At 69.1% G+C, this 54,302-nt stretch carries 57 protein-coding genes and 3 pseudogenes (2 of these 60 cut by a window edge); 27 read left to right on the top strand and 33 right to left on the bottom strand.

The genetic code is table 11. The annotated features are described in order from the left end of the window. The 3 genes in view from ACQEVY_RS03220 to ACQEVY_RS03210 are tightly spaced (each overlapping or abutting the next) and all read right to left on the bottom strand, a layout consistent with a single transcriptional unit that may run on beyond the window. Positions 1–796, bottom strand: the 5' portion of a protein-coding gene (locus ACQEVY_RS03220; RefSeq protein WP_432944565.1) for a branched-chain amino acid ABC transporter permease. 95 nt of this gene lie to the left of the window's left edge; 796 of the gene's 891 nt are visible here — the first part of the coding sequence; the start codon lies at positions 794–796; its stop codon lies beyond the left edge, outside the window. Continuing rightward, positions 796–1,608, bottom strand: a complete 813-nt coding sequence (locus ACQEVY_RS03215) for an ABC transporter ATP-binding protein (RefSeq protein ID WP_388672894.1) — start codon at positions 1,606–1,608, stop codon at positions 796–798. Before ACQEVY_RS03215 ends, ACQEVY_RS03220 begins: the two co-directional genes overlap by 1 nt. Continuing rightward, positions 1,605–2,462 (bottom strand): ABC transporter ATP-binding protein, encoded by an 858-nt coding sequence (locus ACQEVY_RS03210; RefSeq protein ID WP_432944562.1) that lies wholly within the window; start codon positions 2,460–2,462, stop codon positions 1,605–1,607. Before ACQEVY_RS03210 ends, ACQEVY_RS03215 begins: the two co-directional genes overlap by 4 nt. 194 nt (positions 2,463–2,656) lie before the next feature. Here ACQEVY_RS03210 and ACQEVY_RS03205 point away from each other — a divergent pair, with 194 nt between their 5' ends. The 4 genes from ACQEVY_RS03205 (at position 2,657) to ACQEVY_RS03190 (ending at position 7,742) form a co-directional block, all read left to right on the top strand. Further along, positions 2,657–3,697: an LLM class F420-dependent oxidoreductase gene (locus tag ACQEVY_RS03205; RefSeq protein ID WP_432944560.1), complete on the top strand. Its 1,041-nt coding sequence runs from the start codon at positions 2,657–2,659 to the stop codon at positions 3,695–3,697. A gap of 177 nt (positions 3,698–3,874) precedes the next feature. Beyond that, the gene (locus ACQEVY_RS03200; RefSeq protein WP_432944558.1) at positions 3,875–5,230 is read left to right on the top strand and encodes a PP2C family protein-serine/threonine phosphatase; all 1,356 of its coding nucleotides are present in this window, start codon (positions 3,875–3,877) and stop codon (positions 5,228–5,230) included. A 200-nt stretch (positions 5,231–5,430) separates the two neighbouring features. After that, on the top strand, positions 5,431–6,525 hold the full coding sequence (locus tag ACQEVY_RS03195; protein ID WP_432944556.1) for a LacI family DNA-binding transcriptional regulator: 1,095 nt from the start codon (positions 5,431–5,433) through the stop codon (positions 6,523–6,525). A gap of 215 nt (positions 6,526–6,740) precedes the next feature. Further along, positions 6,741–7,742: a glycoside hydrolase family 43 protein gene (locus ACQEVY_RS03190; RefSeq protein WP_432955044.1), complete on the top strand. Its 1,002-nt coding sequence runs from the start codon at positions 6,741–6,743 to the stop codon at positions 7,740–7,742. A gap of 102 nt (positions 7,743–7,844) precedes the next feature. On the opposite strand, the pseudogene ACQEVY_RS03185 reads toward ACQEVY_RS03190, so the two are convergent. The 5 genes and pseudogenes from ACQEVY_RS03185 to ACQEVY_RS03165 form a co-directional block, all read right to left on the bottom strand. Continuing rightward, positions 7,845–7,934, bottom strand: a pseudogene (locus ACQEVY_RS03185) (ABC transporter ATP-binding protein); the annotation flags it as partial. 336 nt (positions 7,935–8,270) lie between these two features. Further along, a complete protein-coding gene (locus tag ACQEVY_RS03180; RefSeq protein ID WP_432944554.1) occupies positions 8,271–8,474 on the bottom strand; it encodes a cold-shock protein in 204 nt (67 codons plus the stop codon). Between the two features lie 181 nt (positions 8,475–8,655). Then, positions 8,656–9,495 (bottom strand): hypothetical protein, encoded by an 840-nt coding sequence (locus ACQEVY_RS03175; RefSeq protein WP_432944552.1) that lies wholly within the window; start codon positions 9,493–9,495, stop codon positions 8,656–8,658. Beyond that, on the bottom strand, positions 9,458–9,964 hold the full coding sequence (locus ACQEVY_RS03170) for a hypothetical protein (RefSeq protein WP_432944550.1): 507 nt from the start codon (positions 9,962–9,964) through the stop codon (positions 9,458–9,460). Before ACQEVY_RS03170 ends, ACQEVY_RS03175 begins: the two co-directional genes overlap by 38 nt. A gap of 425 nt (positions 9,965–10,389) precedes the next feature. Next, positions 10,390–10,641 (bottom strand): annotated as a pseudogene (locus tag ACQEVY_RS03165) (response regulator); the annotation flags it as partial. A gap of 623 nt (positions 10,642–11,264) precedes the next feature. Between ACQEVY_RS03165 and ACQEVY_RS03160 the strand changes: the two are divergent. Next, a complete protein-coding gene (locus ACQEVY_RS03160; protein ID WP_432944548.1) occupies positions 11,265–12,179 on the top strand; it encodes an NAD-dependent epimerase/dehydratase family protein in 915 nt (304 codons plus the stop codon). A 307-nt stretch (positions 12,180–12,486) separates the two neighbouring features. Further along, positions 12,487–13,140 (top strand): DsbA family protein, encoded by a 654-nt coding sequence (locus ACQEVY_RS03155; RefSeq protein ID WP_432944546.1) that lies wholly within the window; start codon positions 12,487–12,489, stop codon positions 13,138–13,140. 52 nt (positions 13,141–13,192) lie between these two features. Here the strand turns inward: ACQEVY_RS03155 and ACQEVY_RS03150 are convergent, their stop codons facing one another. The 7 genes from ACQEVY_RS03150 to ACQEVY_RS03120 all read right to left on the bottom strand — a co-directional run bounded on the left by ACQEVY_RS03150 (position 13,193) and on the right by ACQEVY_RS03120 (position 17,952). Beyond that, entirely contained in the window at positions 13,193–14,134 is a 942-nt protein-coding gene (locus ACQEVY_RS03150) for a helix-turn-helix domain-containing protein (RefSeq protein ID WP_432944544.1), read from the bottom strand. Positions 14,135–14,313: 179 nt separating this feature from the next. Further along, the gene (locus ACQEVY_RS03145; protein ID WP_432944542.1) at positions 14,314–15,336 is read right to left on the bottom strand and encodes a zinc-dependent alcohol dehydrogenase; all 1,023 of its coding nucleotides are present in this window, start codon (positions 15,334–15,336) and stop codon (positions 14,314–14,316) included. 11 nt (positions 15,337–15,347) lie between these two features. Beyond that, a complete protein-coding gene (locus ACQEVY_RS03140; RefSeq protein WP_432944540.1) occupies positions 15,348–15,497 on the bottom strand; it encodes a fumarylacetoacetate hydrolase family protein in 150 nt (49 codons plus the stop codon). Between the two features lie 83 nt (positions 15,498–15,580). Next, positions 15,581–16,306, bottom strand: coding sequence for an SDR family NAD(P)-dependent oxidoreductase (locus ACQEVY_RS03135; protein WP_432944538.1), 726 nt, complete (start codon positions 16,304–16,306; stop codon positions 15,581–15,583). Positions 16,307–16,320: 14 nt separating this feature from the next. Next, positions 16,321–16,728 (bottom strand): (R)-mandelonitrile lyase, encoded by a 408-nt coding sequence (locus ACQEVY_RS03130; RefSeq protein WP_432944536.1) that lies wholly within the window; start codon positions 16,726–16,728, stop codon positions 16,321–16,323. 205 nt (positions 16,729–16,933) lie between these two features. Next, complete coding sequence (locus ACQEVY_RS03125; protein ID WP_328766542.1) at positions 16,934–17,125, bottom strand: DUF397 domain-containing protein; 192 nt, start codon at positions 17,123–17,125, stop codon at positions 16,934–16,936. Continuing rightward, positions 17,122–17,952, bottom strand: a complete 831-nt coding sequence (locus ACQEVY_RS03120) for a helix-turn-helix domain-containing protein (protein WP_432944533.1) — start codon at positions 17,950–17,952, stop codon at positions 17,122–17,124. Before ACQEVY_RS03120 ends, ACQEVY_RS03125 begins: the two co-directional genes overlap by 4 nt. A 191-nt stretch (positions 17,953–18,143) precedes the next feature. Between ACQEVY_RS03120 and ACQEVY_RS03115 the strand changes: the two genes are divergently transcribed. Further along, positions 18,144–18,548 carry an ATP-binding protein gene (locus ACQEVY_RS03115; protein WP_432955042.1) on the top strand — a complete coding sequence of 135 codons (405 nt, stop codon included), beginning with the start codon at positions 18,144–18,146 and terminating at the stop codon, positions 18,546–18,548. Continuing rightward, the gene (locus tag ACQEVY_RS03110) at positions 18,545–18,826 is read left to right on the top strand and encodes a hypothetical protein (protein WP_432944531.1); all 282 of its coding nucleotides are present in this window, start codon (positions 18,545–18,547) and stop codon (positions 18,824–18,826) included. Before ACQEVY_RS03115 ends, ACQEVY_RS03110 begins: the two co-directional genes overlap by 4 nt. Positions 18,827–18,845: 19 nt before the next feature. Here ACQEVY_RS03110 and ACQEVY_RS03105 read toward each other — a convergent pair whose 3' ends face one another. Continuing rightward, positions 18,846–19,553: a B3/B4 domain-containing protein gene (locus tag ACQEVY_RS03105; protein ID WP_432944529.1), complete on the bottom strand. Its 708-nt coding sequence runs from the start codon at positions 19,551–19,553 to the stop codon at positions 18,846–18,848. 260 nt (positions 19,554–19,813) lie between these two features. Between ACQEVY_RS03105 and ACQEVY_RS03100 the strand changes: the two genes are divergently transcribed. After that, positions 19,814–20,398, top strand: a complete 585-nt coding sequence (locus tag ACQEVY_RS03100) for a helix-turn-helix domain-containing protein (protein WP_432944527.1) — start codon at positions 19,814–19,816, stop codon at positions 20,396–20,398. Positions 20,399–20,599: 201 nt separating this feature from the next. After that, the gene (locus ACQEVY_RS03095; protein WP_432944525.1) at positions 20,600–20,809 is read left to right on the top strand and encodes a hypothetical protein; all 210 of its coding nucleotides are present in this window, start codon (positions 20,600–20,602) and stop codon (positions 20,807–20,809) included. Between the two features lie 17 nt (positions 20,810–20,826). On the opposite strand, the gene ACQEVY_RS03090 is transcribed toward ACQEVY_RS03095, so the two are convergent. The 3 genes from ACQEVY_RS03090 to ACQEVY_RS03080 form a co-directional block, all read right to left on the bottom strand. After that, the gene (locus tag ACQEVY_RS03090) at positions 20,827–21,657 is read right to left on the bottom strand and encodes an SAM-dependent methyltransferase (protein WP_432944523.1); all 831 of its coding nucleotides are present in this window, start codon (positions 21,655–21,657) and stop codon (positions 20,827–20,829) included. 80 nt (positions 21,658–21,737) lie between these two features. Further along, the gene (locus ACQEVY_RS03085; protein ID WP_328766528.1) at positions 21,738–21,989 is read right to left on the bottom strand and encodes a DUF397 domain-containing protein; all 252 of its coding nucleotides are present in this window, start codon (positions 21,987–21,989) and stop codon (positions 21,738–21,740) included. Then, positions 21,986–22,858 carry a helix-turn-helix domain-containing protein gene (locus tag ACQEVY_RS03080; protein WP_432944520.1) on the bottom strand — a complete coding sequence of 291 codons (873 nt, stop codon included), beginning with the start codon at positions 22,856–22,858 and terminating at the stop codon, positions 21,986–21,988. The genes ACQEVY_RS03085 and ACQEVY_RS03080 overlap by 4 nt, the downstream gene beginning before the upstream one ends. Before the next feature lie 336 nt (positions 22,859–23,194). On the opposite strand from ACQEVY_RS03080, the gene ACQEVY_RS03075 reads away from it, so the two are divergent. Together ACQEVY_RS03075 and ACQEVY_RS03070 are read left to right on the top strand one after the other, a co-directional pair. After that, positions 23,195–23,647, top strand: a complete 453-nt coding sequence (locus ACQEVY_RS03075; RefSeq protein WP_432944518.1) for an ATP-binding protein — start codon at positions 23,195–23,197, stop codon at positions 23,645–23,647. A 115-nt stretch (positions 23,648–23,762) separates the two neighbouring features. After that, the gene (locus ACQEVY_RS03070) at positions 23,763–24,362 is read left to right on the top strand and encodes a DUF998 domain-containing protein (RefSeq protein WP_432944516.1); all 600 of its coding nucleotides are present in this window, start codon (positions 23,763–23,765) and stop codon (positions 24,360–24,362) included. Between the two features lie 25 nt (positions 24,363–24,387). On the opposite strand, the gene ACQEVY_RS03065 is transcribed toward ACQEVY_RS03070, so the two are convergent. Further along, positions 24,388–25,245 carry a sugar phosphate isomerase/epimerase family protein gene (locus tag ACQEVY_RS03065; RefSeq protein ID WP_432944514.1) on the bottom strand — a complete coding sequence of 286 codons (858 nt, stop codon included), beginning with the start codon at positions 25,243–25,245 and terminating at the stop codon, positions 24,388–24,390. 108 nt (positions 25,246–25,353) lie between these two features. On the opposite strand from ACQEVY_RS03065, the gene ACQEVY_RS03060 reads away from it, so the two are divergent. The 4 genes from ACQEVY_RS03060 (at position 25,354) to ACQEVY_RS03045 (ending at position 29,876) form a co-directional block, all read left to right on the top strand. After that, entirely contained in the window at positions 25,354–26,391 is a 1,038-nt protein-coding gene (locus tag ACQEVY_RS03060) for a LacI family DNA-binding transcriptional regulator (protein ID WP_432944512.1), read from the top strand. Positions 26,392–26,827: 436 nt separating this feature from the next. Then, complete coding sequence (locus ACQEVY_RS03055; RefSeq protein WP_432944510.1) at positions 26,828–27,916, top strand: sugar ABC transporter substrate-binding protein; 1,089 nt, start codon at positions 26,828–26,830, stop codon at positions 27,914–27,916. 95 nt (positions 27,917–28,011) lie between these two features. Next, positions 28,012–29,082 (top strand): ABC transporter permease, encoded by a 1,071-nt coding sequence (locus ACQEVY_RS03050; protein WP_432944508.1) that lies wholly within the window; start codon positions 28,012–28,014, stop codon positions 29,080–29,082. Positions 29,083–29,084: 2 nt separating this feature from the next. Next, positions 29,085–29,876 (top strand): ATP-binding cassette domain-containing protein, encoded by a 792-nt coding sequence (locus ACQEVY_RS03045; RefSeq protein ID WP_432944506.1) that lies wholly within the window; start codon positions 29,085–29,087, stop codon positions 29,874–29,876. A 125-nt stretch (positions 29,877–30,001) separates the two neighbouring features. Here ACQEVY_RS03045 and ACQEVY_RS03040 read toward each other — a convergent pair whose 3' ends face one another. The 7 genes from ACQEVY_RS03040 to ACQEVY_RS03010 form a co-directional block, all read right to left on the bottom strand. Beyond that, positions 30,002–31,030 carry a Gfo/Idh/MocA family protein gene (locus ACQEVY_RS03040; RefSeq protein WP_432944504.1) on the bottom strand — a complete coding sequence of 343 codons (1,029 nt, stop codon included), beginning with the start codon at positions 31,028–31,030 and terminating at the stop codon, positions 30,002–30,004. Between the two features lie 271 nt (positions 31,031–31,301). Then, positions 31,302–31,964: a protein-L-isoaspartate(D-aspartate) O-methyltransferase gene (locus tag ACQEVY_RS03035; RefSeq protein WP_432944502.1), complete on the bottom strand. Its 663-nt coding sequence runs from the start codon at positions 31,962–31,964 to the stop codon at positions 31,302–31,304. Positions 31,965–32,086: 122 nt separating this feature from the next. Beyond that, entirely contained in the window at positions 32,087–33,445 is a 1,359-nt protein-coding gene (locus ACQEVY_RS03030) for an alkaline phosphatase PhoX (protein ID WP_432944500.1), read from the bottom strand. Positions 33,446–34,115: 670 nt separating this feature from the next. Next, a complete protein-coding gene (locus tag ACQEVY_RS03025; RefSeq protein WP_432955659.1) occupies positions 34,116–34,250 on the bottom strand; it encodes a hypothetical protein in 135 nt (44 codons plus the stop codon). Positions 34,251–34,522: 272 nt separating this feature from the next. After that, positions 34,523–35,470: an NADP-dependent oxidoreductase gene (locus tag ACQEVY_RS03020; protein ID WP_432944498.1), complete on the bottom strand. Its 948-nt coding sequence runs from the start codon at positions 35,468–35,470 to the stop codon at positions 34,523–34,525. A 2-nt stretch (positions 35,471–35,472) separates the two neighbouring features. Then, positions 35,473–35,757 carry a DUF2218 domain-containing protein gene (locus ACQEVY_RS03015; RefSeq protein ID WP_432944496.1) on the bottom strand — a complete coding sequence of 95 codons (285 nt, stop codon included), beginning with the start codon at positions 35,755–35,757 and terminating at the stop codon, positions 35,473–35,475. Between the two features lie 50 nt (positions 35,758–35,807). Continuing rightward, positions 35,808–36,479 carry a GTP cyclohydrolase II gene (locus ACQEVY_RS03010; RefSeq protein WP_432944494.1) on the bottom strand — a complete coding sequence of 224 codons (672 nt, stop codon included), beginning with the start codon at positions 36,477–36,479 and terminating at the stop codon, positions 35,808–35,810. A gap of 293 nt (positions 36,480–36,772) precedes the next feature. Here ACQEVY_RS03010 and ACQEVY_RS03005 point away from each other — a divergent pair, with 293 nt between their 5' ends. The 3 genes from ACQEVY_RS03005 to ACQEVY_RS02995 all read left to right on the top strand — a co-directional run bounded on the left by ACQEVY_RS03005 (position 36,773) and on the right by ACQEVY_RS02995 (position 39,523). Then, positions 36,773–37,708, top strand: a complete 936-nt coding sequence (locus ACQEVY_RS03005; RefSeq protein ID WP_432944492.1) for an ABC transporter ATP-binding protein — start codon at positions 36,773–36,775, stop codon at positions 37,706–37,708. Beyond that, positions 37,708–38,544: an ABC transporter permease subunit gene (locus ACQEVY_RS03000; protein WP_432944490.1), complete on the top strand. Its 837-nt coding sequence runs from the start codon at positions 37,708–37,710 to the stop codon at positions 38,542–38,544. Before ACQEVY_RS03005 ends, ACQEVY_RS03000 begins: the two co-directional genes overlap by 1 nt. A 184-nt stretch (positions 38,545–38,728) precedes the next feature. Next, positions 38,729–39,523: a methyltransferase domain-containing protein gene (locus tag ACQEVY_RS02995; RefSeq protein ID WP_432944488.1), complete on the top strand. Its 795-nt coding sequence runs from the start codon at positions 38,729–38,731 to the stop codon at positions 39,521–39,523. 55 nt (positions 39,524–39,578) lie between these two features. On the opposite strand, the gene ACQEVY_RS02990 is transcribed toward ACQEVY_RS02995, so the two are convergent. Further along, the gene (locus ACQEVY_RS02990; RefSeq protein ID WP_432944486.1) at positions 39,579–39,908 is read right to left on the bottom strand and encodes a TfoX/Sxy family protein; all 330 of its coding nucleotides are present in this window, start codon (positions 39,906–39,908) and stop codon (positions 39,579–39,581) included. Positions 39,909–39,919: 11 nt separating this feature from the next. After that, on the bottom strand, positions 39,920–40,366 hold the full coding sequence (locus tag ACQEVY_RS02985) for an SRPBCC family protein (RefSeq protein ID WP_432944484.1): 447 nt from the start codon (positions 40,364–40,366) through the stop codon (positions 39,920–39,922). Positions 40,367–40,622: 256 nt separating this feature from the next. On the opposite strand from ACQEVY_RS02985, the gene ACQEVY_RS02980 reads away from it, so the two are divergent. Then, a complete protein-coding gene (locus ACQEVY_RS02980; RefSeq protein WP_432944482.1) occupies positions 40,623–41,360 on the top strand; it encodes a flavodoxin family protein in 738 nt (245 codons plus the stop codon). 131 nt (positions 41,361–41,491) lie between these two features. Continuing rightward, entirely contained in the window at positions 41,492–42,082 is a 591-nt protein-coding gene (locus tag ACQEVY_RS02975) for a DM13 domain-containing protein (RefSeq protein ID WP_432944480.1), read from the top strand. A gap of 14 nt (positions 42,083–42,096) precedes the next feature. Here the strand turns inward: ACQEVY_RS02975 and ACQEVY_RS02970 are convergent, their stop codons facing one another. Next, positions 42,097–42,789, bottom strand: coding sequence for a GNAT family N-acetyltransferase (locus ACQEVY_RS02970; protein ID WP_432944478.1), 693 nt, complete (start codon positions 42,787–42,789; stop codon positions 42,097–42,099). A gap of 329 nt (positions 42,790–43,118) precedes the next feature. On the opposite strand from ACQEVY_RS02970, the gene ACQEVY_RS02965 reads away from it, so the two are divergent. From ACQEVY_RS02965 to trpC, 6 genes are all read left to right on the top strand, one after another. Next, a complete protein-coding gene (locus ACQEVY_RS02965; RefSeq protein WP_432944476.1) occupies positions 43,119–43,832 on the top strand; it encodes a GntR family transcriptional regulator in 714 nt (237 codons plus the stop codon). A 34-nt stretch (positions 43,833–43,866) separates the two neighbouring features. Further along, on the top strand, positions 43,867–45,033 hold the full coding sequence (locus ACQEVY_RS02960) for an NAD(P)/FAD-dependent oxidoreductase (RefSeq protein WP_432944474.1): 1,167 nt from the start codon (positions 43,867–43,869) through the stop codon (positions 45,031–45,033). Positions 45,034–45,182: 149 nt separating this feature from the next. Next, positions 45,183–46,304: a PfkB family carbohydrate kinase gene (locus ACQEVY_RS02955; RefSeq protein ID WP_432955040.1), complete on the top strand. Its 1,122-nt coding sequence runs from the start codon at positions 45,183–45,185 to the stop codon at positions 46,302–46,304. After that, positions 46,301–47,224 carry a pseudouridine-5'-phosphate glycosidase gene (locus tag ACQEVY_RS02950; RefSeq protein WP_432944472.1) on the top strand — a complete coding sequence of 308 codons (924 nt, stop codon included), beginning with the start codon at positions 46,301–46,303 and terminating at the stop codon, positions 47,222–47,224. Before ACQEVY_RS02955 ends, ACQEVY_RS02950 begins: the two co-directional genes overlap by 4 nt. 145 nt (positions 47,225–47,369) lie before the next feature. Further along, positions 47,370–49,364 (top strand): right-handed parallel beta-helix repeat-containing protein, encoded by a 1,995-nt coding sequence (locus ACQEVY_RS02945; RefSeq protein WP_432944470.1) that lies wholly within the window; start codon positions 47,370–47,372, stop codon positions 49,362–49,364. A gap of 184 nt (positions 49,365–49,548) precedes the next feature. Continuing rightward, a complete protein-coding gene (gene trpC / locus ACQEVY_RS02940) occupies positions 49,549–50,334 on the top strand; it encodes an indole-3-glycerol phosphate synthase TrpC (protein WP_432944468.1) in 786 nt (261 codons plus the stop codon). An 89-nt stretch (positions 50,335–50,423) separates the two neighbouring features. Here the strand turns inward: trpC and ACQEVY_RS02935 are convergent, their stop codons facing one another. From ACQEVY_RS02935 to ACQEVY_RS02925, 3 genes and pseudogenes are all read right to left on the bottom strand, one after another. Then, on the bottom strand, positions 50,424–52,886 hold the full coding sequence (locus ACQEVY_RS02935; RefSeq protein ID WP_432944466.1) for a SpoIIE family protein phosphatase: 2,463 nt from the start codon (positions 52,884–52,886) through the stop codon (positions 50,424–50,426). Between the two features lie 214 nt (positions 52,887–53,100). Next, positions 53,101–54,066: a glycoside hydrolase family 6 protein gene (locus tag ACQEVY_RS02930; protein WP_432944464.1), complete on the bottom strand. Its 966-nt coding sequence runs from the start codon at positions 54,064–54,066 to the stop codon at positions 53,101–53,103. 166 nt (positions 54,067–54,232) lie between these two features. Continuing rightward, positions 54,233–54,302, bottom strand: a pseudogene (locus ACQEVY_RS02925) (endo-1,4-beta-xylanase); its annotated part runs 1,001 nt beyond the window's last position; the annotation flags it as partial.

Raw genomic sequence — 54,302 nt, 5'->3', positions numbered from 1 at the left:
CTCGCCCGAGGAAGGAGAGGGCGTCCTGGTACTCGGCGACGGTCACCTCGGCGATGCCGATGAGCAGGCCGCCCACGATCGCCCCGCCGAGCGAGTCGAGGCCGCCGATGATCGCGGCGGGGAGCGCCTTGATGGCCGCGGTCCCGGTACTCACGGCCACGCCAGGGCTGGGGAACGACGCGAGACCGATGCCGGCCGCGACGGCGAGGATGCCGGCCGCGATCCAGGCACCTGCCGAAACCCGCTTCAGCCGGACACCGGCGAGCGCCGCGCCCTCGCGGTCCTCGATCGACGCGCGCATGGCCAGGCCCCAGCCGGTGTGGCGGAGGACCGCGGCGAGACCGGCGATCAGCAGCGGCACGGTGAGGATGGTGATGATCACGGACAAGGGCAGTACCACCGAGTCGAAGTGGACCACGTGTCCGTCCCAGGGAGCGCCGAGTGGCAGCACGCTCTCCCCGATGCGCCAGCTCAGTTCCGCGGTGAGTACCACGTTGACCCCGATGGTGAGGATCGCCAGCGCGTCATGCTTGCGGCCGTCGACCCGGGACAGCAGCAGTCGCTCCACCGCCAGTCCCAGCGTCCCGGCCGCGACCAGGCCGAGCGCCACGGCGGCCGCGAAGCCGATGTGCGGGCTGGTCTGCGCCACCACCCACACACCGAAGAGCAGAAACGAGGCGTGCGCGAAGTTCACCGTGCGAGTCGCCTTGAAGACGATGACGAAGCCCAGCGCGATCAGGGCGTACAACAACCCCAAAGACACACCGCTCAGCAGGATTTCGACTCCGCGGGTCATCACGACAACCTCTCCGCCACCTGGTCGTTTCCGGACTCCATGGGCGCTCCCAGATAGGCGCTGATCACTTCCGGATGCTGCCTTACGTGTTCCGGCGTGCCGTCCGTGACGACCTTGCCGAAGTCGAGGACGGTGATGCGGTCGGCGATCGACATGACCACTCCCATGTCGTGCTCGACGAACACCACGGTCAGACCGAGCGCGTCACGTGCCGCGGAGACCAGCCGGGCGAGTTCCGCGCTCTCCGCGGTGTTCATCCCGGCGACCGGTTCGTCGAGGATGAGCAACCGCGGCTCCAGGCACAGCGCCCGCGCGAACTCCAGGCGCTTGAGATCCCCGTAGGCGAGGCTCGCCGCCGGGCGGTCCAGAACCCCGGACAAGCCGGCGAACTCCGCGATGTCGCGCACCCGCGCTTCGTGGACACGCTGTTCACCGCGGCCCAGTCCCAGTGCGGTCGCGGCGATGCCGGACCGGGTCAGCCGATGCCGGCCGACCATGAGGTTGTCGAGTGTGGACTCGACCGGTGACACGACGATGTTCTGGAAGGTGCGGGCGACTCCCCTGCGTGCCACCCGGTCCGGACGCAGGCCCGTCACCTCCTGACCGTCCACCATGATGCGGCCCGAAGCGACACGGTAGATCCCCGACAGGGCATTGAGCAGCGTTGTCTTCCCGGCACCGTTGGGACCGATGACGGCATGGATCGTTCCGGGCCGCACGGTAAATGACACACCGTCAAGCGCGCGCAGGCCGCTGAACACCACGCTCACGTCCTCGACACGCAGTTCCGCTGCAGTTGGAGTCGTCGTCATCCGGACCACCTGCTCAGCGTCGGCGTGTTTCCGGTCCCGGGCCCGGGCCGCGGTGCGGATCCGCCGGCGCCCTGGCCGGCGTCCGCGTCCGCGCCCAGGTAGAGGCGTCGCACATCGTCGCTCTGCGCCAGCTCGTCCGTCGGTCCGCTCAGCACCACCCGGCCGAGGTCGAGCACACAGGCCGAGTCGGCGACCGAAAGCGCCATCGCCGCGTTCTGCTCCACCAGCAGGACGGGGACCCCTTCCCGGCTGATCTCGCGGATGGTCTCGCCCACGAGATGCACCAGCCGCGGTGCGAGGCCGAGGGACGGCTCGTCGAGAAGCAGCAGTCTGGGTTGCGCCATCAACGCCCGGGCGATGGCGAGCATTTGCTGCTCGCCGCCGGACAGCGTCCCGCCACGGGCGCGTCGCCGCTCGGCGAGCTGTGGGAAGAGTTCGTACATCCGACGGCGTGTGCGCTCACGCAGCGCCGACGACCGCACGGTGAGCGCACCGGCGTTCAGGTTTTCCTCCACCGTCAGACCGGCGAAGATGTGCCGTCCTTCCGGTACCTGTACGAGCCCGTGCATCACGGTGCGGGCCGTGTCCGCACCGGTGATCCGTTCGCCACGGAACCGGACGGAGCCTTCGGTGACCCCGCCGCCGTACAGGCCGAGCGTGCCGGAGACGGCACGCATGAGCGTCGTCTTTCCGGCGCCGTTGCTGCCGAGTAGCGCGACGACGCCGCTGCCGCCGACGTCCAGGGACACGCCCCGCAGTACGGGTGCACGAGCGCCGTACCGGACGACGAGTCCATCGATTTCGAGCACTTCGGCCTCCCTTGCCGCTCTGAAGCAACGCTGAGCGTCACTCATCGATCGTTCGTTAAGGCCAGCGCGAACGTAGAGTGAGCCACGTCACTCGGTCAAGGTCCCTGCACATGATCTCTTGCAGAGAGGCGGAGTTGAAGGGCTACGAGCCCGCCGGTTCCGCCTGGGCAGGAAGGTCGGTACGGTGTTAAACGATCGTTCGATAAAAAGTCAGTCGGCAGAAGACGAGGGGCCTTCGCATGCGTATCGGTATGACAATGGATTACAGCGGCGACTTCATCGAATCGGTCCGTGCCGTAAGGGATTTCGAGACGGCAGGGGTCGAGATCGCCTTCGTGCCGGAGGCCTACTCGTTCGACGCCGTCAGCCGATTGGGCTACCTCGCGGCTCGTACCGAACGCCTGGAGATCGCCTCCGGGATCCTGCCGGTCTTCACCCGTACGCCGTCGCTCTTGGCGATGACCGCCGCCGGTCTGGACGATCTCTCCGGCGGCCGGTTCACGCTCGGCCTCGGAGCGTCGGGTCCGCAGGTGATCGAGGGCTTCCACGGGGTGCCGTACGACGCGCCACTCGGCCGCACCCGCGAGGTGGTGGAGATCTGCCGTCAGGTGTGGCGGGGCGAACCGGTGGTGCACCCGGGTCCGAAGTACCCGCTTCCGCTTCCCGCCGAGCGGGGCACGGGGCTCGGCAAGCCCTTGAAACTCCTCAACAAGCCGGTCCGCTCCCGCATCCCCATCACCCTGGCGGCGATCGGACCGAAGAACGTCGAGCTGACGGCCGAACTCGCCGAGGGCTGGCTGCCCGTTTTCTTCCATCCCGGAAAGGCCGCCGAGGTGTGGGGAGCGGCACTGACCTCGGGGCTGGCCCGGCGCGATCCGGCACTGGGCACGCTCGACATCACGGTGACGGCGCCTCTGGCCGTCGGCGACGACGTGGAACACCTGCTGGACCGAGCTCGGCCACAACTGGCCCTCTACATCGGGGGGATGGGCGCGAGGAACAAGAACTTCTACGCCCGGCTCGCCGGTCGGTACGGCTACGAACGGGAGGCGGCGCACATCCAGGACCTGTATTTGTCAGGAAAGAAGCAGGAGGCCGAAGCCGCCGTCCCCGAGGGACTGTTGAAGGCCATATCCCTCGTGGGGACGAAGGAACAGATCGCCGGACAGCTCGATGCCTTTGCTGCCGCCGGAGTGACGACCCTGTGCGTGAAGCCGCTGGCCGGCACACACAGGGAACGCCTCCACGCCGTCGAGCGACTGCGCGACATGCTGGACTGACGCCTCGCGCGTCGCACGACTCGGAGGCCGGCGAAGGCGCACCGGCCACTCCACGGATGACAGGCTGACGTACCTGGTCGCGGGTTCGCTCGGCGGGGTGGGCAGGCGTCGGCTGTTCTAAGGTGTGCGTGCGGCCGCATCCGGTCGCGGTACCTGGTGTATCCCGGAAGGGGTGAGGTGCCAGTGAACGCCGACGAGGTGCCCGGGGCGACCTGGGATGCGGACCTGGGCGGCATCGCCGAGCAGTTCAGGCAACTCACCCGCGCCCAGGAACGGATGCAGGCGCTGCTGGACGCGGTGCTGGCGGTCAGCAGAGAGCTGGATCTGCCGGTGGTGCTGCGACAGATCGTGAGCGCAGCGATGCACCTGGTGCACGCCCGCTACGGTGCCCTCAGCGTGTTCAAGGAGGAGGAGCGGGCGGGCCTTGAGGATTTCATCCCGCTCGGCCTGAGTGACGCCGACTACCAGGCCCTCGCCGGAGTCCATCCCCCGCACGGCCAGGGCCTGCTCGCGCACCTCATCGAGCAGCACGAACCATTGCGCGTGGACGATGTACCGCACCATCCGGACGCGGTGGGCTTCCCCGCGGGGCATCCGCCGATGCGCACCCTGCTCGGGGTGGCCATCGGCGTGCACGGACGCATCTACGGCAACCTCTACCTGGCCGACCGGCGCGACGGCAGACCGTTCGACGAGCAGGACGCGGCCGTCGTGGGCGCGCTGGCCGGGGCCGCCGGCATCGCCATCGAGAACGCCCGGCTGTACCAGCAGGTACGTACATCCGCCGAACAATTTCAGCGCCTGCTGCTGCCCACCCTGCCCGATCTGACCCCGTTCACCGCGGCTGCGGAGTACCGGGCGGCCACCGCTTCGGGCCACCACCTGGGCGGCGACTGGTACGACGCCTTGCTGCTCCCCGACGGTGCTTGCGTCGCGATCATCGGCGACGTCGTGGGCCACGACCTGACCGCGGCCGCCGCCATGGCTCAGATCCGCAACATGCTCCGCGCCCTGCTGTACGAACGGCGCACCCCGCCGAGCCTGGTCCTGGACCGGCTCGACGACACCCTGCACGCGATCACCGACGCCCCCGTCACCACCGCCTGCCTGGCCCGTATCGAACCCTACGGCGACAGCTGGCGCCTGCACTGGTCGACGGCCGGCCACCTCCCGCCGCTGGTCGTCCGCGCCGATGGACGCACCCGCTACCTGCAGGCCGAACCCGGCGTGCCGCTGGGCGTCGACGCCCGCCTGCACCGCCCCGACCACACCCATACGCTCGCGCCCGGAGACACGGTGCTGCTGTTCACCGACGGCCTGGTCGAACACCCCGGGCACCCGCTGGACGCCGACCTGGACATCCTTGCGGCCACCGCCGGCGCCCACGCCGGGCTGCCCCTCGACGAGTTCTGCCGCACCCTCGCCGACCAACACCCCAGCGACGGCCACGACGACATCGCTCTTCTCGCCGTACGCATTCCACCCACCGGCCCGGTGAGCCGCACCGGCCCGGTGAGCCACCAGGACCGATAGCAGCGGCCACGGGCGCCAGAAGCCCGGCAGGCTGCGACTCACTGCGCGGCATGCGCCCCCCTCAGTTCACGTCCGGGGAGGACCGCGGGCAGGAAGCCGGGGGCGCACCCTTGACGTGCGATCTCTGACTGCGTAGACATTGACCGCGCGGTCATACAACTGACCTCGAAGGGTTCCCGTGTTCGGCCAGAGGAGACTCCATGACACGAGTGGCAGGACGGGGCGGGAGCGCTCCTGTGCCGCGCAGTGCCGATGTCGCCCAACTCGTCGGCGTCTCGCGCAAGACCGTGTCGAGGGTCCTCAACAACGAGCCGTACGTCTCCGACGACGTACGGCGACGTGTCATCGAAGCCGCCGAGGAACTCGGCTACCGGCTCAACAACGCGGCTCGAACACTGGCTTCCGGACGCACACGTTCCATCGGTGTGGTCGCTCTGGGGACGACCGGGTACGGAACCGCCTCGCTACTCGTGGCCATTGAGAAAGCCGTACGGGGCTCCGGTTACGCGCTCCGAGTGGTCAACACCCTGGACGGCGAACCGGACGATATCGCCGCCGCTGTGGGCTCCCTCCTGGAGCAGGGAGTGGACGGCATCATCGTCTCCGAACCCGTCGTCGAAGGAGAGGTGTCCGTCCGCGTCGACGTGCCGGTTCTCTTCCTCGGCGCGCCACCGGCCTTCGGCGGCTCTCGAGCGGTGACGGCAGGGGTCGGAGCCGACCGGCTGGCGCGGGCCGCCACGGACCACCTGCTCGATCTGGGCCACCCGACCGTCCACCACCTTGCCGGACCACTGCGCTGGTACGCCGCCAAGGATCGTGCCGAGGGATGGCAGGCAGCTCTGGCGGCACGCGGCAGGCCCCAACCGACCCTCCTCGAAGGCGACTGGTCGGCCGCGTCCGGTTACCTGGCGGGGCGCGAACTGGCCGCCGACCCCGAGGTGACCGCGGTCTTCGTCTCGGGCGACGACATGGCCATCGGCTTGATCCACGCCCTGACGGAAGCCGGTCGGCGCGTGCCTGACGACGTCAGCGTCATCGGTTTCGACGGCAACCCCGTCTTCGCCTACGTCACCCCACGCCTGACCACGGTGCGCCAGCCGTTCGACGCCGCAGCCAGGGAAGGACTCAGGCTTCTCATCCACGCCATCGAAGAGCCCGCCGCCGAAGTGCCACCGGCGAGCGGCCTACCGGTCGAACTCATCGTCCGCGCCTCGACCGCACCCCCACCGTCCCCCTCAGCCGGACAGCGCACTTCGTCGTCACGTTCCCGCCCATCGCAACGGTCACGGGTCTGATCGCAGCCACCCGAGCCTCCCACTCAGGCGATCAAGGCCCCCGGCAAGTCTCCCGGAAAGGCCCAACTACCTTGCCCAGCTCCCGACGCAGCTTCGTCGCCACCTCAGGCGCGGCCGCGGCCGCAACCGTTCTCGGCGCAGCGTCTCCGTCATCCGCGTCCGCTTCCGCCGACGACGTGTCAACGACGTCTTCGACCGCGGCCGACGCCGATCTCATGCGGCTTCCCGACATGCCCCTGCACGACCCGTTCATCGTCGCCGACAAGAAGACCGCGACCTACTACCTCTACACGTCCAACGACCGATCGGTATCGGGTGTGGACGGCACCGGCACGATGGTCTACCGCAGCCGCAACCTGCGTGACTGGATGCCCCCCGTCGTGGTCTTCCTGGCCGCCGACCAGGAGGGCCTCTGGACAACCCACGGTGGGTGGGCGCCGGAGGTGCACGAGTGGGGCGGCAATTACTACCTGTTCACCACTCTGCACAACCAGGACAAGCCGCTTCCGATACCACCACCCAACCAATGGGGCACCCCGTTCCCGATCGGGAACTACATGCGCGGCACGATCATCGCTGTTTCCGACTCGCTGCTGGGCCCCTTCACCGTCATCGACCCGTCGCGCCCCACCCCGCCCGAGAATCTCATGACCCTCGACGGGACGCTCTACGTCGACCCGTCTGGGCAGCCCTGGATGGTGTACGCGCACGAGTGGCTGCAGACCATCGACGGAACCATGGAAGCGATCCGGCTGACTCCGGACCTGTCGGGCACCGTCGGCGATCCGACCTACCTGTTCAAGGCCTCGGACGCGTTCTGGATCAGCGAGCAGATCCCCGGCGGCGTACCGCACCAACTCCCGCCCTACGTCACCGACGGCCCGCAGCTGTACCGCACCCCTGACAAATCCCTGATCATGCTGTGGTCGACGTACGAAAAGAACCTGGCCAACCCGGACGGCACCGTCGGTGGCTTGTATGTGCAGACCCATGCCGTCTCCAAGTCCGGCGACATCAAGGGCCCGTGGAGCCAGCGACGGCCGCTCGTCCGGAACGACAGCGGTCACGGCATGCTGTTCCACACCTTCGACGGCCAGCTGATGATGGTGCTCCACCGCCCCTTCAACAACGCGCGCGGGAAGCTGTACGAGATGCAACTCCTTGGCCACGAGCTGCGGGTGCTCCGCCAGCGCACCGATCTCGACGGCGGCGGCTGACGCCTCGTGTGTGGTTCGGGACCACGCCGGCTTGGTCGTCGACGCACTCGACATGGCCGTGGCGGCATCACACGCTGGACTGGCCGAGGTCGCCGCCGAGCGCTGGCCGTCGCTGAGCAGGAGGCAGGTGTCGGCTGAGCGTGCGGCTTCGAGGTCGTGCGTGGCCTGGACGATGGTCACCCCGTCGGCGAGCTCTCCGGCGGCCGGCGGCAGCGGGTCCTGGCGGCCCGCGCGCCGGCCACCGGCCCGCGCATCCTGCTCTGCTGCTCGTGCGTTGAGCCCTCCGCCTGCCCCCCGTGCCCCCGCACGCGGCGGGAGGGAGTGAAGGCGTACAGGTCGAGGATGCCGGGCGGATCGGCGATCGTGGCAGGTCGCCCGGCCTTCGATATGGGCAGGGGCCACTGGGACCGGGCTTCAGGGCTTTCGGAGCCTGACGGTCGCAGTAAGTACGGTGGTCGGGGTTGAATGATGCGGTGGTTCCCCGGGTTCAGCTGACTGGGGACCAGTGCCATGAGCGCCGGGTCTTGGTCAGGCGGGGGTGACGTTTTCGGCTTGGGGTCCCTTGGGGCCCTGCGTCACGTCGAACTGGACCTTCTGGCCCTCGTTGAGTTCTCGGTAGCCGGTACTGGCGATGGCCGAGTAGTGGACAAACACGTCAGGGCCGCCGCCGTCCTGAGCGATGAAGCCGAAACCCTTCTCCGCGTTGAACCACTTCACAATGCCCGTAGCCATTTCGATCTCCTTCATCGGCACAGTGCGAGTCCGCTGCTGTGCCGTTGTGCTTTTGCGGCCGACTTCCCAGGGCTGCGGAGGTTAAACACGGCCTCCGCGAGGTGTCTTCACATCGCGGCGAGGGTGCAAGTGGGTTGGCCCCCGCGCACGCGCGGGGGCTCACTCGGGTCCGGGCCGGACGTTACAGCGCCGGGATTACCGACAGCGGGAATTTTTCGTCGATGACGTTTTCTCCGCCCTCACCGAATCCCGGCTCGGTGCGAATGTTTTCCTCGCTTTCGGCACGAATGCTGTCCTCGCTCTTGGCATCAAGAATGCCTGCGTCTTTGAGGATTTTGTCTGCCTCCGGAGTGCCGCACTTGACGTTGCGCAGCCAGATTTCCCCGTTCGGTGTCCCGTTCTTCAGGAGCTGCGGATAGAAGACATGGACGGCGGTGGATCCTTTACTGGGGGAGAAGAACACCTTCTGGCCGTCCTGCTCCTCCTTGTACGTTGCCTTGAGGTGCCCGCTCACGTCGGTGCGTTTCTGCGACCACATGAAGAAGGCGATGTGGTCCGGCTTCATCGTTCCCTTGATGCCGAACGAGAAAGAGGATTCTGCATCGTCGCGCTTGATGTTGATTTCCTGCGTGTTGAACTGGATTCCGACTTCGAAGACCGAGTTCGCCAATTTGGCGCCGCCGGCCACGACGGAACCGTTCTCCAGCTGAACGACCCTCTGAACCTTGGAGGACACAGCGAAGGATTTCGACTGCTTATCCTCAGATCCGCAGTTCAGGTCCGGCTTGGACACTCGCTGGTTGGGCCCGAAGTTGTTGCTGTTGTGCTGGACGGGAACGAACTCGCAGTTCTCCAGCCGGTCCGAGTCGCTCTTGCAGTCGGCGTCCACCTCGCTGGGGGTGGCCGCCCCAGCGTTGGCCATGAGTGGAACCGCCACGGCGAGGGCGGCCACCGGGGCCAGGGCGAGAGTGAGGCGCTTCTTCTTACTCCGGTGGCTTCCGCTGCGGCCGGCGCGTGTCATGGTGTGTCTCCTGACTGGGGATTCGTGCGGGATGGGGGAGTCCGGGCGTCAGCAGTTCTTCAGGACAGCATTGACCGCGCCGTCCGCCCTGCTGGGTCACCGTGTATTTGCCCTGCCCCTGACCCACTGTCGTCGACCACGTGCCCTGATCCACCTGATCGGGGTTCAGATTCGGTGGGCAATTCCTGTTCACGGGCGTGACCTGCTCCGTGGGCCCGTTGAATTTTTCTATCTTCCCCGGAATGAAATCGCACGAGTCGGCCAGCGGGACGTTGTCGATGCCGTTGAACTGCTGTTCCTTGCCGTCGATGACCCGCGCCTTTGAACACATGCGCATGATCTCTTCTGCTGTCTTCTCCTCGGCTGCGTTCGCCGAAGGCAGGAGAGCCGCGACGGCTCCGCCGGTCGCGAGGGCCGCACCGACGGCGACGAGCCGGACCTTCCTGTTCTTGTAGCGCCTCTTGGCCATGGTTTACTCCGTCCTTGATTGGTTCTTCGTATTGCGAGTTCAGGATTCTTGGGCGACGAGCCGGGTCATGGCAGGGACAAATGTCCCTACTCGCCGGTCCGTCGCTTTCCCGTAAGTTTTTCGGCGGCACTCGATACGTTTGCTCTATTTATTGCTCTTGCCGACCGAATTCGAGAAACCGTGTGCGGTCAGGTCTTCCCGGTCACGGAAGGGCTCTGCGGCTCTCACTCATGCGCAGGCGGCAGTCCCACGCCTCGGCGCACCGCGCCCTCGGTGAACGGCAGCGGCTCGCGGCCGGCCGTGAAGACGTCGTGGACGCACACCGGTACGCCCGGCCGCACGCGTGGGAACGGCTCGCGGATGTACCACTGGGCGAAACTCGCCGATTGCGCCGCGTCGATGAAGAGGAAGCCCGCGGCGTCCGGGATCACCTTGGGGCGATGCACCACGCCGGGCGGCGGACCCAGCAACAGCAGCGCCGACTCCAGCCCGTCCATCGCCGGCATCCGTAGGTCCATCAGCACCACGTCGGGATGCGTGCAGCGGCTGACCTCGATGCCGAGCCTGCCGTTGGCGGCCTCCCCCACGACGTCGATGTCGCTCGGCGCCGACAGCAACGCCGCTAACCTCGACCGCACCATGTCCTGGTCGTCCACGACGACCACCCGGATAGTCATCCCCATCTCCTGTCCCGGTCACCTGCCGAGCCCGTGCGGCCCGACTGCACAGCGGCTCAGGCGTGGCTGCGGCGACATCGCCGCCGTACTCCCGTTGTCGAGGAAGAGAGCGGGCCCCACTCTCCCCTCCCGGCGTGGACCACCGCCTCGGCCGAACGGCTATGAGCAACCGCGGCACCGGGCTGCACAGGGGGGAGGTGCGCCAGGGGCCGCCTGACAAGTCGTCGGCAAGGGAGTGCCGTTGGCCAGGACCGAGTCTTGGACTCGGGGGGATTGGTCAGTAGCCCGTCGCAGGCGCTGAAAAATCGGGGAGAAGTCCTGTTCTCGGGACGGCTCGGCCGTTCGGCCGATTGCGTGGCGCTGCCGCGTTGCGGTATCTGGACGTGTTCACGAGTGGAGCTGACGTGCGCTGTTGCAGCCGCTCGTAGATCGTTCCCCGTGTATGGAGGGATCGCTCGCGCAGGTCTGTGTGCCGCGCAGGCCCGCCTCGTCGACGACGGAGGTGCGAGGGGCGGTGATCTGTATCCGGGGCTCTGAGCTCGCTGATGTCACAGACAGCGGGTGCTGTTTCGTCCGAGGTATCAGAGACGGAGTACGGACTTGAGATCAGGAAGGTGACGGTCATGCGCGTGTTCGTGGCAGGCGGGAGTGGGGCCCTGGGGCGGCGGCTGGTGCCGCAGTTGGTGGCCCGGGGACACCAGGTGACGGCTACGACGACGAGTGCGGCCAAGCTGCGCTTGCTGGAGGAGCTGGGTGCTCAGGGTGTCGTGATGGACGGGCTGGACGCGGTGTCGGTCGGTGAGGCGGTGGCCCAGGCCCGGCCGGACGCGATCGTGCACCAGATGACCGGGCTCAGCGGCAAGCTCGACATGCGGCACCCCGATCGGTCCTTCGCCCCGACCAACCGGCTGCGCATCGAGGGTACGGACCACTTGCTGGCCGCCGCCGAGGCGACCGGCGTACCCCATGTCGTCGTACAGAGCTTCGCGCAGAGCTACGGGCCCGGAGCGGGACTGCTGACTGAGGAGGACCCGATCGACCCGGGTACGGCGCCGGTGGCGCGCAGGCTCTCGGCCGGTGTCCTGCACATCCAGGACGTGGTGCCCAAGGCCGGCGGCACGGTCCTGCGGTACGGCGGGTTCTACGGGCCGGGCGCCAGCGACGACGTGGTCAACATGGTGCGCAAACGGATGTTCCCGCTCATCGGGGAGGGCACCGGCTGGGCCTCGTGGGTGCACCTCGACGACGCGGCGAGCGCCACCGTCCTGGTCGTGGAGCAGCAGGCGAGGGGCGTGTTCAACATCGTCGACGACGAGCCCGCCCAGGTACGCGACTGGCTGCCGTATCTCGCCGAGTGCGCGGGGGCGAAGCGGCCGCTGCGGGTTCCCAAGTGGCTGGCCAAGCTGCTGGCCGGGGAGTTCCCGGTGACGATGATGACCGAGGGGCACGGCTTCTCCAACGTCAGAGCGAAGCGGGAGCTGGGCTGGCAACTGCGCTACCCCTCGTGGCGGGAGGGCTTCAAGGAAGAGCTGGGCTGAGCCGGGAGATCGGGGCGTCGGCATAACCAGGGCCTTGTCGTGGACCTTCCGGGCCAGGCGCTGACGTTCGGCCAGGTTGCCCGCCTGATGTCCCGCCACCGCTCGTTCCGCCTGGGTGGCGGTGCGCTCGTCCAGGAGCCGCTGCCGCCTGGTGGGACTCCCGGACAAGGTACTCACGAGGTTGTCGCTTTTTCACCATACGCTGTCGCCCTCGTATCCGAAGGGGCCCGCTTTCTGACCATAGCGTTGGGCGTGTCAGCCCGGCCGGGAGAGGGAGCCGGGTGGCGGAATTCGGAAAGGACGACACGTGAGGGACTCCGTGGAGCGCATTCCACTGACGTACGCCTTCGACGCCTACTGCGGCTGGTGCTACGGCTTCGGCCCGGCCCTGCACGAGTTCGTCGCCGCCAACGCGGACCGGGTCGAGCTGAGGGTGCTGTCCGGCGGCCTGTTCACCGGCTCGCGCGCGTTGCCGGTGTCCGCCTACCCGCACATCCCGGGCGCCAACGGGCGCATCGCCGAGTTGACCGGCGTCACGTTCGGCGACGGCTACCGTGCCGCGCTGGCGGACGGCACCGCGGTCATGGACTCCGCGGATGCCGCCACTGGCTTGGTCGCCCTGCGCAGCCAGTCCGGCGCGAACGCCCTGGATGCCGCCGCCGCTATGCAGCGGGCCTGGTACGTCGACGGCCGTAGCCTCTCCGACCCCGAGGTCTACCGGGACATCGCCGCCGAGTTGGGCCTGGACGCCGACGCGGTGGCGACCGCGTACGCCTTGCCCACCGCCCGTGCCGAGGCCGCGACCGACATCCTCCAGGTGCGGCGTCTGGGTGTCGACGGCTACCCGACGCTGCTGCTGCACACCGCACACGGCACCGACCGCCTGGGCGGCCCGGTCTCCTCGGCCGACGCGCTCACCCGCGCCCTGGACCAGCACCTGGCCGCCGCCACAGGCGCCTGAACCCACCCGTAGCTGGTGGCACTGCTCGCCGGGGCGGCCCTCCCGGCCCTGGTCACCCGGTACGGGGCACAGCGCCGCCACCACTCTCCGAGGTGCGGCCCCGCACGGTTGCGCGGAAGGCGATCGGAGACTGACCGGTGCGCTGATGGAAGTACTTGCTGAAGTTGGTGGCGCTGGTGAAACCGAGCTGTGCCGCGATACGGGAGGCTGGCTGGTCGCCGTGCGCGAGGAGGCGTTTGGCTTCCAGGATCACCCGCCGGTCGATGAACTCCTTCGCTCCCACCCCTGCGCCGGCGAGTGTGGCTCGGGAGAGGGTGCGGGGCGAGTAGCCCAGCGCCCGGGCGTAGTCCTCCAGGCGACGCGTCCGGGCGAAGTCGCGTTCGACCGCCTCACGGAAGCGGACGAAGGTCTTGCCCGGCTCCGGGACCGGACTGCCGACCGACGCCGTGCGCTGCGAAAGGCGCAGCACCAGGACCGCCAGCAGGTGGCGCAGCACCGCCACATGGGCTTCCAGCGGAATGCCGCGCAGTGCCTGGAACTCAAGTGCCAGATGACGCACGGCCATCTCCAACGCGTGGCCGTCCTCCGGGTCGGGAACCTGGAGCACGGGTGCGTACGGATCGTCCACGCGCGCCGCGGCCACGGTGCCCGGATCGACGAAGTCGCGCTCGAAGAGCACCAGGGTGCCCTCGGCCTCGTACAGATCACCCCACTGCTGCACCTGGCCGGGCCGTACCCACAGCCAGGAGCCCGGCTTGAGGGCGTAGCCGGTGAAATCCACCATGTGCCACAAGGAGCCGCTGGAGAGAGTGATCAGGTGGTGGAACGTCGGCCGCTGAGGTGTCGACAGTCCCTCCCTGCCCATACGGACGGCGGCCCGCTCGCGCAGGTCCGCCAGAGACATGACCTCGACGCCCGCCGGAATGCCGACCGGCGGAGCAAATCCGACGTCCGCGATCTCGCGCGGGCCGTCAGGTCGTTTTCTCACCGTCACCAGTAGCCACCATGCACAGAGCCAGCCTGTCCAGCTCTCAGTCTGCGCTCGGTCTGAGGGGTGGGTGGCCGGTACAGGCTGCGGTTGGATGCCACCAACCGCAGCATAAGGACAGGAGTCGCAGGCGGCAGCCGCGGCCCGGAGGTCGTCGAAGCCTTCTGGCCCACTCCTCGATCTGGTCAGTCGCCGGGGCGGCGGGGATCGACGTGGATCTTCGGGCCGGATCCCGCGCCCGGCGGGCGTTCGCCGGCGAGGACGGAACCGGCCTGGGCGAGGCCGACCGTCGCGGCGACCAGGGGCCTGGGGTCGACGGACCCGTCGGCGTAGGCCCGGATGGTGGCGTCCAGGCCGGGGGAGGCGGACAGGATGCCGACCGCCGTGACGTCCTTGAGGACGAGGGTGCGGGTGTCGATGCGGCTCGGTTCGCCGGACAGCCCGATGTAGACGACGCGGCCGCCCGGTTCGACCAGGTCGAGCGCCGTCGCGGGCAGATGGGCCGCGTTCGAGGCGTCGACGACCGCGTCGAAGGGCAGGTCCGGGAGCTGGTTCTCCCGCCATACGTGGTCGAAGCCCAGGCCGCGGGCGAAGGCGAGTGATCTGTCGGTCTGACCCATGAGGTGGACTTCGGCGCCGGCGGCGCGGGCGAACATGGCGACGAGAAGGCCGATGGTGCCAGGGCCGAGCACCAACGCCCTGTCCCCGGAGCGCAGTTCGGCTGCCTGCGCGGCCCGCAGCGCGTTTCCGCCGGGCTCCACCAGCGCTCCCAGAGTGGCGTCGACGGTGTCGGGCAGGACGTGCAGCGATGAGACGGGGACGGCGAGTCGCTCGGCGAGGGCGCCGGGCCGGTTCCCGCGGATGCCGACTTCCTGCCGCCTGTCGCACACGTGCTGCTGGCCGCGCAGGCAGCGTCGGCAGGTTCCGCAGCCGAGCATGGTGTCGCCCATGACCCGCCGGCCGATCCAGGTGGTGTCGACGCCTTCGCCGACGGCCGCCACGCGCCCGGCCCATTCGTGGCCGAGCCGCATGGGGTAGGAGGAGTGGCCTTGGTGGAGGTAGGCCATGGCGCCGGTGAAGAACTCCACGTCGGTGCCACACACGCCGACTCGCTCGACATCGATGACGGCCTCGCCGGGAGCCGGCTCGGGCGCGGGGACGTCCCGTACCTCGTACGTGCCGGGGGCGGTCAGGACGAACGCTCGCATGAGGCGGGCGTTCACCGTGGCGCGACGACGCGTTGACGCTGCGTGCCGAGATGCTGGATGCCCAGTTCCATCACGTCGCCGGGCCGCAGCCATACGGGCGGGGTGAAGCCCATGCCGACGCCGGGCGGGGTTCCGGTGTTGATGAGGTCGCCGGGCTCCATGATGTTCCGGATGCTAGACCACCGTACCGATTACTGGAAGGACGGCCTTCGTGCCCGGATGACCGGACGTAACGCGCACTCGGTCACAAAGCCGTGCCCGTCTCCTCGGCCAACGCCTCCAGGAGGCGGTCCTGGAACGCCTCGTCGTGGACCGCGCGATGCGGCTGCTGCCGCTCGCGGTGGTACCAGTACCCGCCCGTCGTCAGGGCCTCGGGATCGTCACTCGTCGCGAGCCACTCCTGCGTCCGGTGACCGAGCTCGAGGTCGTCCGGTGCACTGGGTCCGCCCATCTTGGTCGGCACCCAGCCCGGGTCGACGGCGTTGCTCAGCACCCCGGGGCGCAGGCGGGCCACCGCGGCGGCGAGCGTGGTGACGTACAGCTTGCTGTCCGAGTACGAGCCCGCGCTCCTGCCCCGCCAGTCGACCCCGGCGAGCGAGGGGCGCCCACTGAAGTGCGAGCCGCTGCTCAGGTACACCAGTCGGCGCGGGCTCCGGAGCAGGGCCGTGAGCAGGTACGGGGCGATGACGTTGACCGGCATGACCGCCGGGCCGCTCCATACGCCGGCGTTGTGAATGACCGCGTCGAGAGGCTCCGTGTCGGTCAGTTCGGCGGCGATTCGTCGTACGGCATCACGGTCCGTCAGATCGCCCACCACGATGTGCGCCCCGCGGTCGACGAACGTGTCGAGGCCGGCGGCGCGCTCCGGGTTCCGGGCGTGCACCACCACCTCGTGTCCCGCGGACAGCAGCGAATCTGCCGCGGCACGCCCAAGGCCGTCCGCGGAACCGGTCACCAGAATGCGGCTCACGATCGCACCACCCCTCACCGGGTTCGGGGACGGTTGTACTGCTCGTCGGGGACCGGCTCGTTCCAGGTGGTTTCCTCGCTTCCGTCGCCCCTGGCCTCCCACATGGCGATGTGCTCCATGAAGCGGTCGGGGGTGGCGCCGTGCCAGTGCTCCTCGTTCGGCGGGCAGGTGACCGTCTCGCCGGGGTGGGCCTCGAAGACGGTGCCGTCGCGGGTGCCGATCAGGGCGGTGCCCGAGACGACGTGCAGGGCCTGGCCCAGCGCGTGGGAGTGCCAGTGCGTGCGGGCGCCGGGGGAGAAGCGGACCAGGTTGGCGCGCATCCGGGACGGCTCCTGGCCCGCGTAGATCACGTCGAACCAGACATCGCCGGTGAACCAGTCCGCGGGAGCCTTGACCGTGGCCTGCGGCTTGACGAATTCCATGATGTGCCTTTCACGTGTACGGGAGAGGCAGCGACCTGGGCGACGAGTTCCCTGCCTCGGCCTCGACAGCCGCGCTGCGGTCGGCGCAGGCGACGAAGCGCGCCGGAGGCTTGCTGGATCCGCCCTCGACGCCGAGTAGGCACAACGTGGCAGTGAGGCTGCCGGAGTTCAGAACTCCGGCAGCCCCACGGGCGTTGGGCGGGCGTCAGACTCGGGCGTCTGCCGCGTACGCGACGAAGGCCGACCACGTGGTGCGGGAGAGGGCGAGCTGTCCGCCCTCCTTGTCCTTGGAGTCCCGTACGCGGACAGCTTCATGGCAGTCAGCGACCTCGACGCAGTTGTCCCCCTCGCTACCGCTGTAGCTGCTCTTGAACCACGCCGGTTCGGTGGTGCTCATAGCGCTCCTCGCATGTGTTCCAGCAGGCTCACCGTGGCCCTGCAATCGAGGGCCTGCGCACGCAGCTTGCCATAGCGCTGGAGCAGGACGCTCACGTCCTTCGATGCCGTGATCAGAGTGCTCGAGCGCTGACCCTCGGTGTAGCCGATCCACTGGTTGTCAGGAGTCTCTGCCAGGTACATCTGGCCGTCAACGCCCACGTGGTCCTCCTGCTGCAGCGGCATGAGCTGGATCTCCACGTTGCGTAGCTTTCCGACCTCCAGGAGGTGGCCGATGAGGGCCCTCGTGACTCCCGCTCCACCCACCCGCCGTTCCAACAGCGCCTGCTCGATGACGAAGCTGAAGGCTGTGTTCGGCTTCTGCATCAGGAGCTGCTGTCGCTCGAGCCGCGCCGCAGTCTCACGCTCCAGTCGTTCCTCTGTGACCGGCGGCAGCCTCCGATCAAAGATCGCCCGAATGTAGGCCTCCGGCTGCAACAACCCAGGAATCGCCCGGCACTCATACGCGTAGAGCGAGATCGCCTCCTCCTCGATACCCGCCCACTGCACGAACCACGACGCCAGCCCCTGCCTCCGCGTCAAATGCCGCGCCGCTGCCTTGAGCACCCGCGGGGCTCCGAGAACCGCCCCCGCCCGCTCGATGAACTTCACCGACGGGAACCGTTTCCCCTGCTCCAACTTGGCCACCGCATGCACCGAGTAGCCCACCAGCGGCGCGAACTCCTCCTGCGTCAGGCCCGCTTCCTCCCGCAACGCCTTCAGGACCGCGCCGAAGCTCTTGAGGCCGTCCGACACTTCCGGTTCACTGCCCGCGACGCCGTCCAACACGCCCGGCCCACCTCCCACGTACCGCACCGGGACATCAACACGCCCATGGTTACGGGGTGTCACCCACCCTGTCCACTCAGTGAACCCACCCAGTCACGGCTGTACCAGGGCTGTGCCTGTTGCGGCGCTCTCCCTCCCGCGACGCTGTCCGCATGACCGCACCTCAGGCCCAACCGGCCGTCACCGTACGTATGTTCTTCCAGCAGCTCAGCGCCACCCGATGCGGTGCCCGCCTCGCCCGCCGTCTCGCCACGTACCAACTCGACGTCTGGGGGATCCCGTTCGGCTCGGACGTGTCCGACACGGTGGCCCTCGTCGTCGCCGAGCTGGCCTCCAACGCCGTACTCCACGCACGCGTACCGGGGCGCGACTTCTCCCTCCGCCTTGAGCACCGTACGGACGTACTGCGCATCGAGGTCGCCGACGCCCGAGGCGACCGCCCCGTCGCCGCACAGCCGCCCGCGACCGGCGCTACGGACCCGACCGCCGACCACGGTCGTGGGCTCGTCATCGTCGAGGCCATCGCCTCCCGTTGGGGCGTCACAGACCGCTGCGGACCCGGCAAGGTCATCTGGGCCGAGATCGACCTCCGTTGAGAACCGAGATCCGAGAACCGAGAACTAAGGAAGACGTCCATGCCGGCGATTTCAAGGTTGAGCTGTCCGGTGGGTTCACCGAGACCGATGCCCGCGTTGCGGAGTACGTGGTCACCGAGCAGTTGCAAGGGGGCTTTCCGGTACGCGCTCGGGCTGGTCGGGGCGGCGGTCAGGTCGGGGAACTCGAGGATCGTTCGGTGCTGGCAAACGAGCGGCTGGTCGAGTTGCCGATCCGCTTCCTGACGGTGACGGCCTTCGGGGACAGCCCGCAGCACTGAATCGCGGCCGGCGGTCGGCTCAGATGGTGGCCTGCGGCTGTGCCGGGCTGAGGTGGTGCACCGCCGTCTGTGTGGCGTGCGGGGCGAGCAAGCTCTGTAGTTCGTCTGCCGCGAGCTTGAGGAGGGCGCCGTCGCGGGTGGCGTGGAGGGTTTCGAGGACGAAGGCTACGTGGGTGGAGTCCTCGGTGACGCGGGTGCGGTGGGCGTCGCGGTGGTTCCAGTGGCGGGTCAGGACGCCGGTGGTGTCCGCGTAGATGATCTCGCCGGGCTTGGGGTTCTCGACCGTGTCGGGTTCGCCGAGCGGGGTGAAGGACTCGGTGCCGTCCGCGTATCGGATGTCGACGTCGCCGGTGACGTGGTCCAGGTCGAAGGCGCCGGCGGGCAGGCCGTGCCGTACGGAGACCGCGTTGTAGGAGTCGACGGGCGGGTTGATGCGCGGCAGGCTCCCCTTCTTGGCGAGGCGGCGGCCGAGCGCGTCGACGCTGGGGCGGATGCGGCGGGGGTTGGTCCCGAAGGAGCGGTAGGCGGTGTGCCAGGCCTCGATACGGGGGTCGGTCTCGTCGGCGGGCTGCCAAGCGCCCTCGGCGAGCTGCTGCTCCAGGTCTGCCAGGGCCGCGGTGGTGTGCGGCCAGGGCTCACGGCCGCGCAGGCCCGTGGCGGTGACCAGGGCGATGAGGGTGTCGGGGAAGGCGTCCGCGACGGCGGGGGTGATGCGGAAGGCGGGCATGGGCGGGTTTTCCGTTTCCTGCGTCCGGGCTTGGGCGATGGTGGGGGCGGGGTCAGGGTTTCCAGGCGCCGATACGGTCCAGGCGGCGGCGCTACCTGGTGTGTGCGGGCTGCCCAGGGTCGGCAGCAGAGCGATCGCAGCGCATCCTCTACTATCAACAGAACGACCGCACCGTACAACGCAATGACCGCCCCGTGTCAACCGACCGACCGCGCGGTGCATTGAAGTGGCCAGCGACCAGTGGCGAGGATGGAGATCAGATGGCCGAGACAGCCGCAGCCCTGCGAACGGTCGCGCACAACGTCCGGGCGGCCCGCACCCGGGCAGGCCTGTCCCTGGAGGAACTCAGCCGTCGATCCCAGGTCAGCAAGGGAGCCCTGGTGGCACTGGAGAAGGCTCAGGGCAATCCCAACCTCGCCACCCTGGTCCGGCTGGCCGACACCCTCGGCATCTCCGTGTCCGCCCTGATGCAGGGACCGCCCGAGGGCCGTGTCCGCGTCGTGGCCGCCGACACCGTGGCCCCCCTGTGGACCGGAGAACGGGGGAGCGAGGCCCGCCTCATGCTGACGACCTCGGGCCCGGCCCCCGTCGAGGTCTGGCGCTGGCAACTGGAACCGGACGAGGAGTACCCAAGTCACCCCCACCAGGCGGGAGTTGTAGAAACCGTCAGCGTCACATCCGGCCGTATAACCCTGATCGTCGACGGCACCGAACACACCGTGGAAGCCGGACAGACCGCCACCTTCGACGGCGACACCTCTCACACCTACCGCGGCGCGGGCACGGAGACCTGCCACCTGATCATGACGGTCCACCTGCCGCCCGGCCCCGCTTCCAACACCTGACCGACCCGGACGCGTCCGCACCCCACGAGGTCGAACCCTTCGGACAGACGGCGACAGTCCTGGCGTACCGCGACACGGCCCACGCGACGGACCTGGTGGCGCGCGGCCGCGGCAGCCTTGCAGCCTCCGTCGCCAGCGACGACCTCACCTGGACCACCGCCTTCCTCCAGCAAGCGGCCCCTGGCACGGACGACTGCACCTATGGACTCGACGAACATGATGCAGACCACCGGCCACGGCTCCCCGCCCCCCGCCCTGAGACACAGCGGCCCCGACCGGGCCGGCGGCGGCTCGGAGTTGGCAGGCACACGCGGCGTCCTCGACCTGATGCAACGCACGGCACTCCAGGCCTCGGCACGCCAGGCCTCTCCACGCCCGCTCGACGCCTTCCGGCCCGCCGGCGCCACCTGACCGCCGAGCAGAAAGCCCTACGGTTTGATGCCCACCCCCGCCCAGAGGCTGACCTCGGCGTCCGTGGGCTCCGGCATGGGGCCCTCGGTGCTGTCGCCGGCGGCTTCCGGGCGCCAGCGGTGGCCGAGGGTGATGCCGGGGGAGAGGAGGTCGAGGCCGTCGAAGAAGCGGGTGACGTCGGCCTTGGCGCGGAACTGCACGGGGGTTCCGGCGGTGGTGTAGATCTTCGTGACGTTCGCCCACGTGGTGGGGTCGAAGTCCGGGGTGCAGTGGGTCAGGGCGAGGGCGCTGCCCGAGGGGAGGACGCTCAGCAGGCGGTCGACGATCACGTACGGGTCCTGGGCGTCCGGGACGAAGTGCATGAGGGCGTTGAGGGACAGCGCGACCGGCTCGGACAGGTTCAGGACTTCGGCCAACTCGGGGGCGTTCAGGAGTGTTTCGGGCTCGTTGACGTCCGCCTCGATATAGGTCGTACGGCCCTCGGGGGCGCTGTGCATCAGCCTCTCGGCGTACTTGAGGACGAGCGGGTCGTTGTCGGCGTACACGACCCTGGCCTGCGGGACGACGGCCTGGGCCACCTGGTGCAGATTGGGCTCGGTCGGAATGCCGGTGCCTATGTCCAGCCACTGCCGAATGCCATGCTCCCGCGCGAGGACACGGGTGGCGCGGTGCATGAAGGCGCGGTTCTCCCTGGCGCACACGAAGATGCCGGGGTACGCCGCCGCGACCCGCTCGGCAGCCTCCTTGTCGACGTCGAAGTGGTCTTTGCCGCCGAGGTAGTAGTCGTACATGCGGGCCGAGTGCGGCCTGCTGGTGTCGATGTGCCGCGCGGTGTGGGGGGAGGTCATCGTGTCCCTTCAGAGGTGTGCTTCGGCATGCCGGCCAGGTGGGGGAGGCCGGTACGGGCGCTTGTTGTCGCTGTCCTGGTTCAGCTCTTCGTCAGGTGATCGGCGAGCCCGTTCTTGATCCCCGTGACGAACGCGCTGAACTCCTCCGGGGTGTAGATCAGCGCGGGACCGGCCGGATCCGTCGACTGCCGAAAGGCCACCCGGCCGTCGGCGAGCCGCTTCGTCTCCACGCACTGGCCGCCGCTGGTGCCGCTCCACGGGCACTCCCAGCCCTGCTCACCGAGAGCCGTCGCGGGCATGCCGTTGTAGGTACCGCTGCCGGTGCTGCTCATGTGTACTCCTTGCGCATGCGGTTCAGGAGAGCCTTGCTCTCGGTGGTCGACGTCAGCAGGGACATCCGGTTGTGCGCCTCGAGGTGGGCGGACACGTCGGAGCGCTGGTCGAGGTAGACGGCGCCGGAGAGAAGCTCGGTGTAGACGATGTCCGGCAACTCCGGCTCGTCGAAACGGAAGTAGGTGAAGGCGGCGAACGCCCCGGTGTGCGCGCCCGCGCTGAACGGCACGATGTCGAGGCTGACATGCTCCATCTCGGCCGCGGCGAGCAGTGCGTCGATCTGCTCGCGCATCACGTCCGGCCCGCCGACGACCCGGTGCAGTACGGCCTCTTCCATCACCACCCACAGGGTGGGCGCCGCAGGCTTCGTCAGCAGGCTCTGTCTGCGCAGGCGCAGATCGACTCTCCGCTCGAGTTCCTCGTCGCTGTCGTTGGGGAAACCGGCGCGCAGCACGGCTCGGGCGTACCCGCGGGTCTGTAGTAGGCCCGTGACGTAGTGGGGCTCGTACGTCCGCAGGGTTTTGGCGCCGCTCTCCAGGCTGACGTAGGCGGTGAACCAACTGGGCAGCACGTCGCGGTAGCGGTGCCACCAGCCCGGGCGATTGGCCTTTTCGGCCAGCTCGATGAACTCGTCGATCTCCTGCCGGTCGACCCCGTACGTCTGCAACAGCAGCTCCACGTACAGGATCTTGAGGCTGACCTCGGCCTTCTCCAGTCGCCGAATCGTCAACGGCTTCACCCGCAGAGCCTTCGCCGCCTCGTCCAGCGACACCCCGGCGCTCAGCCGCAGGTCCTGCAGCCGCTTGCCGAGGATCATGCGGAGAACGGTGGGAGCGCCGCTGCCGGCGCCCGAACGGGCTTCGCTCACGGTCTTACCTCCTGAGTGAGTGTCACCGGCGGAGCTGAAGGAGTGTCACCGGCATGAGTTTGACAGCGACTTGGTGATGACGCCAGCCGGATACCGGCCTCCTGAAATTATCAGGCAGGAGGTTGCAGCTTGAACGGACCGGGCAGCATAGTGTCAACATGACCGATCTCGCCGACCGCGATGACACTCATCAACTCCCGGACTCCATCCGGGAGTTGACGTTCATTGCGGTCGAATCGGGCACCAGCTGCCACACCGGACGGCCCCCACGCCGGCCCGGTGAGGCTCCCCCCTCAGCTCCTCGCACTACCCGTCCCCTGACGGAAGGCGACCACCGTGCCCTCCCTTACGTCCCCTCCCTCCCCCCAACTCCTGGCCGGCACCGCCCCGTCCAGGGTTCACTGGCTCGAACTCAAGGCATGCCCGTCCGGCGTCGGTGAAGCCCGCCGCGCGATGGGTGAGCGGCTGCGCACCTGGCAACTGCCCGAGCAGGTGCGCCAGGACGCGCTCCTGATCCTCTCCGAGCTGGTCACGAACGCGATACGCCACACCCCCAGTACGCGGATCCTCTGCTGCGCCGGCCTCACCGCGAACCGGCTGCTCCACCTCGAAGTGCACGACGAGGGCCTCACGGCGCGGACTCTGCCCCCGCGCGACCCGAGCCCGGAGGATGAAGGCGGGCGTGGCTTGTTACTCGTGGAGCACTTCGCGGATGCGTGGGGCGCCGAGCGCTCCGTTCTCACCGGGGGGAACACGGTGTGGGCGGCCTTCGCCTCGGGGCGCGGGTGACCCCGTACGGGAAATGCCGGAAGTGCCAGGAGCGCCGGGAGTACCGGGAGTGAAGAGACGGGGCTGACCGGGGCAGGAACCGCATCTTCGCAGATGGGCGTTTTACGGTGTCCTGATGCGAATTGTTCCTAGGTGGGCCTTGCTCTCGTCGGGGTGTGCGCCCGTCCTGCTGGCCGGAGGCTGGGCGATCGCGGCGGTGCTGGAGGGGCCCGCCTACGACCCCGTCAACCAGACGATCAGCGTCCTGGCCGCGTACGGAGCCGCCGGATTCTGGGTGATGACTGCGGGGCTGCTCGCTCTGGGCCTCTGCCATCTGCTGACCGCCTGGGGACTGCGCCCGGCCGCACTCGCCGGACGTATGGCGCTGGCCGGCGGGGGAGCGGTGACCCTGGCCGTGGCACTGTTCCCGGCGCCGAGCAGTGGAGGTTCGCTGCGTCACGGCTTCATCGCCGGCGCCGGATTCGCTCTCCTGGCGGTGTGGCCGGTTCTGGCAGCCGATCGCCGGAGGGGCGCGCCCTGGGGGCTCCGGCCCGCGCCCTCGTTCGCGGCGACCGCGCTGATAGTCGTCACCGCGGCATGGTTCGTACTCGAATTGCACCGTCATGGTGCCGCCGGCGTCGCCGAACGCGTGGTGACCTCGATCCAGTCCCTCTGGCCTTTCGTGGTCGTCGCTTCCTGCGTCCGCCATACCGAAGAGCACAATCCTGCGATGTGAGTGGTGAATGCCTGGTGAAGGGGCTTCACTTCCAATCGGCGAGATATTCGCCGATTTTCTCCCGCATGAATACGGAGGACTCCTTCGCCTTCTCCTCCCAGGCGAACACACAAGCCGTGAGAGTGCCGTCGAAACCGACCGCATTGAGCTCGAGGAAGAGTTCCCCGAAGTCGACCTCGCCCTCGCCCATGTTCAGGTGCTGGTGGATGCGGGCCGGGGTGCCGGGCGGGTTGAGGATGTAGCGGTTGCCGGAGGATGCGGTGTGGTCGAAGGCGTCGGCGAGGTGGACATGGGTGAGCAGGTCGCCCGCGTACTCGATGATGCCGGGGGCGTCGTTGCCGATGTGGAAGGTGTGCGGGGCGCAGTAGAGGAAGCCGACGTTCGGGTGGTTGATGCCGCGGATGAAGTTGATCGCGTCGTAGCCGTTCTCGATGAAGTCGTCGGGATGCGGCTCCAGGGCGAGGTGGATGCCCTCGCGTTCGAAGAGCGGCAGCAGTTCATCCATCGACTTCCAGAACTGGGCCTCGCTGCGGTCCGGGTCCTCGGGGCGACCGTTGAACTCGGAGATCATGCTGGTGACGCCGAGGTCCGCGCTGATCAGGATGGCCCGCTTCCAGTACCGTACGGCCGCCTGCCGCGCGTCCTCGTCCGGACCCGACCAACGGAACAGCGGGAGTACGGACGAGATGCCGACGCCCGCGCCCTCCAAGGCCTTGCGGAACCTCGCGACCGTGCCGTCGTCGACGCGCGGGTGGCGGAAGAACGGGATGAAGTCCTCGCGCGGCGAGAGCTCGATCCACTCGTAGCCCAACTCGGCTACCACGGCTGGCAGTTCGAGCAGCGGGGTGCTGCGGATCATGTACGGGTCGAGGGCGATCTTCATGGTGGTGTGGCTCCTCGGTGCGGCCGTCTTAAAGCGCTTTAAGTGCTGGTACTATCGGCGCGGCGCAGATGGATGTCAAGGGTGTGGCCAAAAGCCAGGGGAGGTCGTGTGGACGAGGTCGGCTCCGGTGCCCCCGCGGGCGGCAACGGCGCGGCTCCGCGTCCCCGCCTGGAGGACGTCGCCGCGCGTGTTGGCCTGTCGACGGCCTCGGTGTCGCTTGTGTTGCGGGGCGTGCCAGGGCCCAGTGAGCGCACCCGGCAGCGCGTCCTGAAGGCCGCCGCCGAACTCGGCTACCGCCCCGACCGCACCGCCAGCGCCCTGGCCAGCAGGCGCAGCAGGCTGCTCGGCGTCATGGTCGACATCCACAGCCCGTTCCACGCCGAGCTGGTCGAGCACCTGCACACGGCCGCCGAAGAGGTGGGTTACGACCTCGTCCTGAGCACCCTGACCCGTACCCGCGACGAGAACACGGCCGTCGAGACGCTCTTGGCCTTCCGCTGCGAGGCACTGCTCCTGCTCGGCCCGGTGGCCCCCGCCTCCGTCCTCGCCGAACTCGACCGCAGGGCACCCGTCATCTCTGTCGGCCGCCGGATCACCGGGGCCGAACTGGACGTCGTCCGTAGCGCCGACGACGACGGAGTCGGCCAGGTCGTCGACCATCTGGTGGGGCTCGGACACCGTGCGATCGCGTACGTCGACGGCGGCAAGGGCGTCATCGCCACCGACCGGCGTCGCGGCTACCGGAGCGCCATGCGCCGTCACGGTCTCGACGGACAGATCAGCGTCCTGCACGGGAACATCACGGAGGAGTCCGGCGAGAAGGCCGGCCGGCATTTCCTCGACGCCGGCGATCCGCCGACCGCCGTCGTGGCCTTCAACGACCAGAGCGCCATCGGCCTGCTGACCGCCTTCCGGCGAGCCGGGATCGACGTCCCCGGCACCGTCTCCGTGGCCGGCTACGACGACGACACCCTGTCCCGGCTGGCCGCCTTCGACCTCACCACCGTCAGCCAGAACGCCGAGGAACAGGCCCGCCAGGCCGTTACGGCCGCCGTCGAGCGCCTCGACCAGGGGCGTACCGGGCCCCGCGAGATCGTCCTCGCTCCCTCGCTGGTGGTGCGGGGGAGTACGGCTCAGCCGCGCTGATCCGGCGTCGCAGGCCGTCGTCGTACGGGCAGTAACGGGCCGCAAACATATGGCCGATGCACCTTTTCATGTGCGGATCGCTGCCGAGTGCGCATTGTTGAGCGGACCCTTGACACCTTTCGGAAACACAAGCATGCTCTGCGCACCAGCATCGTTTAAAGCGATTTAAGAGATCGCCAGAACCTTCACCCCGTCAATCAATCCGGCGTTGCTGTGGCCGGTGCCGGGACATCCGCGCGACGAGCCGTCCCGACGGAAAGCCGGGTGCCGGGAACGCGCCGGCACCGGGATCCGCACCACCGACACCAGCCGCAAGGCCGCCGTGAACGCGCAGGCCGGCCTCGGTTCGCGCGCACGCATCGTCGCCCAGCCGCCGAGACCTTCCCGGCCCCGCTCACGGTCTCGCCGGGGATCACACGAAGGAGCAACCCAGCACATGGAACGCACGCAGACCCGGCGGCCGTCCGGTCGTCGTCTCTCCAGAAGCGGCCTGATCGTGGTGAGCCTGTTCACCGCCGCGGCGACCGCGTTGACCGGGTGCGCCAGCGGAAAGGCCTCAGGCGGCGAAGGGGGGCAGTCGACGGCACCAGCCGACGGCGGATCGACGTCCGGCAAGAGCAACGGCACGGTCTCCATCTACGTCATCGGCGGCAAGTCCGACGACCCGTTCTTCTCCGCGGTCAAGCGTGGTGTCGAGGATGCGACGAAGCTGGTGAAGGGCGGCGGCGGCAAGGTCACCTACCTCGGCCCGAAGAGCTACGACAACCTCGGCCCGGACGTCGCCAAGCTGACGCAGACTGCAACCTCGCAGAACCCGTCGGCGATCCTGGTGCCCGACTGGGTGCCTGAGAACCAGGACTCCGCGATCAAGGCGGCCGTGGCCAAGGGCATCCCGGTGTTCATCTACAACTCGGGCGGCATCGAGGCGGCCCGGCGGGTCGGCGCCGTGAAGTACATCGGGTCGGACGACTACGAGGCGGGGAAGGCCGGCGGCGCCAAGTTCGCGGAAGAGGGCGCCAAGAACATCCTGTGCGTCAACACCGTGCCCGGCTCCGCCAACCAGGAGGCCCGCTGCGACGGAATCAAGGACGGAGCCACCAGCAAGGGCGCCAAGTCCAAGCAACTCCCCCTGCCTTCCTCGAACTTCGGCAATCCGTCCGCCGTCACCCAGGCGATCAAGGGCGCGCTGCTGAAGGACAACAGCATCGACGCCCTGGTCACGATCGGCGTCGGGGACGCCAACAGCGCCGCCGCCGCGATCAAGCAGGCGAACGCCGGCGACAAGGTCAAGCTCGGCACCTTCGACCTCTCGCAGAGCCAGCTCGACCGGATCAAATCCGGCGACCAACTGTTCGCCATCGACCAACAGCCGTACCTGCAGGGCTTCTACGTCGTGTCGATCGCCAACCAGTACCTGTCCTACGGCGTGCTCCCGCCCCAGAACCCGATCCTGACCGGCCCGCTCCTGGTCACCGCCGACAACGTCGACGCGGCGATCGCCGGTGCCAAGGCCGGCGTCCGCTGACCCACCCACAGGTGCCGGGCCCGCCCGCGCCCGGCACCTCTCCTTCCGCCACTGCCTGGCCCGACATCCAGATCCACGAAGGTGACACCAACCCGATGACAACCTCACTTTCCGGCACGACGGCCGATCAGGAGAAAGAGACAGCCGTCGCCCCACCGAAGCAGACCGAGAGCCCGCTGGGGCAACTGCGACATCGTCCCGAGGTCGGCGCGCTCATCGGAACGATCAGCGTCTTCGTCTTCTTCGCGATCTTCGGCGGCGAGAAGTTCCTGGCCCCGTCAGGAGCGGCGAGCTGGCTGAACATCGCCGCGGAGCTCGGCATCATCGCCATCCCCGTCGGGCTGCTGATGATCGCCGGTGAACTCGACGTATCCGTAGGCTCGGTGCTGGCAGGCAGCTCGATGACCTTGGCCATCGTCTCCGGCCACTGGGGCGCTCCGATGATCGTCGGCATCCTGTGCGCACTCGCACTCGGGCTGCTGACCGGGCTGCTCAACGGGATCATCGTCACGCGCACCAACGTGCACTCACTGATCGTCACGCTGGCCACCCTGTCCGGCATGGCCGGCCTCACCCTCGGCCTGTCCCGCGTCACCACCGGCACCACGAGCGTCCCCATCAGCCCCGACCCGCTGTCGAAGTCGCTGTTCGGCCAGCTGATCGGCGGTCAGTTCGAGGTCGCGATCTTCTGGTGGCTCGGCATCGGGGTCGTCGTCACGGTGCTGCTGCAGATGATGAAGTACGGCAACTGGATATTCGCCATCGGCGGCGACAAGGAGAGCGCCCGCGCCACCGGCATCCCGGTCGCCCGGGTGAAGATCGCCCTGTACATGGCCAGCGGCCTCGGTGCCGCACTGGTCGGCGTGATCCAGACCATCCTCTACAACGGCGCTCAGGTCGCCAACGGCCAGGCCTTCGTCTTCAACTCCATCATCGCCGTGGTCATCGGCGGTGTGCTGCTCACCGGTGGATACGGTTCCGTCGTCGGCGTCGTCCTCGGCACGCTGACGTTCGCCATCGTCAACCAGGGCATCTACTACACCGGTTGGAACTCCGACTGGGCCAGCCTGATCCTCGGCATCCTCATCCTCGCGGCCGTCCTGATGAACAACACCTTCCGTCGGCTCGCCCTGTCCTACAAGCCCCGCACCGCGAAGAAGGCCTGACGATGACCGCCCCTCTCCTGCGCCTGACCGGCATCAGCAAGTCGTTCCTCGGCACCCACGCGCTGCAGGACATCTCGCTCGACGTGGAAGCCGGAAAGGTGCACTGCCTGCTCGGCGACAACGGCGCCGGCAAGTCGACTCTGATCAAGATCCTCTCCGGGTTTCACAAACCGACCACCGGCACCATCGAGCTCAACGGGAAGCCGGTCGTCTTCGACAGCCCCCGCGACGCCAGCGCCCGGGGCATCGCCACGGTCCATCAGTTCGGCGGCACCTTCCCGCTGATGGGCGTCGGCCGCTGCTTCTTCGTGGGCGCCGAACCCACCAAGGGATGGGGCCCGTTCAAGCTCTTCGACAAGAAGCTGGCCGGTGAGATCGCCGTACGCGAGATGCAGTCCCTCGGCATCACCCGCGTCACCGACGGTAACCGCCTCGTGGGCAGCCTCTCCGGCGGCGAGCGCCAGGCCCTGGCCATCGCCCGCGCCGTCTACTTCGGCGCCAACGTCCTCATCCTCGACGAGCCCACGGCCGCACTCGGCGTCAAGGAAGCGGCCCATGTCCTACGGATCGTCATGCAGGCCCGCGCCAAGGGCGTCGCGGTCATCCTCGTCACCCACAACGTCCGCCACGCCATGATGGTCGGCGACCACTTCGCCGTACTCATCCGCGGCCAGAAGGCCGACGACTTCCACAAGGGCGAGCGCACCCGGGAGCAGATCACCGACCTCATGGCCGGCGGCGAGGCCATGGCCCACCTGGAAGCCGAGCTGGCACAACTGCAGGCCGACGCCTGACCGAACGAGGCACGGTCGTCCAGGGCCGTGCCTCGTTTTCCGGCGCCACCGTGGCCTTCCGCCTTCCGCACAGTGAGCCGCCCAGGGCTGAGTGGCCCTGGGCGGCTTCGTCGTGCGAGTACGTGTCAGGCGACCTTCACGCTGGGGCCGCCGTAGAAGGCGGGCCGGGGTTTCATGTCCGTGGCGACGATGCGGCCCGACTGCCGTGACTCGACGGTGGCGTTGGAGATGACGGTCGCGGCGTAGCCGTCCCAGGCTGACGGGCCCGTGGGCTCCGCGCCTGTCGCGACGGAGGCGATCCACTCGCGGAACTCGGTGTCGAAGGCGTCCACGAAGCGGCCCACCCAGTCCGTGAGCACCTCCGTGCTGTGCTGCCCCGCAGTGCGCACGCCGACCGCGGCGAGGTCGGGCAGCCGTACGAGGCCCTCCTCGCCGACGGTCTCGCACTGGATGTCGTATCCGTACTGGCAGTTGACGAAGACCTCGAGATCGATACGGACGCCCTTCGCGGTCTCGAAGAGCATGATCTGCGGGTCCTTCAGGTGCGGGTACCGCCTGCTCGTGGAGCGTGGCAGGACCACCTGGGCGGAGACGATCTCGTCGTCGAGGAGCCAGCGCAGTACGTCGATCTCGTGGACCGCTGAGTCGAGCGCGGCCATGTCGGTGTGGTACGACTCGGGCGCGGTCGGGTTGCGGTGGGCGCAGTGCACCACCAGCGGCTCGCCGATACGGCCGGAGTCGATGACCTGCTTCATCTGCCGGTAGCCAGCGTCGTAGCGGCGCATGAAGCCGACCTGGACCAGGCGGCGGCCGTGGGCGCGCTCGGCCTCGACGATGCGCAGACAGTCCTCGGCGGTCGTCGCGAGGGGCTTCTCGCAGAACACCGGTTTCCCGGCGGCGATGGCGTTCAGCACGTGCTCGGCGTGCGTGGGCCCCCAGGAGGTGACGAGCACCGCGTCCACGTCGTCGGCCGCGATCAGCTCCGGCCCGTTCGCGAACGTCCGGGCGCCGACCCGGGACACCGCTTCCTCGGCGCGCGCCGCGTCGATGTCGGTGACCGCGGTGACCTGGGCGCCAGTCACGGTCTCGGTGAGCCGACGGATGTGTTCCTGACCGATCCAGCCGGCGCCGATGACGCCTACGCGCACAGTCATGGGGTTTCCTTTCTGCGCTTTTGAATCCCAACGGCGCCGGGAGCAGGGGGAGGGCCCGTACCGAGCGGAGAGTGAGCTCCGCTCGGTACGGGCGGCCGTCAGCGCGAACTTCCCACAGTGCGCGCTGCTGATGAGGGGCCCCCGGATGGAGGCAGCCGTGCAGACGACGGCGAGTTTCTTAAAGCGCTTTAATAGTGCGCTCTAAGTCGAATAGAATGCCGTCGGGGTAATGCCATGTCAATGGGTTGTTGCTCCGAGACTTGAGGGTGCCTCAAGGAGGACCCGCGTCGTCCTGCGGAAAGCCGTACCGTCCCTGCAGCCGGACAAAGCGGGCCGCGGTCACCATCCGCCGTTGCTCCAGCCCGGATGGGGTGCGTACGAAGCACACGACGCGCTCGTGTCCGCCCGGCCCGATCGGCTGGACCAGGCGGCCGGACGGCCTCAGTTGCGCGATCAGCGGCGCGGGTACCTCCGGGAACGCGGCCGACACGACGACCGCGTCGTATGGAGCGCGGTCCGGCACGCCGCCGCTGCCGTCGCCGACTCGTAGCTCTACGTTCTGGACCCGCTGCCGCGCGAGATTGCCGCGCGCCTGGCGGGCGAGGTCCGGCCGCATCTCGATGCTGACCACGTCGGCGGCCAGCCTGGCGAGCAGCGCCGTCTGGAAGCCGAGACCGGTACCGATCTCGAGGACATGCTCGCTCCCGTCCAGGGCGAGGCACTCGATCATCATGGCGGACAGCGACGGCTGGGTCGTGACCTGTCCCTGCCCGATCGCAATGGGTTCGTCGCGGTAGGTGGCGGCGACCTGACCGGCCGGAACGAATTCCGTTCGGGGCGTCGTCCGTACGGCTTCGAGCAGCCGCTCGTCCCTGATCCCGGCGGCTGCGAGGGCTCGCGCGAGATCTTCGGGCTTCCTGGGGGCGGAGTTCATGGGCGGCTCACCACGCCTCAGCCTAAGAAGCTCGTGGCAGCCGGGCCACCGGGTGAGCGTTGCCGGACCGGTTCTGACTCCGGTCCGGCAGCCCTGCGGGCAGACGGTGCCCTACGGAGGGATCAGAGCGCGCCCTGGGCCCAGGGGCCGGTGATCGCGAACGTGATGCCGGGCGTCTGGATGTTGACGAACAGCCAGTTGCCGTTCTTCGGCTCGAATACGGATCCGGCCCACTCGGAGCCCCTGTGGTCGGCGGCCGGGACGTTCTTGCCCGCGGTGCCGCCGCGCAGGTCGACGTTGTTGACGGCGAAGCGGAAGATCTCGCCCTCCGTGGTCAGTCCATGGACGTACTCGGTGCCGCCGCCGTCCTCGCAGAGCACCAGGCCGCCGCGAGGGCTGACGCACATGTTGTCCGGAGCGTTGAGCACGTCGGCGCCGGGGGAGGCGAAGAGCACCCGGAACTCGTCGGTAGCCGGGTCGAGTTCGAAGACCTGCCCCTGGCGGGCCGGGCCGCCGTCGGTCGTGATCACGTAGATGCGGTCGTTCCCGTACCAGGCGCCCTCGAGGCGGCTGAAGACGGCGGCGCCCTTCGCCTGAGCCTGGAGCCGCACCGTGTCCGTCGCCGGGTCGACGTCGTCCACGGGCACCCAGGAGACGGTGCCGTACGCCTTCTCCCCGTCGAGGCGGGTGTCGTACGTCGCGGCGCCGATGCGCATGGCCTCCAGCCGGCCGCCCTTGGACAGGTCGCCCGGTACCGCCGGCACGAACCGGTACAGGGAGGCGTCGCCTCGGTCCTCGGTCTCGTAGACGTAGCCGGTCGCCGGGTCGATGGCGATGGCCTCGTGGTTGAACCGTCCCATTGCCTTGTACGGCTCGGGGTTGCCCTTGCCTTCCGATGCCACCTCGAAGATGTAACCGTGGCGCTTGCCGGCCGTCGTGGAGAAGGTCTCCTCGCAGGTCAGCCAGGTGTTCCACGGGGTGGGACCGCCGGCGCAGTTACGGATGGTGCCGCCAAGGCTGCCGTAGGACTCCAGCCATATGCCGGCGTCCGGGTCGAAGGCCATCGTGGTGGTCCCGCCGCCGGCCTCGGGGTTGTAGGCCGGGGCGGTGAAGGCCGGTCCGGCGCCGCGCTCGTGGTTGCGGACGATGTGGACCTTGTCGTCGTACCGGAAGGCCGCCATGCCGTCGTGCGAGCCCGGGGTGCGTACCCCGTCGTCCATGAGGTCGTTCGTCCAGCCGTAGGAGATGTACTCGAAGCCGCGCGGCAGCTGCAGCAGTTCCAGGCCAGTCGCCTGGTCCTTGACCGGGCGCAATGGGCCGTATCCGGCGTCGAATTCCAGCTTGACCGGCGCGGCTGCCGCGGTTCGCGCCGCGAGGGCCTGGAACGGTACGGACGCGGCGGCGGCCACGGCCGCTCCGCGCAGGAGGGTACGTCGTTCCGGACCGGAACTGGTGGGTCTTCCAGCGGGCTTGGCTGACATGGGGGTCCTCTCGATGCGACGAAACGATGCGACGAACGAGGGGGCGGCGGGTGTCACCCTAGGAGCAGAGGCTTGGTCGTTTGCCCAACGGGGGGTGAGCGTTGGGAGAACGCAAGGCTCCGCGGGTTGCCTCCGGCGGTGGGGCGGGTGCGGGTGCGCTGTGGCTGGTCGCGCAGTTCCCCGCGCCCCTGAGGTGGTTGGTGGGTGCGGGGCCGCGGTCCGGTGCGTCAGCCCGTCGCCAACGGGGCATACGGCCCCTTGCTGGTACAGGGTTCTGGTGTGCCCAGACCGAAGCTAAGCGACGGGCATAGGACGCACCGGCCCACGTCCCCTCCCGCCGACGGGAAGCTGCGGGTAGTTGGGGGTGAGTGCGTGGTGGCTGGCGAGCATGGTGGCTGGTGAGCATGATGGCGGACGGCTCCAGGAGCGCCCCGTCAGGGGCGCGGGGAACTGCGCGACAAGCCGCAATGCACCCGCAGCCGCGACACAACGTGTCACCCCCACCCCGGTAGGCACCCACCCACCCGCCGGAGGCAGGGGGTCTGGGGCGCAGCCCCAGTTTCGGGAAGGGGCGGGGCTGGGGAACTACACGACCACCCACGACGGGGCCGCAGTCGAAACACGCACCCCAACCCCCACGAACCCAACCCTCTCAAACCGCCGGAGGTGCTCAGTCGAACTCCTCTACATACTCCTCCGGCGGTCCCAGCTCGGGGCGGTCCCGCAACTCCAGGGATCCGCCGAGCCGTTCCAGCTCGAGGACCGTCACGGTGTTCTCGCGGAAGGGTCGTCGCCGGACAGGCATGACCTGTCAAACTCCCCGGAGCGATCCAGGGGAGAATCTCCCGGAGTCATCCGGGAGAGAGCTTCAACTGGACGAGTACACGGACTCGGCACTGACCCACCGCTGCAGTTCTTCGAGCTGCAACGGTGGGACGCCGTCCGCTCCGTGACCGGCTTCGGCAGCGTCACGACCTCCCGGCTCCGGGTGGCGCTCACCGGCAGATCGCGACGGAGCAGTACACCCCGACGCTGACCGAGATCGCCGTATACCGCAGCGGCGGGTAGACGGCCCGGTCAGAGGAGGATGACGGTCTTGCCGCGGGAGTGTCCGGTGCGGGCGCGGGTCACCGCGGCGGGGGCGTCGGCCAGGGGGACTTCGGCGTCGATCGTGACGCGGAGTTTGCCGGCGGCGGCGAGGTCGGCGAGGGCCTCGAGTTCTGCGCGGCTGGGGTTGTTGGAGAGGTTGACGCCGCGGATCTCTCGGGCGGCCAGCGCGTCGGGGTCGGCGGCGCCGTTGGTACTGACCAGGATGCCGCCGGGTTTGAGCAGGCCGGCCAAGGAGTCGGTGTCGCCGCCGTGCGGGGTGATCAGGTCGAGGACGGCGTCGATGCCGTCGGGGTAGGCGGCCAGGACCTGTTGGGCGGTGGGTGCGGCGTGGAAGTCGATGGTCTCGTGGGCGCCGAGGTCGCGGAGGTGGCCGGCGATGTCGGGGGCGGCCGTGGCCAGCACCCGGGCCCCCTGGAGGGCGGCGAACTGGACGGCGGACTGGCCCACGCCACCGGAGGCGCCGTTGACGAGGATGACGTGCCCGGTGTCGAGCCGGGCCGTCTCGATGGCCTGGTAGGCGGTCATGCTGGCCGTGGGCAGCGCCGCGGCGACGGGGAACGGCAGGCTGTCGGGTGTGCGGGCGAGCTTGCCGTCCTCGGGGGCCAGCACGTACTCGGCGTACGAGCCCCGCCCGTGCTGGACGCTCATGAACTGGCCGTAGACGGTGTCGCCGGGCCGGAAGCGGGTCACGCCGGCGCCGATGCCCTCGACCACTCCGGCGCCGTCCGAGCCCATGACGAGCGGGAACTCGTGCTCGACGGCGTGCTTCAGGGCGCCGTCGGCGACCTTCCAGTCGAAGGGATTGAGCGCGGCGGCGTGCAGGCGCACCAGCACCTCGCCCGGGCCCGGCTGCGTTACGGGCAGGTCGGTCAGCCGGGGCTCGGCTCCGAATCCGGTGATGACGACTGCCTTCATGGCTAGGCGTCCCAGGTGACGGTGAGTTCGTTGCGGCGGCCGAAGCGTTCGAGATGGCTGCTCACCACGTCCTGGATGGCGGTGAGCGAGCTCCCGTCCGGGGAGGTGACGCGGATCAGCAGGTGGTCGTCCGCGGGCTGGAGTACGACCTCGGTTTCCTGGAAGGCGAGGCGGTGGCCGCCGTCCGGGGTCTCCTCTACGGGGATCTTGCGGCCGAAGTGGGCGGCGAACTGCTTGGCGTAGCGCGGGGCGGCGTCCGTTGTGACGCGGGCGAGGGAGGAAGGCATGGGTGACTCCTGGATGAGGGGATCGGAGGGGCCCGCAGCCCCGGGTGCGGTCAGCCGACCAGGGCGGTGACGGTGGCCGTGTCGGGCAGCGCGATGGTGTGGTGGGTGCGCTGGGCCTTGGCGTGCAGGTAGCGGACGTTGTCGTCGGTGGCGAAGACACCGGTCCGCCGGATGAAGCGAACGGCGACGCCCAGGTCCCTCAACTGCCCAGCCTTGTCGGGGTTGTTGGTGAGCAGGTCCAGCTCGGCGATATCGAGGGCGGCGAGCATCTGGGCGGCGGCCGTGTAGTCGCGGGCGTCCTCCGGCAGTCCGAGCGCGGTGTTGGCCTCGTACGTGTCCAGGCCCGCGTCCTGCAGCGCGTAGGCGTCCAGCTTGTTGTAGAGGCCGATACCGCGGCCCTCCTGGCGGAGGTAGAGCAGAACGCCACCGGTGGCGGCGATGCGCTCCACGGCTTCGCGCAGCTGCGGGCCGCAGTCGCAGCGCGCCGATCCGAACACGTCCCCGGTCAGGCACTCGGAGTGCAGCCGCACCAGCGGTGCCGCGCCCGCCGCGGGGTCGCCGAGGACGAGCGCCACATGCTCCTTGCCGTCGGCCAGACCGTGGAAGGTGACGGCCTCGGCGGTGACCTCGTACCCGTCGGGGAAACGCAGCGGGATGGTCACCCGGGTGCGTACCGAAGCACTGCCGAGAACGGTCTGACCTGCTGAGAGGGAGGCGTGCATGGGGGCTCCTCGAGGATCGGACGAGCGCGGTTCAGACGTGAAGCTCGGTGCTTGAATGCTTGAACGATATCCTGTGCTTCAAATTTTGAACACACCGAGGCGTGTGGTGCCGATCACGCCGGCTCGAGGGACTGTGCGGTGCAGACTGCGACATCGGCGGGATCAACCCACGGTCGCTGTCCCGGGCGACGACGTACTGCGGTCGTGGTACGCACAGTGCACGCCGTGGGCTGACGCCCGAGCCCGCGTTTCTCGAGAGCCTTGAAGCCTCAAAAGATGTGAGGTGGATTGTTGTGATCGAGGTAACCGACCTCAGCAAGAGGTACGGCGACAAGCTCGCCGTCGATGAACTCAGCTTCGCTGTGCGCCCTGGAGTGGTGACCGGGTTTCTCGGGCCCAACGGCGCGGGCAAGTCGACCACGATGCGGATGATCATGGGCCTTGACCGGCCGTCGTCCGGTACGACGCGTATCAACGGCCGCCCGTACGAGCAGCACAAGGCGCCGCTGCACGAGATCGGGGCGCTGCTGGAGGCGAAGGCGATCCACCCCGGGCGTTCGGCCTATGACCACCTGCTGGCTCTGGCGGCGAGCAACGGCATCGGCAAGCGGCGGGTGCTGGAAGTGATCGACATGGTCGGGCTGACGGAGGTGACCCGCAAGCGGGCGGGCGGCTTCTCGCTGGGCATGGGGCAACGGCTCGGCATCGCCTCGGCGCTGCTCGGTGACCCCCAGGTCGTGATGCTCGATGAGCCGGTCAACGGCCTTGATCCAGAAGGCGTGTTGTGGATCCGCAACCTGCTCAAAGATCTCGCCGACCGGGGGCGGACCGTCTTCGTCTCCTCCCACCTGATGAGCGAGATGGCGCTGATCGCCGAGGACCTGATCGTGATCGGACGCGGGCGGCTGCTGTCCGCCGGTCCGCTCGCCGACTTCATCGCCGGGTCCTCCACACGCAGCGTACGAGTGCGCTCCCCGCGGGCCGCGGACCTGCGCGCCCTGCTGCTGGGCGATGGCGTCTCGGTCTCCACCAGCGAGCCCGGCGTCCTGGATGTCACCGGACTGGAAGCGGCCGAGATCGGTGAACGCGCCGCGGCCGCCGGCCTGGTGCTCCATGAACTGTTCCGGCAGGAAGCCTCCCTGGAGGAGGCGTTCATGGAGCTGACCCGCGACTCCGTCGAATACCACGCCACCTCCGCCGAGCCCGTCACGACGGGAAGGACGAACTGATGAGCACCACAGACCTCGCTCCGCAGGACACGAACATCACGGCCCCCCGGCCGGCGGACCGTCAACGGGTCACCTTCCCGCGGGTCATCCACATGGAATGGATCAAGCTACGGTCGCTGCGCTCGACGACCTTGACGCTGGCGATCACGGTGGGCCTCCTCGTCGGCTTCGGGCTGCTGTTCAGCAGTCTGGTCGGCTCGGGGGAGGGCCCCGGAGAGGACGATTTCGGCGACCCGACCGCGATCACCCTGGGCGGAGTGACGCTCGCCGCGCTGGCCATCGCGGTGCTCGGCGTGCTGATGACCGCCGGTGAGTACGCCACCGGAACGATCCGCGCCACACTCGCCGCGGTGCCGGCCCGGCTGCCGGTGCTGTGGGGCAAGGTGGTCGTCTTCGCCGCGGTGAGCTTCGTACTCATGCTGATCGCGGCTCTGGGAGCCTTCCTGCTCGGCCAGTCGGTCCTGTCCTCCCGCGACATGGACACCGCGGCGCTGTCGGATCCGGGCGTGTTCCGCGCGGTCATCGGCGCGGCGGTCTACTTGACCGGCGCCGGCCTGATCGGCCTGGCGGTCGGGTCCCTGCTGCGCCACACCGCCGGGGCGATCACCCTCGTGGTGGGCGCACTGTTCGTGGTGCCCGGCCTGGTCCAGCTGCTGCCCAGCAGCTGGAACGACGCCATCGGCCCGTACCTGCCGTCGAGCGCGGGGAACGCCATCATGGCGGTGCAGACGGAGGGCGACGCGCTGTCACCCGGGGGCGGACTGGCGGTGTTCGCCGTGTACCTCGTCGTCCTCCTGGCGGGCGCGGCGGTTCTGCTCAAGCGGCGCGATGCGTGAGTGCGGGGCTTGAGGGCGGTGCCTGAGCCGGTCGCTGCCGGAGCTCCGGCAGTCCGTTCGTACGCCTCTGGCGTACGGGCGGGTGGTGCCGTCCGTCGGTGCCGGATCGGCTACATCCGCCCCCCATGAACTTCGATGCTTGGGCAAAATGGACGGTCTCTCTCAGCAGACGGAGACGATGGAAATGTCCGAATATTCGTTGGCCCTCAGTGATGCGGAGATCGAGCGGTACCGGCTCATGGCCGAAGTCGCCGAGGGGAGGGAACGTGACCTGTGGGCCGCCGCAGGAGTGGTTCCCGGTGCGCGGATCGCGGATGTGGGATGCGGACCCGGCGCGATCGCCGTGCGGCTGGCGGACACGGCCGGTCCCGACGGCGCGGTGTGGGCGGTCGACCGGGACGGCGACGCGCTGGCCGTGGCCTCCGCCCTCGCCGAGAAATCCGGGGTGCGGGTGCGCACGGCGACAGGGTCCGCCGACGCCACCGGGCTGCCCGACGGCACCTTCGATGTCGTGATGCTCCGGCATGTCCTGGCCCACAACGGTGGCCGTGAGCAGGCGATCGTCGACCACCTCGCCACGCTGGCCAAGCCGGGCGGCGGTGCCGTGTACCTCGTCGACATCGACGCCGACTCCTTCCGGCTGCGCGGGGCCCCGGAGGCGTACGACGAAATGGACGAGCGGTATCGCGAACTGCACCGCCGACGCGGCAATGACCTGACCGTCGGCACCCGGCTCGATGAACTGCTCACCGCGGCCGGCCTGGAACTCGTCGCCTTTGAGGGCCACATCAGTGTGATCACGCCGCCACCGGGTATGCGCGGTCCGGCCTGGGCCGCCCGCGACGCGATGATCGCCGAAGGCCTGGTCACGCCGGAGGACGTCGCCCGCTGGGACGAGGAGTTCGGCAAGGTGGAACGCGAGAGGCGCGATATCAGGTTCTTCGCCGCCAACTTCGTCGCCTTCGCCCGACGGCCTTGAGGCGTAAGTCCTCAGTACTCCTGAGTACTCCTCAGTGCCGCTCCCTGACGAGGCATCACTTGGGTGGGAAGGTCGCGGCGAAGGCGCGTCCCTCGTCGATCCACCCGCCGAGGACGTCGTCCTCCGTGAGAGCGGTCCCGTCGACGAGGACCCAGCCGCGCATCGGGCGGCCGCTCATATCCATGACGCGTGTGCCGGGCCGGGCCAGAGCAGCGTCGGCGTTGTCGGTGCCGACCCGCACCATGAGATCGTCGCCGCTCACGCACACGGCCATGTTGCCGCGGCACAGGAAGGCGAGACCGCCGAACATCCGCTGCTCCTTGATGTCCGGATCAGCGCCCAGCCGGTGTCGGATCCGTTCCGCCAGTCCCTCGTCGTACGCCATGACGGTTCCTCCTAACGTCCGACGAGCCGGTGCTCGAGGTCGCGCAGGTCCTTGCCGATGGAGGAGCGTACCTGGCGGGACAACAACGGCGCGGCCAGCCGGTAGAAACCACCTTCACCGCCCTGGACGCGAATGCCGGCGAGAGTGCCCCTCGGGTTCGCGTCGAAGGTGTAGGTGACGTGCATCGGCATCGGACCGGCCACGGAGACCATGTCCAGCAGACGGGGCGGCTCGTACGCCGCGACGCGCAGGACGTAGTCGATGCGCCGACCGAGGAAATACGCCGTACGTGTGACCTCGGCGCCCATGCCGAAGCCGCCCTCGTCCGCCTCCCGGGTCAGCTCGGCGGTGCGGATGCCCTGGGTCCACTCGGCGTCATGGCGCCAGTCCATGGCGTACTCGGCGATCTGCTCGGGCGGGAGCCGGATCACGCGCTCCGCGGACACGTCGATCGTCATCGTGCTGCTGCCTTGTCCTCGACCGGCCCGGACCCAGGGCCCTGTTGCCGTGCCCAGGATCCTCCAGGCGGGAGGCGAGTGCACGACGAGCTGCCGGATGCCATCCGATGCTCTCGGATGCCGGTGGACAGCACCATGTGCTGGTGCGTCGCAGAGGGACAACGCCCGAGTTTCGCGAGACGCTGCCGCCGGGCCGCGGGGCGTGCCGGCTCCCGCCCCTCCAACCCTGTCCGCTCGCCTCCCCAGGAGCCCCGTCATGGCAGCACAGCCCGCCCCCTCCGCTGAGGACGGTTACCGCTTCGACGACCTGCGCGCGCTCTTCATCAACTGCACGCTCAAGCCGTCACCCCAGCTCAGCCACTCCCAGGGACTCATCGACAAGAGCCGTTCGATCATGGACTCCCGTGGGGTGACGACGGAGCTCGTCCGCGCGGTCGACCACGACATCGCTCCGGGCGTCTACCCGGACATGACCGAGCACGGCTTCGCCACCGACGCCTGGCCCGCGCTGTACGAGCGGGTGATGGCCGCGGACATCCTCGTACTGGCCGGGCCCATCTGGCTGGGCGACAACAGCTCCGTCACCAAGCAGGTCATCGAGCGCCTGTACAGCTGCTCCAGCCTGCTCAACTCCCAGGGTCAGTACGCCTATTACGGGCGGGTCGGCGGCTGTCTGATCACCGGCAACGAGGACGGCGTCAAGCACTGCGCCATGAACGTCCTCTACAGCCTGCAGCACCTCGGCTACACCATCCCGCCCCAGGCGGACGCGGGCTGGATCGGCGCCGCGGGGCCCGGCCCGTCGTATCTGGACCCCGGTTCGGGCGGCCCGGAGAACGACTTCACCAACCGCAACACCGCGTTCATGACCTGGAACGTGATGCACCTGGCGGCCCTGCTCAAGCGTGCCGGCGGCATCCCGGCCCACGGCAACCAGCGCACGGAGTGGGACGCCGGTTGCCGACCGGGGGCGGACAACCCTGAGCACCGCTGAGCCGGGTGCGGTGGGGCGACGGGGCGACGGGGCGACGTAAGGATTCCGTCATCGGCTGCGGGGTGCGGGACGGCCGCCCGTTCCCGTTGAGTGGGGCAGGATCAGGCACACACTCAGGAGGCGAGTCGGGGATGGGGCGCGTGCGCAAGGTATTTACGGGGCCGTTGGTCATCGCGGTGCTGGTGGTGGCGGTCGGCGGAGTCGGCTTCGGGCTGTACTGGTTCCAGCCGTGGAAGCTGTGGCAGGACGAGACGGTCCAAGAGGATCTGCCCGGGGTCACGGAGACCTCCGCTCCTCCCGCCGCGGCGCCTGCGCCCGCCGAGGAACCCTCTGACGAGCCCTCCGAGTCGCCCTCTCGCGCCACCGGTCCGCAGACGCTGTCGAGTGGTGAGCTGATCAGCCACGAGCACACGACATCGGGCACGGTGAAGCTCGTACGGCTCGCCGACGGCTCCCATGTCGTCCGGCTGGAGAACCTCAACACCAGCAACGGCCCGGACCTGCGCGTCTGGCTGACCGATGCGCCGGTGAAGGAGGGGAAGGCCGGCTGGCACGTCTTCGACGACGGGAAGTACGTCAGCCTCGGCAAGCTGAAGGGCAACAAGGGAAGCCAGAACTACGCCCTGCCCAGTGACGTGGACCCGTCGACCTACAACAGCGTGAGCATCTGGTGCGACCGCTTCGACGTCTCGTTCGGCGCGGCCGAGCTCGGGCGCGCCTGACGTAGGGCCGCCTCTTACGGCGTACGGAACCCGCGAAAGGTCACGTGCCTGCGGCTCTCGAAGCCGAGCCGTTCGTACAGGGCGATCGCGGCGGTGTTCGTCTCGGCCACGTGCAGGAAGGGACGTTCGTTTCGGGCCAGGACGCGTGCGGCGACCGCGTTCACCAGGCGGACGGCGTGGCCCTGCCCGCGTGCCTCGGGGGCCGTACAGACGGCGCTGATCTCGCTCCAGCCCGGAGGCCGAAGCCGTTCGCCCGCCATGGCCACCAGTCGGCCATTGGTGCGGATGCCGAGATAGGTGCCGAGTTCGTGGGTGCGCGGCCAGAACGGTCCCGGCTGGGTGCGCGCGACGAGGTCGAGCATCTCGGGCACATCGGCCGCACCCAGTTCGACCACGCCGTCGGTACCGGCCTGACCGGGTCGGTCACTGGGCCAGATCATCTGCCGGCCTTCGAGGTCGAAGACCGGCTCCCAGTCTGGCGGCGGGGGCGCAGGGCAATTGAACATGTCGGCGAACGCGCCCGGACCGAGCAGCTTGGCGAGATCCGCCCAGTCCGCCGAGTCAGCAGCGGGGGACACCGCCGAGAAGGTCGCGACATCCGGCAAGTACGTGGCGGCCCGCCCGAGTTGACGGGCAAGCCCAGCGTGGTGCCCGCGCAGCGACTCGCCCACCGGGTCGTCGAGTACGGCGGTGTCCGCGCTCGTCATGGTGCTGTGCCTTTCTCGACCGTCTCGTGGACCGGGACCGGGGAATGCCTTGGCCGGATATGCCTTGGCGCCGAAGTGAATTCCTGCGAATGACTCCGCTTGGAGGGGGCCGCGAGAGCGGTGCCATTGTCCCAGACGGCCTCATAGGCGATCTCCACGGGATCCCCGGCCCGGACGAGGGGACGGGAGCCGCCGTGGTCCTGAGCGATCTTGGACCGTCGCCCGGCGCGTCCACGCCCGCATCGGCGACATCGCGGCCGGCCGAGTCGACGGGCGAGTCGACTCCGCGAGGTATTGACCGGTCAATTGAGGAATCGTACGGTCGCACCATGACCGTGCCGCTCTACGTGCAGATCAGGCGAGAGATCGAAGCGAAGATCCGGGCCGGGGGCCTGCCTCCCGGCGCGCGGCTGCCGACCGAGAAGGACCTCTCCACCCAGCACGGCGTCAGCCGGGCCACGGCCCAACGGGTCCTCAACGACCTGGCCGAGGCAGGGCTGGCGATCCGCCTGCGGCGCCACGGAACGTTTGTCGCGGACGTGAAGCGGCAGATCAATCTGCTCAACTTCATCACCCCCGCGGTAGCCGCAAAGGGCGCCCCGGGCAGACACGACGTCGTTTCCGCGCGGATCGTCAGGGCCGCAGACGCCGTCCTGGCTCTCCCCGGCGCCTCCGCCGACACAGCCGTGGTGGAGCTGGTCCGCCGCAAGCTCGACGTACGCGAAGAGCCACAGTCGGTCGAGCGGCACGTCGTTCTCTTCGCAGTGGCCCCCGATCTTCTGAACGAGAACCTCGAAGACGTCGTGACCCTCCCGTACCTGCAGCGCAGAGGAGTACCGATCGATGCGATCCGGCTCTACCTCGACCCGGTGACCCTCGACGAACACGACGCCGCATTGCTGCACAGCGAGACCGGAACGCCCGCACTGATGAGACGCAGGGAGCTGCGTGCCGACGACGGAAGCGTCGTCGAGGTGGTCACGACCCTCGTCCGTCCGGGAACAGCCGAGTTCTTTGTGGAGCTGCCCGTACCCGCCACATGAGCAGCCTGTCCTGCCGAAAGGAAGTGCGTGAACGATGAAGGTCATCATCATCGGTGCCGGCGTGCTGGGCGTGAGCGTCGCGAGGCACCTTGCCGTCGTCGGCGCGGACGTGCTCCTGCTCGATCAGTGGGGAGCCGGCGCGGGTACGACCGCGACCACCTTCGCCTGGACCAACTCCAGCCGGAAGCTCGCCCCGGACTACCACCGGCTCAACTGCGCGGGGATTGAGGAGCACGCCAGGCTCGCAGAGCAACTGCCCGGCGCCCCTTCGTACTTCCCCAGCGGGGCACTGCAGTGGGCGGACGCCGCCAACGAGCAGTGGCTCGCGGGCAACGTCGAACGATTGCAGTCCCTGGGCTACCCCGCACAGTGGGTCACGCCTGATGAAGCAACCCGGATCGCGGGCGACCTCCGCATCCCGGCGACCATCACGTCCATCGCACACTTTCCCAGCGAGGGATACGTTCTGCCGGATCTCTTCGTGGGCGCCTTACTGGCGGATGCCGAGCGGCACGGAGCCAAGTTCGCGATCGGCGAGGTCGTGGCCATCGATGACCGGCCTGACGGAGTGTCCGTCACCCTGGCCGGAGGCCGGGTCTGTACGGGCGATCGAGTCGTCCTGGCGGCAGGCCGCTGGACACAACGGCTCGCGGCAGAGGCCGGGATCGGCATTCCCATGCTGACCGATGCCGGTCGCGGAGCGCAGACCGTCGGCCTTCTCGGCTACGCCAGCTACCCGGAACTCGACCTGCGCTGCGTGATCCACAGCCCCGGCCTCAACCTCCGCCCGGCGACCGGCGGGCGTACCGTCCTGCAAGCTCTCGATCTGAACGCTGACGTCGATCCGGCAGACCCTCCGTCCGTGGATGGCGACATCGCACGCACCCTCGCGCGGCGGTTCTCCGCTCTGCTGAACGATCCGAGCCGGCCACCGAAGATCGACCTGCGCGTCGGCATCCGGTCCCTGCCCGCAGACGGCCACACCGTCGCCGGCTATGCCTCCACGCAGTCCCGCGTCTACTGCCTCGTCTCGCACAGCGGCGTCACCTTGGCGCCGATTCTGGGACGGCTGGCCGCGACCGAGATCGCGACCGATCAGGAACAAGACCTCCTCAGAGCCTTCCGCCCCACCCGATTCACCGGCGCACGGCGCTCGGACATCGAGGTGGACCAACACGCCACCGGTCTGGGCGAGCAGTAGCCGACAGCCGCCCTTGACGGCGATTCCCGTCCCGCCGGGCGATGCCATCGGAGGCGGGCGTCCGGCATGAGCGTCGTATGCGGAGATGCGCACGCGTTTCCTGCAGGGCTTGCTTAGTCAAGTAAAGGCGCTTTAGGTTTCTTAGTGTGATGTTGACCCAACGCGAACGCGAGATCATCGCGCTTCTGCGCCGCGATCCGCTCGCCGGGCCGCAGGCGATCGCGGACGCGATCGGGACCACGCGCTCCGCAGTGAACGTGCACCTGTCCAACCTGGGCAAGAAGGGCGCGATCCTGGGGCGCGGATACATCCTGCGTCAGGAGAACGCGGTGGTGGTCGTCGGCGGCGCGAACATCGACATTAAGGTCCGTAGCCTCGCGCCCGTCCAGCACCGCACGAGCAATCCCGGCCGGTCGAACACCACCGCGGGCGGGGTCGGACGCAATGTCGCGGAGAACCTGGCGCGGCTGGGCACCCCGACCCACCTCATCGCGGCGGTCGGACGCGACGCGGCGGGCGGGCGGCTGCTCGGTGACACCCAGGCAGCGGGCGTGCGGGTGGACCATGTGCACCGCAGCACGCATCCGACCGGCACCTACACCGCGGTGCTCGATGCCGACGGGGACATGGTGGTGGCCATCTCGGACATGGCGGCCACGGACGCCCTCACGCCCCAGGACCTCCAGCAGGCGCGGGAGCTCATCGCGAACGCGAGCCTGCTGGTGCTCGACGGCAATCTCCCGGCCGACGTGCTGACATACGCGCTGGACATCGCCCACCCCGCCGATGTCCCGACCGTGATCGACCCGGTGAGCGCACCCAAGGCCGCACTCCTTGCTCCGCTGATCGCCCGGGAGCGTCCGATCTTCGCCCTCACTCCGAACCTGGAGGAGCTCGAGGCGATCATCGGCCGGCCCGTCGGCACCGAGGAGAAGGACGTGATCGCGGCTGCCGCCATCCTGCACGAGCGGGGCGTGCGGCACGCCTGGATACGGCTCGGTGAGCGCGGCAGTCTGCTGAGCACCGCCGATGACGGCCATACGTTCCTCCCCGCGCCGCCCGCCGACGTACGCGATGTCACGGGCGCCGGCGACGCCATGCTCGGCGCCTTCGTACACGCCCTGCTGGCGGGCAGCGAGCCGGTCGACGCGGCCCGCTACGGCCACGCCGCCGCGGCGCTGACGGTCGCCAGCGCGGCCACGGTGCGCCCGGACCTGACCCCGCGACTCATCGAGGACACCCTCAACGACCCGAGTTGGAGCCAGACATGACCGTCCCGCACCCCAGGCTGACCCTGACCGAAGAGGTTCGCGAGGCGCTGCACGACGGTCGCCCGGTCGTCGCCCTCGAATCCACGATCATCAGCCATGGCATGCCGTATCCGCAGAACGTGGAGATGGCCACCCAGGTCGAGGAGATCATCCGCGCCGGCGGAGCGGTCCCGGCGACCATCGCCGTCCTGCACGGACGGCCCTGCATCGGTCTGACCCCGGCAGATCTGGAACTGCTCGCGACCAGCACGGACGTGACCAAGGCCAGCGTGCGCGACCTGGCCTACGTGATGGCACGCGGAGGGCATGGCGCGACCACCGTCGCCGGCACCATGCGGCTCGCGGCCCTGGCCGGGATCAGTGTCTTCGTGACCGGCGGCATCGGAGGAGTCCACCGCGGCGCACCGGTGACCTTCGACGTCAGCGCGGACCTTACGGAACTCGCCGCCACCAACGTCGCGGTCATCAGCGCCGGCGTGAAGAGCATCCTCGACATCGGGCTCACCCTGGAGACGCTGGAAACCCTGGGCGTGCCCGTACTCGGTTACGGCACCGACGAATTCCCCGCCTTCTTCTCGCGCAGCAGCGGCTTCCCTTCCCCCATGCGAGTCGATTCGGCACGCGAGATCGCCGCCGTCATGCACGCCCGCTGGGACCTGGGCATCTCCGGCGGCGTCAGCATCGCCAACCCCGTCCCCGAGGACGACGAAATCCCGGCGTCCCAGATCGACGGCATCATCGAACAGGCCGTCGCCGAGATGGAGAAGGCCGGTATCTCGGGCAAGGAGGCCACGCCGTACCTGCTGGGCCGCATCGTCGAACTCACTAATGGCGAGAGCCTGCGGACCAACATCGCCCTGGTCAAGAACAACGCCCGCCTCGGCGCACAGGTCGCGACCGAATACGCGACCCTCCGGTAGGCCGCCCCTCCGCCACGTCCAGTGCGGTTTCGCCGACCAAGGGGCCGACGATTCCGACTTTGGTCGATGATGCCGCTACCTCAGGACGACTGCGCACCATCTCGTGCTGCCCTCAGGGTGGAACTCCGTTCATCGAGGAGGCGGCATGGCGATCTTCCGTACGCGGACAAGGGCATGCGTCGTGACGCAGGCGGCGGTGGCGATCGGGCTCGCGGTGGCGGCCGTACCGTCTCCGGCGTCGGCCTTCCCGGCCCCGACGGCGGCTCCCACGCAGCTGTACGTCGCTCCCTGGGGCAAGGACTCCTGGCCCGGCACCCTGGACCGACCCTTCGCCACACCGGCACGCGCGCAACAGGCCGTACGCGCCCGGGCGCCGCGGATGGCGTCGGACCTGGTGGTGAACCTGCGCGGCGGGACGTACCACCTGAAGGCGCCGCTGCGCCTGTCGGAGGCCGCGGGGGACTCCGGCCGGGGCGGCCACCGGGTGATCTACCAGGCGTACGGCCACGGGACATCGCGACAGGAGCGGGTGACGATCAGTGGCGGCCGTCAGCTCTCCGAGTGGCGGCCGGACCGATGGCTCAGGGGAGCCTGGCGCGCCGACGTGGGCGGGCTCGAGACCCGCCAGCTCTACGTAGAGGACCGGCGCGCCACGCGGCTCACGCGCGTGGGTACGGGCTTCCCGGGCACGCTGATGGCAACCAGGACCGGTTACGTCACCACCAGTGCCGTCCCCCGAACCTGGCGGAACCCCGGCGACATCGAGTTCGTCTACCGATCCGGCTATGTCGAGGGCCGCTGCGGAGTCGCGGGGGTCTCCGGCAGCGCCCGCCGGACCACCATCACCATGGACCAGCCGTGCTGGGATCTGGCCCAAGAGATGTACGAGGGACGGGAGTTGCTCGAAGCGCCGAACAGCGTGGAGAACTCACCCAGCTTCGCCCCCAAGCCCGGCAGCTGGTATCTCGACCGCTCCCGGCCCGGACACCACGAGGTGCTCTACTTCCCCCGGCCCGGGGAGGACATGCGCCAGGCCAGGGTGGTCGCCCCGGTCCTGGAGAACCTGGTCACCGGCACCGGCCGGCCCGGCCGCCCCCTCCACGACATCAGCTTCCGCGGCCTGACGTTCGCGTACGCCACCTGGCTGGCGCCCAGCGAACCCGCCGGGTTTCCCGCCGCGTGGAGCATGTACCTGCGGCCCGGGAAGGGCGAAGACGCGAGGCTGCTCACGGTGCCCGGCACGGTCGCCTTCCGCACCGCCGAGCGGATCACCTTCGAGGGCAACCGATTCACCCATCTCGGCGCCCAGGCGCTGGAGTTGTCCGAGAACAGCTCGTACAACGTCGTCGACGGCAACGTCATCAACGACGTCTCCGACGGCGGCATCCTGATGGGGGTGGTCCCGCCCGACCAGAAGGGGACCAACCGCGGCAACCGGATCACCAACAACTGGATCCACCACATCGGCGCGGAATACCACGCGGCCTCCGGCATCTGGGACACCGCGACCCAGGAGACCACCATCGCGCACAACCAGGTCAACGACGTGCCCTACACCGGCATCCTCTCCGGGCCCAGCGACGACCTGCGGGGCATCATGCGCAACAACCGCATCCTCGACAACCGCGTCTTCGCGACGAACCGGCTCCTCGAGGACGGAGGCGGCATCTACCTGCGCGGCGAACAGGGCAGCTCCTTCGCCGATGGAGCCGTCATCAGCGGCAACGCGGTCACCGACAGCAAGTACGGCGACTGGAACGTCGGGATCTACACCGACGACAGCACCAACTGGGTCACCGTGGACCGCAACACGGTCTACGACTACGTCGCCTCCATCGGCGGCTGCAGCGAGGAATGGGGCAACCGCCCCGTCCAGAACGTGCGCTACCGCGGCAACTTCTGGGACGACGCCGTGCCCGAATGGCTCGAACGACGGGAGTTCCCCGGAGCGTGGCCACCGGCCGACGAGCAGAACCCGGAGGAGGGGTGCGGAGACCCGCACCGCCTCACCTTCACCGACAACACCCTGCTGCCTCCCCGCAATCCCGGTTCGGCCTGCGCCGCCAACCCCGCCTGCGCCGCCGTCCTGGCGAACGCCGGCCCTCTCCCGTCCTACCGCCAGCGCTTGGGCATGCCATGACGGAACCGCGGAGTCGCGTATCCACGAGAGGTCCGATTCCCGCGCCCCGAGGCCAGGCCGATACTCTCGCCATGATCGATCCCAACTACCTGCGTTCTGAGGACGCCTTGGACGTGGGTGATGGACGGCGTCACGCAAGCCGTGGGACGTCCGGGGCGTCAGACGATTCGGCAGGGAGAGGGTAATGACCGTTCTCGATGGGATCCTCGCGGGAGTTCGCGAAGACCTGGAACAACGTAAGCGTGCGACGCCGTTGGCGGAGCTGCGCTCCCGGGTGGCAGACGCGGCACCGGCGCTTGATCCCCTGCCTGCTTTCCGCGCGCCCGGGGTGTCCATCATCGCCGAGGTGAAGCGAAAGAGCCCCAGCAAGGGCGCGCTGGCGGACATCCCCGACCCTGCGTCCCTCGCCGCGCAGTACGCGGCCGGCGGTGCCGCCGCGATCAGCGTGCTCACCGAGAGCAGGCGCTTCGGGGGCTCCCTCGCCGATCTGGACGCCGTACGTGCCCGGGTCGACGTGCCCGTCCTGCGCAAGGATTTCATCGTCGACCCCTACCAGCTGTGGGAAGCTCGCGCACACGGCGCCGATCTCGCACTTCTCATGGTCGTGTCGCTGGACGACGGCCAACTCGCGGATCTGATGGGGCTGTGCAAGGAGTTGGGTCTCACGCCGCTTGTTGAGGCGCACACGGCCGACGAAGTGCGGCGCGCTGTCGCTGCAGGAGCCGAGCTGCTCGGAATCAACGCGCGGGACCTGACCACGCTGGACGTGGATCGCACCGTGTTCGCCGACCTCGTGACGGGCATCCCCGAAGGCACGGTCAGGGTCGCGGAATCAGGAGTGACGGGCCCGAAGGACGTCGCGGAGTACCGCGGTTGGGGCGCCGACGTGGTACTGGTCGGCGAGGCACTGGTCCGCTCGGGAGACCCGCGCAGCGCCGTGCGCGAGTTCATCGGGGCTGCCGGGGCGTGATGACGCATGGCTCGGCCAGCGGCACGCCTGGGAAGTGGCCGAGCCTCTCAGCAACTGGGCGCGGCCGAAGGGCCGTTCATGCTCGGATCTCAGCGTTGCTCGGGCTCGGTGAGAGTCTGTGCGCACCAGATCGTCTTGCCTTCGGTGGTGTGCCGGGTACCCCACCCCTGGGTGAGCTGGGCGACGAGCAGCAGGCCCCGGCCGCCCTCGTCGAAGGCGCGCGCCCGGCGTAGGTGCGGTGCGGTGCTGCTGGCGTCGGCGACCTCGCAGATCAGAGAACTGTCGCGAATCAGCCGCAGTTTGATCGGAGGCTCGCCGTATCTGATGGCGTTGGTGACCAGCTCGCTGACGACCAGTTCGGTGACGAACGACGCCTCCTCAAGTCCCCAGGCCTCCAGCTGGTCGAGGGTGAACTTCCTGGCGAGCGGCACCTGTGAGGGGTCGGGTACGACGTCCCAGTCGGCGACATGCTGGGGATCGAGCGCGTGAGTGCGAGCGAGCAGCAGGGCGGCGTCGTCGGTGCGGCGTTCGGGAAGCAGGGCGTCCATCACCGTGTCGCAGAGGCCGTCCAGTGAGGTGGCCGAATGGTTCAGGACTCGCAGCAGTTCGGCGATCCTCTGGTCGACATCGCGCTCGCGGCTCTCCACCAGCCCGTCGGTGTAGAGGGCGAGCAGGCTGCCCTCGGGCAACTCGAGCTCCGTAGCCTCGAAAGGCAGTCCACCGATGCCGAGCGGTGGTCCCGGCTGTGCGTCCACTGGGGTCCTGGTGCCGTCCGGGGAGATGATCAGCGGCAGCGGATGACCTGCGCTCGCCAGTGTGAAGCGGCGGGAGACCGGGTCGTAGACGGTGTACAGGCAGGTGGCCCCGAACTCGCCGGTCGGCTGGAAGCGGCCGGCGGGCTGGAGGTCGCTGGCGAGGTGGATGACCAGGTCGTCCAGGTGGGTCAGCAACTCGTCCGGCGGCAGGTCCACGTCGGCGAGCGTACGGACCGCCGTGCGCAGCCGGCCCATGCTCGCCGCGGCGTGCAGGCCATGGCCTACGACATCGCCGACGACCAGGGCGACCCGGGCACCGGAGAGCGGAATGACGTCGAACCAGTCACCACCCACTTCCGCGCCGGTCCCGGCGGGCAGGTAGCGGGATGCCACCTCGACCGCCTCCTGGCTCGGCAACTGCTGCAGCAGCAGACTGCGTTGCAGGGTCAGCGCGGTCGTGCGCTCGCGCGAGTACCGGCGGGCGTTGTCGATGGCGACGGCCGCCTTGGCGGTCAGCTCTTCGGCGAGGATCAGGTCGTCGGCGGTGAAGGCCTCGGGCCGGTCGCTGCGGGAGAACGCGACGACGCCGAGCAGCGCGCCGCGGGCCCGGAGCGGCACGGTGATCCGGCCGGTCAGCCCCTCCGCGGCGAGGGACTCGTCGATCAACGGGTTGCCCGGCGGCCAGTGGGCCGGGTCGGCGGCGAGCCCGGGCCCGAAGGCCCATTCGCCGCCCTCGCCGGGCTCAGCGGCGAGCTCAACCATGGAGCTGCCGGTGGCCAGGCAGCGGGCTGCGACGGAACCGGGGGAGTGGCTGACCGGCATCGTGGGCCCGGGAGCCCGGTCGGTGTCCTCCTTGTCCTCTTTCGCGCTGTGCTCGGCGGCACGCCTGAGCGCGATGGTCTCGCCGGGGGTGAACGCGGATGCGGAGGGCGGTTCCTCTCCGCGCAGCACCTCGTCGAAGAGATCCACGCTGACGAGGTCGACGAATCCCGGCACAGGGGTCCTGGCCAGTTCCTGGGCGGTGCCGATCACGTCGAGTGTCCGGCCGATGCCACGGGTGGCCTCGTTGAGCAGGAGCAGGCGCTGCCGAGCCCAGTACTCGGCGCTCATGTCGAATCCCCAGTTGGCGACCGCGCGGACCCTGCCCTCGGCATCTCGGACGGGCCAGAAGCTGGTGGCCCAGGCGTTGGCGTAGTTACTGCCGAGCGGGCGGAAGACGGTCATGAGACGCGCGGGCTTGCCCGTCCTCGCCACTTCGGCGAGCTGGTCGGTGTAGGGCTTGTCGTCCCTTTCAGGAAACATCTCGCGGTCGAATTCGGGAAACAGCTCGCGGTACTTCCTACCGAGCACTTGCTCCTCGGAGTGCGCGATCACCCGTCCCGAGGAGGCGTTGATCCACAGAAACCGCAGATCAGGGTCGTAGACGCCCAGAGCGAAGGGGCACTGCTCGAAGGCCCGGTCGGCGATCACCGGGCGGCGTCCCCAGCGCTGGACGGTCACCGCATGGCCCAGCGCCCGCCCGTCGGGGCCGAACAGCGGGTGAGCCGTCACCACGGCATCCACCGTGGAACCGTCCCGGTGGCGCAGCAGGATGAACCCCGTGGGGTCGGGTCCGGCGCCGTAGCCCTCGGGGAAGCCGGGTGGCGGGGGATCGACCAGCAGGTCGGTCACGGGGCGGCCGACGGTGTCCTCCGCCGTCCAGCCGAGCAGCAGCCGCCCTCCCTCGCTCCAGCCGCTCACCATGCCGTCCGGGCCCACCACGACAACGGCAGTGGGCGCGTCTTGTCTGCCGGCCATCTCCACGCGCCACGCCTCCGTCCGGACAGCCGTGCCCGTCAGGGCTGGTTTCCAGCCGCACCTTCCAGACTAGGTCCGCTTCCGCTCCACGGCGCCCCGGCCGGTGCGTCTGACCGCCGGGTGCGGGGCCAGTGCCTCTCCTCGCTCTACGAAGCGCTGGGGGAAGGCTCTGGCCCCTGACCTGGTACCGGAACTACGCCGGAGTGGTCCTGGATCAGTAGCCGTAGATCATCTTGTAGGCGACCTCGGGGAGGAACTGTCCGGCCGAGGAGCCGGTTCCGGTGCCGCAGTTGCCGTCGGACTCACCCGGGACCTTGATCCACAGGAGCATCTCAGCGCCTCCGCCCAGCTGGGTGGGGGTGCCGATACGGCGGCCTGCGGGGTTGCACCACTGGCCGTTGGAGCCGTTGCCGTTGCGGCTGGTGTCCACGACGAACGGCTTGGTGTAGCCGTACCGGGCCCTCAGTTCACTGTTGACGGCGTTGCCATACGCGGTGTTCTCGGCGGTGGTCAGGTAGTTGGAGACGTTGAGCGAGAAGCCGTGGGCCTGTGGGAGGCCGGCTTCGTGGAGGCGCCGGGCCATGGTCGCCGCGCTCGCCCAGGCCGGGTTGCCGGCGTCGAGATAGACCCAGGTGTTGGGAGTCTGGCGGTTGAACTCGGCGAGAGCGCCGGTGAGCATGGCCTCGCGTTCGTCGATCTGGGCCTGGTTCATGCAGCCGTAGTCCCCGAGGGAGTCCGGTTCGAGGACGACGAGGGCCGGGCGGCCCGCGATTCCGCCCGCGAACTGGGCGATCCAGTTCATGTACGCGGAGGGGGAGGAGGCTCCGCCCGAGGAGTGCCCGCCGCAGTAGTCGCGGTTGTAGATGTTGTAGGCGACAAGGATGGGCAGCTTGTCCTGGGCGTCCGCGGCGCCCGCGTACGCGCCGGTGGCGGTGCCGATGGTGCCGCTCCAGGAGCCGAACCAGCGGGCTGTCGGAGTGTTGGCGATGGAGGCGTTGATCGCGGGCGCCCGGCCGTCACCGGGGTTGGCGGCGACCCATCGCTTCGCGCTGGAGTCGGGGTCCACGTAGAACCCGTTGGTCATGGTCGTCGGGTCGGCCGCGTGCGCGGACGGTGCGGCGGCAAGCGCCAGCGGCAGCGAGGCGAGCGCTGCCACCAGGGAGAGCAGTCTGCGGCGCATGACGGTACCTCGGTTTTCTGACAGGGATGCGTCGGATGATCGGCGGTGAGCGTGGGGAGCGCTCCCATCGGAAGGGCCCCCCACGGCCCAGTCGGTCAGCAGGTCGAGTTGGTCTGGGTCAGGAGGCCGAGCCGCCACGGGAGGAGGTTGTTGTCGCCGCCCGCGTGTAACTGCCGGGCAGGGCGGCGGCGTCGGGGGCGCTGCGCCTGGTGGCGGGCGTGCCGCCCAGCGTCGTC

It is taken from the genome of Streptomyces sp. CA-288835, from assembly GCF_050936385.1.
Taxonomy (GTDB): domain Bacteria; phylum Actinomycetota; class Actinomycetes; order Streptomycetales; family Streptomycetaceae; genus Streptomyces.
The sequence above is the reverse complement of the archived record's forward strand: the minus strand, read 5'-3'. Positions and strand labels throughout refer to the sequence as shown.

Bases quoted from the DNA above. Each gene is read 5' to 3' on its own strand.
- ACQEVY_RS03170 (WP_432944550.1), bottom strand. From the start codon at position 9,964: ATGGCCAAGAGGCGCTACAAGAACAGGAAGGTCCGGCTCGTCGCCGTC.
- ACQEVY_RS03035 (WP_432944502.1), bottom strand. From the start codon at position 31,964: ATGAACTCCGCCCCCAGGAAGCCCGAAGATCTCGCGCGAGCCCTCGCA.
- ACQEVY_RS02930 (WP_432944464.1), bottom strand. From the start codon at position 54,066: ATGCGCCGCAGACTGCTCTCCCTGGTGGCAGCGCTCGCCTCGCTGCCG.
- ACQEVY_RS02985 (WP_432944484.1), bottom strand. From the start codon at position 40,366: ATGACGATCGACGTGTCCGCGGAGCGCGTGATCCGGCTCCCGCCCGAG.
- ACQEVY_RS03115 (WP_432955042.1), top strand. From the start codon at position 18,144: ATGTTCTTCCAGCAGCTCAGCGCCACCCGATGCGGTGCCCGCCTCGCC.
- ACQEVY_RS03095 (WP_432944525.1), top strand. From the start codon at position 20,600: ATGGACTCGACGAACATGATGCAGACCACCGGCCACGGCTCCCCGCCC.
- ACQEVY_RS03050 (WP_432944508.1), top strand. From the start codon at position 28,012: ATGACAACCTCACTTTCCGGCACGACGGCCGATCAGGAGAAAGAGACA.
- ACQEVY_RS03045 (WP_432944506.1), top strand. From the start codon at position 29,085: ATGACCGCCCCTCTCCTGCGCCTGACCGGCATCAGCAAGTCGTTCCTC.
- ACQEVY_RS03025 (WP_432955659.1), bottom strand. From the start codon at position 34,250: ATGCCTGTCCGGCGACGACCCTTCCGCGAGAACACCGTGACGGTCCTC.
- ACQEVY_RS02960 (WP_432944474.1), top strand. From the start codon at position 43,867: ATGAAGGTCATCATCATCGGTGCCGGCGTGCTGGGCGTGAGCGTCGCG.
- ACQEVY_RS02975 (WP_432944480.1), top strand. From the start codon at position 41,492: ATGGGGCGCGTGCGCAAGGTATTTACGGGGCCGTTGGTCATCGCGGTG.
- ACQEVY_RS02995 (WP_432944488.1), top strand. From the start codon at position 38,729: ATGTCCGAATATTCGTTGGCCCTCAGTGATGCGGAGATCGAGCGGTAC.
- ACQEVY_RS03065 (WP_432944514.1), bottom strand. From the start codon at position 25,245: ATGAAGATCGCCCTCGACCCGTACATGATCCGCAGCACCCCGCTGCTC.
- ACQEVY_RS03100 (WP_432944527.1), top strand. From the start codon at position 19,814: ATGGCCGAGACAGCCGCAGCCCTGCGAACGGTCGCGCACAACGTCCGG.
- ACQEVY_RS02945 (WP_432944470.1), top strand. From the start codon at position 47,370: ATGGCGATCTTCCGTACGCGGACAAGGGCATGCGTCGTGACGCAGGCG.
- ACQEVY_RS03125 (WP_328766542.1), bottom strand. From the start codon at position 17,125: ATGAGCACCACCGAACCGGCGTGGTTCAAGAGCAGCTACAGCGGTAGC.
- ACQEVY_RS03140 (WP_432944540.1), bottom strand. From the start codon at position 15,497: ATGGAGCCCGGCGACCTCATCAACACCGGAACCCCGCCCGGCGTCGGC.
- ACQEVY_RS03210 (WP_432944562.1), bottom strand. From the start codon at position 2,462: ATGAGTGACGCTCAGCGTTGCTTCAGAGCGGCAAGGGAGGCCGAAGTG.
- ACQEVY_RS02935 (WP_432944466.1), bottom strand. From the start codon at position 52,886: ATGGCCGGCAGACAAGACGCGCCCACTGCCGTTGTCGTGGTGGGCCCG.
- ACQEVY_RS03040 (WP_432944504.1), bottom strand. From the start codon at position 31,030: ATGACTGTGCGCGTAGGCGTCATCGGCGCCGGCTGGATCGGTCAGGAA.
- ACQEVY_RS03090 (WP_432944523.1), bottom strand. From the start codon at position 21,657: ATGACCTCCCCCCACACCGCGCGGCACATCGACACCAGCAGGCCGCAC.
- ACQEVY_RS03190 (WP_432955044.1), top strand. From the start codon at position 6,741: ATGCGGCTTCCCGACATGCCCCTGCACGACCCGTTCATCGTCGCCGAC.
- ACQEVY_RS03030 (WP_432944500.1), bottom strand. From the start codon at position 33,445: ATGTCAGCCAAGCCCGCTGGAAGACCCACCAGTTCCGGTCCGGAACGA.
- ACQEVY_RS03010 (WP_432944494.1), bottom strand. From the start codon at position 36,479: ATGCACGCCTCCCTCTCAGCAGGTCAGACCGTTCTCGGCAGTGCTTCG.
- ACQEVY_RS03020 (WP_432944498.1), bottom strand. From the start codon at position 35,470: ATGAAGGCAGTCGTCATCACCGGATTCGGAGCCGAGCCCCGGCTGACC.
- ACQEVY_RS02965 (WP_432944476.1), top strand. From the start codon at position 43,119: ATGACCGTGCCGCTCTACGTGCAGATCAGGCGAGAGATCGAAGCGAAG.
- ACQEVY_RS03105 (WP_432944529.1), bottom strand. From the start codon at position 19,553: ATGCCCGCCTTCCGCATCACCCCCGCCGTCGCGGACGCCTTCCCCGAC.
- ACQEVY_RS03070 (WP_432944516.1), top strand. From the start codon at position 23,763: ATGCGAATTGTTCCTAGGTGGGCCTTGCTCTCGTCGGGGTGTGCGCCC.
- ACQEVY_RS03015 (WP_432944496.1), bottom strand. From the start codon at position 35,757: ATGCCTTCCTCCCTCGCCCGCGTCACAACGGACGCCGCCCCGCGCTAC.
- ACQEVY_RS03085 (WP_328766528.1), bottom strand. From the start codon at position 21,989: ATGAGCAGCACCGGCAGCGGTACCTACAACGGCATGCCCGCGACGGCT.
- ACQEVY_RS02970 (WP_432944478.1), bottom strand. From the start codon at position 42,789: ATGACGAGCGCGGACACCGCCGTACTCGACGACCCGGTGGGCGAGTCG.
- ACQEVY_RS03205 (WP_432944560.1), top strand. From the start codon at position 2,657: ATGCGTATCGGTATGACAATGGATTACAGCGGCGACTTCATCGAATCG.
- ACQEVY_RS03195 (WP_432944556.1), top strand. From the start codon at position 5,431: ATGACACGAGTGGCAGGACGGGGCGGGAGCGCTCCTGTGCCGCGCAGT.
- ACQEVY_RS03145 (WP_432944542.1), bottom strand. From the start codon at position 15,336: ATGCGAGCGTTCGTCCTGACCGCCCCCGGCACGTACGAGGTACGGGAC.
- ACQEVY_RS03160 (WP_432944548.1), top strand. From the start codon at position 11,265: ATGCGCGTGTTCGTGGCAGGCGGGAGTGGGGCCCTGGGGCGGCGGCTG.
- ACQEVY_RS03000 (WP_432944490.1), top strand. From the start codon at position 37,708: ATGAGCACCACAGACCTCGCTCCGCAGGACACGAACATCACGGCCCCC.
- ACQEVY_RS03180 (WP_432944554.1), bottom strand. From the start codon at position 8,474: ATGGCTACGGGCATTGTGAAGTGGTTCAACGCGGAGAAGGGTTTCGGC.
- ACQEVY_RS02950 (WP_432944472.1), top strand. From the start codon at position 46,301: ATGACCGTCCCGCACCCCAGGCTGACCCTGACCGAAGAGGTTCGCGAG.
- ACQEVY_RS03055 (WP_432944510.1), top strand. From the start codon at position 26,828: ATGGAACGCACGCAGACCCGGCGGCCGTCCGGTCGTCGTCTCTCCAGA.
- trpC (WP_432944468.1), top strand. From the start codon at position 49,549: ATGACCGTTCTCGATGGGATCCTCGCGGGAGTTCGCGAAGACCTGGAA.
- ACQEVY_RS03130 (WP_432944536.1), bottom strand. From the start codon at position 16,728: ATGGAATTCGTCAAGCCGCAGGCCACGGTCAAGGCTCCCGCGGACTGG.
- ACQEVY_RS03215 (WP_388672894.1), bottom strand. From the start codon at position 1,608: ATGACGACGACTCCAACTGCAGCGGAACTGCGTGTCGAGGACGTGAGC.
- ACQEVY_RS02955 (WP_432955040.1), top strand. From the start codon at position 45,183: ATGTTGACCCAACGCGAACGCGAGATCATCGCGCTTCTGCGCCGCGAT.
- ACQEVY_RS03175 (WP_432944552.1), bottom strand. From the start codon at position 9,495: ATGACACGCGCCGGCCGCAGCGGAAGCCACCGGAGTAAGAAGAAGCGC.
- ACQEVY_RS02990 (WP_432944486.1), bottom strand. From the start codon at position 39,908: ATGGCGTACGACGAGGGACTGGCGGAACGGATCCGACACCGGCTGGGC.
- ACQEVY_RS02980 (WP_432944482.1), top strand. From the start codon at position 40,623: ATGGCAGCACAGCCCGCCCCCTCCGCTGAGGACGGTTACCGCTTCGAC.